Origin of the sequence: Anabaena subtropica FACHB-260 (assembly GCF_014697105.1) — a bacterium.
In the GTDB taxonomy this organism is placed as follows: Bacteria; Cyanobacteriota; Cyanobacteriia; order Cyanobacteriales; family Nostocaceae; genus Trichormus; species Trichormus subtropicus.
The window spans coordinates 1-47,017 of sequence record NZ_JACJRF010000044.1 but is presented as its reverse complement, the minus strand read 5'-3'; the positions used below and the strand labels follow the sequence as shown (position 1 = coordinate 47,017).

Here is a 47,017-nt window from a genome sequence, read left to right as displayed (position 1 = left end):
GTTATGTTCATTGGTTTGAGGAGATAATGTTATGTTGACTATTTTAGGACTTTTGGAGTTAGTCTAACTAAGAATGTAAAGTTTTGTATCAGCTTTCAACATTTCTGCATCAAAATATTTTGACAGTTGCTTCAAATAATCTGCTTTAGCAAGCTGAAATTTTAAATATGTACTCGTATGCTCAAAATAAGCATCGCTAAATTTTTTCAGCCAATTTTCAATACTCTGTTCTGGAAACTTTAGGGTTGGTTTCTCTGATGCAATTTTCTTAAAATAAGCAATTAATAATTCTAAATTGGGAGCAGATTTATCATTAATAGGTTTCAATAATTCTTCTTGTACACCCGTATCTTTGAAAAATTGCTTAAGGGTTTCATTTGTCTGCTTGTCATCACAATGAAAAAATAATTGTTTTTCATAAGGTTGAGTAGCATCCAACTCTTCAGCAGATTTAACTCCCGCTTTCAAGGCTTTTTCTAAATCTGTAGGATTTAATATACTGTTAACTTTAGTAAACATTTGTTTCCCGATTTCTGGGAATACAGCTTTCCCTAGCCCAGTTGCCAAAGTTGCCAATTCTAGACTCATGTTGCCTTTAATACATAATAAGTGTATTTAGACTAACATAGTACTCAAAAATGGTTTTGATACCAATCATCTATCACTACAGAGATTGTTGTTAATAACAAGTGAGTTCGACGGAACCTAACCCAAACCCTACCAGGAAAGGCTGCTCAAAATATACCACTTAGCACAAAAAAATAAGGGTTTTAAGCCTCTCCCCGCGTCGGGGAGAGGTTTGGAGAGGGGTTATTCAAAATCCATCAGGACTTACGCAAGTGTCACAATCGATGGTTGGTGCGTGACGCTATTCTTCTGATTTTTCAAAAGATATTTCTGCACGGACGTTGCTTGATTGCCCAGTAAATTTTTCTGCCATAGCAGGTTGGGCAATTACAGATGTCACACCTATAAACGCTAAACCGAATAAAGTTTGATTAATAAAGGTACGAATAGTTTTCATCAACGGTGTTGTACGTAAAGGACTAGGGAAAATCAATTACAGATTCAGGAATACCCGACTTCATTTATACAACACCATCAAAGTGATCAATATCGAAAAATAGCTGCTATTGGCTCATCATTTGGCATTTTTTCTGGCTCAACAGCGTAAACCGTACCACCATTTAACAGTGTATGAATAGCTGCTAAATCTAAAAGATCCCCATCTTCAGGCTGTTGTTCTGGGTGCAAGTCTACAGCTAGTGTATCTGGGTCAAATGTACTCCAAATTTGCTGCCCTAGTGGGACAATCAAAGAATCAACCCTTTGATAATAAGCGGCGGAAATAATTTCTTTGATATCACTAGAAGTTGTACCAGTTCTTTCCCCTGCTAGTTGTTGATAAAGGTCAATAGCTTTCTGTTCCGGCTGATGAAACAGAGGTTCGACAATTTCCCAAGCTTGGGCGTGTAATTCGTCTGCTTGAAAAAGTTCTGGCCTTTTAGTGATTGCTTGTTCCTGGAGATGAGGGTAAGTATTGGCCTCTCGATAAATGGGATGGAGATATTCAACACCAGCCAAAATTAAAGGTGCTGTTTCATCGTGTAGTTTTTCATGCAGTGCGGCATCAACAGCGTGAAAGTATTGCAGGATAACTTCTTGGGGCTGGTCTTTGTCTGGACTACCCTGACCGTGAAATGCTCCAGGCTGCGATCGCGTAAAAGGATTGGTGTTGCTACCTTTAGATGTAGCAATACGAAATTGCCCTTCTTTGGCGGTTTCGTCGTACATGAGAGCCTCATCAACACTATTCGGCATATTTTCTACTTCCACCTCATGCAATTCAGAGCGTGTTGCCTCAAAAAATTTGATATCCTTTTGGCTGAGAGCAAGAAGGTAAAAATGGCGATCGCTATTGATTAAATGCAGCAATGGCTTGAAATGAAATTGATTGCCAACAACTACCAATTCTTGACACTCTATTGGCAGACGGTAATAACGGAATACCCGTGGCGAAATAAAAATTGCTAATCCATCGTCTTGATTTTCCCAAAATTCAGTCTGATCCAATTCTCTAACCGGTTGCATCAAGTCTTCAATCTCGGTAGAGCTAATTTCCATTGCTTGTAAACGCTCTTCAGCCTCACGGACTAAATTTTTAAAGCGAATAGGGTTTTGGCGAATCTCTGTCCCAGCTTTTTGCATAGGCATATAAAGAGATACAGATGGTGCTAGAGAATTTTCGATTAAAGTTTTTAACTCATCAATAGATAATAGAGTCTTTATGATAAAACTCCTATGCTCGGTATTATCTTTATTTCAAAGCTTTAAATGCGGAAATACATCTTTCTTTTGATAAAAAATTAGCTATCATATACACCATTCTGTAGGCGGAGAAAAAAGAGGTTTTTCTCTGTGGTTCTGTACATCTGTGTTTAAAAAGTATTTTTTATCACAGAGTTACAGATACAAGAAAGAAGGAAATATTCTTCTGTGTACACCTGACATCAAAAATCACACCATCGGAAATCAGAATGGATACTTCCGAGCTACTACAAACAATCACACTCTTAATTGAGCAAGCAGAACAAGGAGAAATAGATCCTTGGGATGTCAAAGTAATTGAGGTGATTGACCGTTATTTAGAACTAATGACACCAAAAACAACAGCTAGAGGCTATGAATCTGACTTGTCCCAATCTGGGCAGGCTTTTTTATCAGCCTCAATGCTAGTGTTATTCAAGGCAAATACCTTGATGCAATTGTCAACAGCAGAAGATTTAGAAGATATCGGGGATGAGCTACTAACAGACAACGAAGATAGCTTATTCCATCAAACTCATCGTTTACCCTTAGAGCGAGTTTTGCGTCGGCGAACTGCTGCAATGCCGCCACCAAAACGCCGCGTGACTTTACAAGAGTTGATCGCACAATTGCAAATCATGGCGAACCAGCTCAAGCTTGTAGAAAAAGTTAACAAACCAGCACGTCTCAAACGTCAACCTACTGTCAAAGCGATGCGAGAGGCGCTAGAGTTAGCGCACCAAGAAAATTTGACGGAAGTCGCCGGTGAATTGGAGCAATTATTGCATTGTTCAGCTCAAGAGTTGCTTTTAGAACAAAATTACTTAAACTTAGAACAACTCGTAGAATTGTGGACTCAAACCAAGAAATCACACGAATTATCAGCCCATGAATCGGAAAATAGTCACCTAGTTGGTGTTTTCTGGGCTTTATTGCTGTTATCGGCACAATCTAAGGTAGAGCTATTTCAAGAGGAGTTTTATCAAGAAGTCAGAATCCGCTTGCTCACAGATCCAGCGAACACCTACCAACCATTAGAACAAACAATAAAATGAACCAACTAAGAGCAGTAATATAGAAGCTTCGGTGAATTTACAGACTGTTGCATCAGTAAACCCAAAAATCCGATTAAATTAAAAAGATAACTGATTGCTAGTCATCAATGAAGGGAAGAGGGGAGCTATTTTCTGTCCCTTATTTGGGACGAAGAGAGACCCATTTTTACAAGTGGACTATTTCAAGTGGAGCATAATCCCCCTTTCCACTACCGCCTATTCCCTGTTCTGGTTGCAATAACCAATAGATTCCTGTTATCCCTGTAGTCAGGGGTTACTTAGAGCAGAAATAAAAAACTGATGATTAAGTATCACACAATGAAAGTAAACTGGCTTGTGGTTGAGGAATAAACTTTATGAAAGCGATGATTCTCGCAGCAGGTAAGGGTACTCGCGTTCGTCCGATTACCTATACGATTCCCAAACCGATGATTCCCATCCTGCAAAAGCCAGTGATGGAATTTCTACTGGAACTTTTACGTCAACATGGTTTCGACCAAATTATGGTCAACGTCAGTCATTTGGCGGAAGAAATTGAAAACTATTTTCGTGACGGTCAACGGTTTGGTGTACAGATTGCCTATTCGTTTGAAGGTAAAATTGATGATGAAGGTAAGCTGGTAGGGGAAGCGATCGGTTCTGCTGGAGGGATGCGACGTATCCAAGATTTTTCGCCTTTTTTTGATGATACCTTTGTGGTGTTGTGTGGCGACGCTTTGATTGACCTAGATTTGACAGCAGCAGTAAAGTGGCATAAATCCAAAGGCTCCATCGCCACTATCATTACAAAAACTGTTCCCCAAGAAGAAGTTTCTAGTTACGGTGTTGTTGTCACCGATGAAAATAGTCGGGTTAAAGCCTTCCAAGAAAAACCATCGGTAGAGGAAGCACTCAGCACCAATATCAACACAGGTATTTACATTTTTGAGCCAGAGGTGTTTAAATACATACCTTCTGGTGTGGAATATGACATCGGTAGCCAGCTATTTCCCAAACTGGTAGAAATTGGTGCGCCCTTCTATGCGATCGCAATGGACTTTGAATGGGTGGATATTGGTAAAGTGCCAGATTACTGGCGGGCGATTCGTGGTGTGTTACAAGGGGAAATCAAGAATGTGCAGATCCCCGGTCATGAGGTCGCCCCTGGCATTTACACTGGTTTAAATGTGGCAGTGAATTGGGACAAAGTAGATATCACCGGCCCAGTTTACATTGGTGGGATGACTCGCATCGAAGACGGAGCCAAAATTGTTGGCCCAGCCATGATTGGCCCCAATTGCTGGATATGTAGTGGCGCGACTGTAGATAACAGCGTCATCTTTGAATGGTCTCGATTAGGGCCAGGAGTCAGGCTACTGGATAAGTTGGTGTTTGGGCGTTACTGCGTCGATAAGACTGGTGCAGCCATTGATGTGCAAGCTGCGGCTTTGGATTGGTTGATTACTGATGCTCGGCAAACACCGCCAGAACATACCCCAGTGGAACGGCAAGCGATCGCCGAATTGTTGGGAACTAATGCTATTTAGTCATTAGTCATGAGTCAGTTGTCAGTTGCAATTTCTACTGACAACTGACAACTAACAACTGACCACTAACTATTTAAGTAAGTGTATCTTGTGAGACTTTGTTCGTAGGTTTGTAGCAAGCGCTGAGATTCGGCTAAGGTAATGCGCTTTTCTTCTAAAGCACGCTCACAACGTTGCCGGATTTTTTCTACCATGTCCTCAGAGTCATATTGGACGTAACTGACCACTTCGCTCATGGTATCCCCTTTAACTACGTGTTCAATTTGGTAGCCTTTGGGGGTTAACTGGATATGAACGGCGTTGGTATCGCCAAATAGGTTGTGCAGGTTCCCCATAATTTCTTGGTAAGCTCCATTGAGGAACATTCCCAGATAATAGGGTTCTCCTGGTTGGAATGGGTGCAGTTCTAGGACAGATTTGACATCACGCAGATCAATAAAGCGATCGATTTTGCCATCGCTATCACAGGTGAGGTCTGCTAAAATTCCTCGCTGGGTTGGTTCTTCATCTAAGCGATGGATGGGCATAATTGGGAATAGTTGATCAATTGCCCAACAATCCGGTGCTGATTGAAACACAGAAAGATTGATGTAATAGATGGAAGCCATGATTTTTTCTAGGTCTTCCAGTTCGTCTGGCACGTAATCATGCTGACGAATGATGTCTAAAATTTTTTGACAACAAGCCCAGTAGAGACGTTCGGCTTTGGCTCGTTCTCTTAGGCGCAAAATCCCCAAGTTGAAGCGGCTAATAGCTTCTTCCTTGAATTGGGTTGCGTCGTGGTAGAACTCTTGATAGTTCTCTTTATTGATGGATTGATAGGTTTCCCAGAGATAATTAATTACCGGGGATTCGCCTTCTTTTGGTGGTTCCGGATTATCGCGGGGGACATCACTAGTACTGAGAACATCAAAAATCAGTACCGATTGATGGGAGGCGATCGCCCTACCACTTTCACTAACTAGTGTTGGTACGGGTATTTGTTTCTCAGCACAAGTATCTTTTAACTCTGCCACGATATCGTTAGCATAGTTCTGCATATTGTAGTTTTTGGAGGCGTAGAAGTTGGTCTGAGAACCGTCGTAATCTACACCCAGTCCGCCGCCAACATCAAGGTACTTCATATTTGCCCCCAAGGTGGCTAACTCTACATAAATGCGGCTGGCTTCTTGGATGGCATCTTTAATGACATTGATGGCAGAAATTTGTGAACCGATATGGAAGTGCATTAATTGCAAAGAATCTAGCAAATCGGCATCACGTAGCTTATCAACAGCTTGGATGATTTCGGGAATCGTCAAGCCAAATTTAGCGCGATCGCCTGTGGATGTACCCCAACGTCCCATTCCTTGGGTACTTAATTTTGCCCGTACACCCAACATGGGTTTGATACCCAATTGCTTACTAGCAGCAATCACCAAATCAACTTCTTCTACCTGTTCTAAGACGATGATTGGGGTTTGTCCTAGTCTTTGGGATAACATGGCTGTTTCCACGTACTCCCGGTCTTTGTAACCGTTGCAAATCAGTAGTGATCCTGGGGTATCCAATAATGCCAAAGCAATCATTAACTCTGGTTTAGAACCGGCTTCTAAACCGAACTGATGCGGCTTGCCAAATCTTACCAAGTCTTCAATCAAATGCCGTTGCTGATTGCATTTGACGGGGAACACGCCACGGTATACACCAGGATAATTGTAGCGAGCGATCGCTTTGGCAAAACAAGCGTTCAAGCGTTCAATCCGGTCTTCTAAAATATCCGAAAAACGAATCAGTAAGGGTAAGCCCAAACTGCGTTGTTTCAAAGCATTGACCAATTCAAACAAATCCAAAGAACCCCCGCGATCGCCTTTGGGAGAAACTGTGACATGACCAGCCGCATTAATTGAAAAATAAGGTTGTCCCCATCCTTCAATCCGGTATAAAGCTTCGCTGTCCTCAATCTTCCAAACGCGAGATACATCGCCTGGGGTATTCTGCGGTAGCAGCTTTTTCTGCTTGTGATTTTTCCCCTCCAACTTGTTACCGTTGGCTGGTACTTTCACCACCTCGTCAGATGTAGCAGTTGACTCAACACCCATTTCTTCCTGACCTCTGTGTTTCACCCACGAATAAACAATTTAACGCATTCGTATAAGAACTGATATGCACTCAGGGATAATTTCTGAGATAAACTCTGATTGGTCAGTAGTCAGTGGTCAGTAGTCGGTTGTTTTTTCCTTTGCAGCTGACAACTCACAAATGACGACGGACAAAATAAAAATTTTATTAAGTTTTGGGAGATAGCTTTGGAACGCACATTCTTAGCAATTAAGCCTGATGGCGTACAGCGTGGATTAGTTGGAGAAATTATCCGTCGCTTTGAAACAAAAGGTTTTACCCTTGTGGGTTTAAAGTTCCTCCAAGTCAGTAAAGAGTTGGCTGAACAACATTATGATGTCCACCGTGAAAGACCATTCTTTCCTAGCTTAGTTGAATTTATCACCTCTGGCCCGGTGGTAGCGATGGTTTGGGAAGGTGATGGTGTGATTGCTTCTGCCAGAAAAATTATTGGTGCAACCAATCCCCTCACAGCAGAACCCGGAACAATTCGCGGTGATTTTGGTATTAACATCGGTCGCAACCTGATTCACGGTTCTGATGCGCCAGAAACTGCCCAAAAAGAAGTCAGTCTGTGGTTTACAGATGCAGAATTAGTCAGTTGGCAACCACATTTAACACCTTGGTTGCACGAGTAGTTTAGGAGAGATGGGGAGGATGAGGGATGATCGAAATCCTTCCCTCACTCCCTGGTCTCATTTCGATACTTCACTTTTTTCTACTTCTACTTAGGGTGATTCTATGAGATTTCTTTTAGAAAATCCCCAGGTGAAAATAACGGCGATCGCCGCAATCATTAACCACTCTGGTGGGACAAAATCATCGTTAACAACTTTTAGCAACAGACGCAAACCCACCAAAGCTACAGTGATATATCCCGCGTCTTCTAGGTTGGCAAATTCATCTAACCAACGGATAAATAATCCTGCCATAAATCGCAAGGTGACAATCCCAATTGTTGTTCCAGTGATGACTAGCCAAGTTTCTTGAGAGACAGCGATCGCTGTTGTCACGCTATCTAAAGAAAAGGCTAAGTCAGTAAATGCAATTACGGGTATCGCTTGCCACAGGTTAGCAAACCGGGGGCCGTGATGATGGTCGTCTGCGGTTTCTTCGGAGGTAAAGTGTTGAAATACCAGCCATAGCAGGTAAGCCGCACCCATGAGTTCAAATTGCCAGAATTTTTGTACCTCAGTGGCAGTCAACAATAAGGTTATTCGCAGCACATAAGCAACGACTAAACCAATATTGAGGGCTTGGCGTTCCAGGTTTTTATCTTCTAGCCCTTGGGCGATAGCAGCCAGGGCGATCGCGTTATCTGCTGATAGTACCGCCTCTAGTAATACTAATATCAGCAGGACTATAGATGCTTCAACGCTGAAATGAAAATGCAGGTAGTCAAAAATTCGGTCTAGCATTCCAGATTTCTCAAGCAGTAAAAATTAGCAAGGATCAGCAATTTCATAGAAAATATGTCGGTACTCTGACAACAAAGTTTATGTTGTAGTTCGCCGAATTATGAGATGAAATCAAAAATAAAGATAAATCTATAGCAGATAATAAAGCCTTGAATGGTGATGTTATTTTAGCATCTCAGTCTATTCTAGTTACTAATTGTGAATGTATAGTAACTATTGCTATCAGGATTAATGCTTAGTATATTTTTATCTTTAACGTAAAAAAAATAACTCAGAAGTAAAACTTAACACAGATGCAAGTAGATACTATTTTCCACAGGTATCCGCCCTTTGGTAGACTTGAAAACTGAAATGGCTAGAAAAAACGACGGAAAGTCAAGCAGTTGAGAGGGCGACTCTGTGGAAAATACACTTGGACTAGAGATTATTGAGGTAGTTGAACAAGCCGCGATCGCGTCCGCAAAGTGGATGGGTAAAGGCGAAAAGAATATTGCTGACCAAGTAGCAGTAGAAGCAATGCGCGAGCGCATGAATAAAATTTATATGCGCGGACGCATTGTCATTGGAGAAGGGGAACGCGACGACGCACCCATGCTGTATATCGGGGAAGAAGTTGGTATCTGTACTCAACCAGATGCAAAAGACTTTTGTAACCCTGATGAATTAGTAGAAATTGATATCGCTGTTGACCCCTGCGAAGGTACAAACCTAGTAGCTTATGGTCAACCCGGTTCAATGGCTGTCTTGGCTATTTCTGAGAAAGGTGGATTATTTGCTGCGCCTGACTTCTACATGAAGAAATTAGCAGCACCACCAGCAGCCAAAGGCAAAGTAGACATCAACAAGTCAGCTACGGAAAATCTCAAGATTCTTTCCGAGTGTCTAGACCGTGCTATTGATGAACTAGTAGTAGTCGTCATGAAGCGCGATCGCCATAACGATTTAATCAAGGAAATCCGCGACGCAGGCGCAAGAGTACAGCTGATTTCTGATGGTGATGTAGGCGCAGCAATATCTTGTGGTTTTGCTGGGACTAACGTCCACGCGCTTATGGGTATTGGGGCTGCACCTGAAGGTGTCATTTCCGCAGCCGCTATGCGTGCTTTGGGTGGACACTTCCAAGGTCAATTGATCTACGATCCAGAAGTAGTGAAAACAGGCTTAATTGGGGAAAGCAAACAAGCAAACCTTGACCGTCTCAGCTCTATGGGTATCAATGACCCTGATAAGGTCTATGATGCTCATGAACTAGCATCTGGTGAAAATGTTCTCTTCGCAGGTTGCGGTATCACCTCTGGTAATCTTATGCAAGGTGTACGCTTCTTCCAGGGCGGTGCCAGAACTCAAAGTTTGGTTATTTCCAGCCAATCACAAACTGCCCGTTTTGTGGATACCATTCACATGGCTGGACAACCCAAGGTTGTGCAACTGCACTAGGAATTAGGGAGTAGGGGAAGCAGGGGGAGCAGGGGAAGCAGGGGAAGTAGGGGGTAAATTTCATTCCCAGTACCCAATCCCCAATCCCCCAGTACCCAATCCCCAATCCCCAATCATAAAATAACCCATTACTAAATTACCGATAAGAAATGAATATTGCAGTGGTGGGGTTAAGCCATAAAACAGCCCCAGTTGAAATTCGGGAAAAGCTGAGTATTCCAGAACCACAGACAGAAAGTGCGATCGCACAACTCACTAGCTATCCCCATATTGATGAAGTCGCAATTCTCAGCACCTGTAACCGTCTAGAAATTTACATAGTTGCTGGTGAAACAGAATACGGTATTCGGGAAGTAACTCAGTTTCTTTCGGAACACAGTAAATTGCCAGTGCATTCCTTGCGTCAGCACTTATTTGTGTTGTTACATGAAGACGCAGTTATGCACGTCATGCGAGTAGCGGCTGGATTAGATAGCCTAGTACTAGGTGAAGGTCAAATTCTGGCTCAGGTAAAAAATACTCACAAACTGGGGCAGCAATATAACGGTATAAAAACAATTTTGAATCGATTATTTAAACAAGCCCTGACAGCAGGTAAGCGAGTCCGCACTGAGACAAGTATTGGTACTGGTGCGGTTTCTATTAGTTCCGCAGCTGTTGAGTTAGCACAGATAAAAGCAGAAAATTTAGCAGCTTGTCGAGTAGCAATTCTCGGTGCTGGTAAAATGTCGCGCCTGTTAGTACAGCACTTAGTTTCTAAAGGTGCTACGCAAATCAGTATTGTCAATCGTTCACGAGAACGCGCCCAAGAATTAGCGCAGCAATTTTCAGAACACCCAATCCGCACTCATTTGCTTCCAGACATGATGAGCGTCGTTGCTGAAAGCCATTTGGTGTTTACAAGCACCTCTGCAACCGAGCCAATACTTGATCGGGCTAAACTAGAAATGGTTTTAGCACCAAATCAACCTCTAATGTTATTTGATATTTCCGTACCGCGTAACGTCCATACAGACGTAAATGAACTGGTAAATGTCCAGGCGTTCAATGTGGATGATTTGAAGGCGGTAGTAGCCCAAAACTACGAAAGTAGAAGAAAGATGGCTCAAGAGGCTGAACGGCTTTTAGAGGAGGAAATCGCAGCTTTTGATATTTGGTGGCGCAGTCTAGAAACTGTTTCTACAATTAGCAGCTTGCGGAGTAAAATTGAAACCATCCGCGAACAAGAATTAGAAAAAGCTTTATCTCGATTGGGTTCAGAATTTGGCGACAAACATCAAGAGGTAATTGAAGCCTTGACAAGGGGTATTGTTAATAAAATTTTACATGACCCGATGGTGCAATTGCGAGCGCAGCAGGATGTTGAAGCGAGAAGGCGCTGTATGCAAACCTTGCAAATGCTGTTCAACCTAGATGTCGGTGAGCAGTTTAGTTAATTAAAAACATAGGGTTCAGGGGAAAGAGTAGATTCTAAATTCTCCCCTCACACCCTTCTAAATCTCCTCTGGATTTATCCCCTTTTCTTGCAGTCGTGTGATTAAATCTTGATATTTTTGGCGTTCTTGCTCAAGTTGTTGCAAGGCTGCTTCTTTTTGCTGACGTTCTTGTAGGCGTAATTGGTCAATTTCAACGGGTGTAAGAAATTTCTGTCCATCAGAACGAGATATCTCTAGAGTTTCGGGAGTCAGTTCAAAGCGTATTCCCAACCGGGGACTTATCCATTCTTGTAATTCGTTAATTTCCTGAAACCAATCTTCTGAACGTATAAACCCTGTTAATTCGTTATCGTCTGGGTCGTAAATATAATATTCTTCAACTCCATAACGTTGATAAAATAGGAGTTTTTTTGCCATTTCTTTGGTTTTGTTACCAGGAGATAGGATTTCAAATACTACTTGTGGAGGGATGTTATCTTCTTCCCACTGCTTGTAAGAACCTCTATCACCCTTTGGCCTACCAAACACTACTAAAGTATCAGGTGCTTGCTTAATATTGGGGTTTCCTGCTACTGGATACCAAAATAAATCTCCAGCTATGAATACGTCTGGATGACCTGCAAATGAAATTTCTAAATTTTCTTTGATAGTTACTATCCAGCGAAATTGCTTGGTATTATCCGCCATCGGCTGTCCGTCACTTTCGGGGTAGATGACCTCAGATGCGGTATTGGGCGTGATTACCATAACGCTACATCTCCACTGTTGGTCTTTCTCATAGTTTAGTTGGTGGAGATGATAGTTTCCTAGATAACAAATGAGCGATCGCCCCAGCTTAAAATAAGATGTAGCGATCGCTCATTTTTCATACCTGAAAATCTACAGATGTCTTGTTCTGGCTCGATAATCTAAGAGCGCACCTTGACTAATCACCGTCCGACCATTGCTTTTATGAGTGGGGATTTGTCCTTTTTGTAGAGCCATATACAGAGAACTTTGATCTATTCCCAAGAATCTAGCAGCTTGGACAAGCGAAGTACCTTGTCTAGGCATACCACAATTCCGTCTTTTCCGGTGTGACATTAATCTCAACATAGCAAAATGTAAAGAACAACTTAAGAAATCTCAACTTTTCGCACAACAAATCGCAAAATTAACATTAATTCAAAAAACACCAAAGCAGAGCTTGTGCTGCATCAGATGAGGACAGCATCAATAATTCGATCTGGCTCTAATTAGATTGAGATCGAATTAAGTATAACAAATTATGAAACAAGAGCAATTTCAGACCCTACTGCAATTTTTCAAAGTGTTAGCTGACGAAAGCCGATTGAAAATTTTAGGGATTTTAGCGAATCAGGAATGCAGCGTCGAAGAATTAGCCGCGCTGATGCAACTTAAAGAACCAACAGTTTCCCATCATCTAGCGAGGCTCAAGGAGCTAAATTTAGTCACAATGCGCCCAGAAGGGAATAGCCGCATATATCAGTTAGATGGTGAAGTGTTACAAAGCATCAGTAAAGAAATTTTGTCTCCAGAAAAGATAGCCTCTTTAATGGAGGATGTAAATACTGAAGCTTGGGAAAGCAAAGTTCTCAAACACTATTTAGAGATTGACTTAAACAGTACCGCAAAAGTCCAACGTCTCAAAGAAATTCCCTCTAGCCGCAAAAAACGCCTAGTCATTCTCAAATGGTTGGTAAGCAAATTTGAATTAGGTATTAACTATTCAGAGCGTGAAGTAAATGATATTCTCAACCACTACCATCCTGATTACGCTACTCTAAGACGGGAATTGATTAGTTACAAGTTAATGCAGCGAGAAAATGGGGTATATTGGCGATTAGCAGAGGCTTAAATCGAAAATTAATAGACAATCAACTAATGCAGCGCTCAACAGGAATTTATTGGCGAACAGGAGAAATATGGGTCAATATAGTTGAGATTGCGATTACTTAATGAAAGCAACCTATCGTATATCCTGTCAAACACATAAAAATAGAGAACAGGGGTATTTTTACTATGGCAAATCCGAGTTGTTCGTTGTGGATTTTTGTGGCGCGGCCGGATACATCTTTCCTTTTACAGACAATTCCTCATTTAGTAAAAGTGCATAACTTTCCTTTCGAGGAGAGAGTTTTAGCCGTTGATACCGCCCCACTAATGGGAGACAAAGTGACTCGTCCTCACATTGGTACAATGCAAGAACTGCGTGAGTGTACACAGAAGTTACTGCAAGCGGGTGTTGTGGATCGTGTCGTCGATATAAATTACGATGCAAATTATCACAAGCAAGTTTATCGAAAACATTTTGGTACACCAATTCGCTTTACACATAACTATAAAGGTTATCCCATTTTAGGTTCTATTTTTAGTATCGAAGAATGTAAAAGCGACTATATGTTGCACTTCGATAGTGATATGTTAATGTTTCAACAACCTAATCATAATTGGATTGAAGAAGCTGTTAAATTAATGGCAGAAAATCCCCAAATGATGTTTGTACGTCCACTTGCAGGCCCGCCTACAAATCAACCAAAATCAGAACCATTTGATATTTTTAAAACCTTTGGTAGCAGAGTTTATTTAATAGATTGCAAACGATTTGATAAATTTTTACCCATACCTGTCCTTTGGCGTTCTTATAATACAAAATGGATGAATAACTTACCTGCTCAATTAAAAACTGTTCTCAGTAATCTTGCAGGTAAAGGTAAGTTAGATTCTTGGGAAATTATGGTAACTCAAAAATTGGAGCAGACCGATTATTTTCGAGCTAACTTAACTAATTCTGCTGCTTGGACACTACATCCTAAAGATAGAAGTCCAGCGTTTATTCAAGCCTTACCCAACATTATTGCCAGAATTGAAGCAGGTGACTTTCCTCCGCAACAAGCTGGGGAGTACGATTTAATTCCTGAGGCTTGGTATTAAAAATAGCTGGGAATGGGGAATGAGTAATGAGTAATGAGTAATGAGTAATGAAAGAGAATTTAATTTGTCCCCAATCACCAATTACTCATTACCAATTACCTATTCATAAATTATTTTCCTAAATAGGCTTCTAATACTTGGGAATTGGTTTGAATTTCGGCTGGAGTTCCATCAGCTAAATTTTGTCCTTCAGCCAATACCCAAACGCGATCGCACAATGACATGATCACATCCATGTTATGTTCAATAATTAGAAAGGTCATGCCTTCTTGACGGTTCCAGGTGAGGATGCGATCGCAAATATCATCGATTAATCTGGGGTTAACTCCGGCTGCTGGTTCATCTAACAAAATCAACTTGGGATTAGTCATCAAAGCCCTCCCCATTTCTAGCAGCTTGCGTTGTCCTCCAGACAAACCACCTGCATATTCGTAAGCTTTCTTCGCCAACCCTACAGATTCCAGCAAAAACATTGCTTGTTCTTGCAATTGCTTTTCTTCCTTTGCGACTACCTGGGGTTGTAGCTGTACCTGCCAAAAATTCTCCCCTGTCTGTTTTTGGGCGGCTAGTAGCATATTTTCTAACACCGATAGCTTAGAAAGAGTCCTAGCTACCTGAAACGTGCGTACTAGTCCCTGTTGGGCAATTTGGTGTGGTTGTAAATTCTGGATAGGTTCGCCATCAAAAATTACACGGCCTTTATCTGGGCGAATAAAGTTTGAGAGCAAATTAAATAAAGTGGTTTTACCAGCACCATTAGGGCCTATCAAGCCAGTGATGCTACCTTGTGCAACTTCAATTCTTGCTTCTTTAACAGCTTGAATACCGCCAAAACTTTTACAAAGTCCGCTAGCTGCTAATAGAGGAAGTGGGGATGACTGGTTATTTACCAAGGGTGAGTTCCTCCTTTTTCCCTAAGATACCTTGAGGCCGCCAAATCATTAGCACCATCAAAATTAAACCAATAACCATGATGCGAAATGCACCTAAACGTGCTTCATCAAGGGGAATAATTCTTGGTAAAACCTCACGAGTAATGGCATCGTAAGCAAAGTAAACTACAGCACCTAAGATTGTGCCGATATTGTTACCAGAACCGCCTAAAATCACCATAATCCAAGAATCAAAAGTTAGCTGTGGCTGGAAATTATCAGGGTAAATAGCACTAATTTGCCAAGCAAAGAAAGCACCTGCAAGACCAGCGATCGCACCTCCCAACATGAGAGACTGGAGCTTATACCAAAAGACATTTTTACCCATTGCCTTAGGTATTTCTTCGTCTTCGCGGATAGCTTTTAGTACACGACCCCAAGGCGATCGCACTAAATATTCCAAGCGCCAAAATACAAACGCTAATACTAACAGCGAGACAAGCATTAAACCCGCTTTCGGGATGTAGTTATAGAGTGTAATTACCCCAGAAATATAAATTGCTGTTGCTAATAATCCTAAAATAATTCCTACACTTAAACGAGAAACCAGCTCTTGCTTACTACTTGTTTTATAAGCCGAATCCGCAATCTGTAACTTTTGAGCATTCCGAATCCAGCGCCACAAAGAAAACACAGTCACAGCAAATAGCAATGTTAAAAGTCCAATCATCAACAAGCGAAAAAACAAATTTGGCTCTGTCGATAAAGGTATAGGATAACTCTGCACACCAAAAGCTCCAGATACCCAGGTATCACCAACAGGTAAATCTTGGTTATTCACCACCAAACGAATCAGTTCTCCCGTCCCAATTGTGACAATAGCTAGATAATCTTCCCGTAGGCGCAAAGTAGCAAAACCAATCACCAGTCCCAACAAAGCAGCAAAAATCGCCCCAATAATCGCTGAGATAAATAAAGGTACGCCCTTGAGACTTAATAGTACGGTGGTATAAGCACCTAAGGTCATAAAAGCGATATGACCAAAATTAATTAGCCCCGTAAAACCCCACTGTAAATTCAGTCCCAAGCTAAACAGGGCAAAAATTGCTGTAGAAATTGCTAAGAAAATTAGATATTCAATCATTAGTTATTAGTCATTAGTCATTGGTCATTAGTCAATAGTCCATAGTCCATAGTCCATAGTCCATAGTCATTCTTCTTTACTTCCCCTGCTTCCCCTGCTCCCCCTGCCTCTTCCCAGTTCCCGACATTCTATCTCGACGCGACCGACTTATTGCCGTTCACCATTGGTAATTTTTGGGAACAATACCTTAGTGCTTTGGGTAATGTAAAGAATGTATGAACTTACTGAGAATTAGAATCCATCACTTAATTGAGCAGTTAAGCGATGAAGAACTGGAAAGCGTTTGGTATGATATCCACGCTTTGCATTGTGACTTTTATATGTTAAAAGCCATACAACAAGTCAAGCGATCGCAGCAACCGTGGGACATCTTAACTCAGGAAGAAGCAATACGGATGTTGATGTTTGTGTAGAGGGAATGAGGAATTAGGTACTGGCATATAAATTCTCCCCCTGCCCCCCTGCCCCCTGCCCCTCTGCCTCCTGCCCCCTCTCAAGGTGACTTCAGTGAGTCTGGAAATGCGCTATGCCAGGTCTTTTTTGGTAGACCTGAAAAGTTTAGAGCCTGCTGCCTATCAGCGAGTTTATGATTTTGTTTTTTTTGAGTTTGCCCAAAAGTGGCCCTTGCATTGTCTTCCAGAATTACGACAACTGGACGATGAAGGTATATTTCATCGCTTTACCATAGATAATTATTTAGTTGGCATAGAAATCAGGGGTGAGATTGTAAAATTTTTACGGGTCATACCCATGCCGGATGTTTGAGGTGAAGAAATTTTCAACACTTAAAACTGTATAAGACTAAGCAGGGATGGCTCTAACCTTACATTACACTTGATTTTGAAGGACACTTTACCAGAGATTTCCCTATGGATGCGAAGGCACTTTGGCAACGATACCAAGAATGGTTATATTTCCACGAGGGATTAGGACTGTATCTAGATGTCAGTCGGATGCGTTTTGATGATGCCTTCGTGAATTCGTTGCTACCGAAATTTGACAAAGCGTTTACGGATATGGCGGAATTAGAGAAGGGTGCGATCGCCAATCCTGACGAGAACCGCATGGTGGGACACTATTGGTTGCGAAACCCTGACTTAGCCCCCACTCCAGAACTTACACAAGAAATTGTTCAAACCCTAGAACAAATCGAAGCCTTTGCGGAAAAAATTCAAACGGGTGCTATTCATCCTCCAAAAGCAAACCGCTTTACAGATATTATTTCCATTGGGATTGGTGGTTCCGCCCTCGGCCCCGAATTTGTGGCTGAAGCTCTCGCCCCTGAATTTCCACCCCTAAAAATTCACTTTATCGATAATACCGATCCCGCCGGTATTGATCGCATTCTTACTCACCTGCGAAATCATCTTGCCAGCACCTTGGTTTTAGTCATCTCCAAATCTGGAGGTACACCAGAACCCCGCAACGGCATGATTGAAGTCAAAAAAGCTTATGCTGGACAAAATTTAAACTTTGCCCAATATGCAGTAGCTATTACTAGTGCTGATAGCAACCTAGACAAAATAGCGAAAGCTGAAGGCTGGCTGGCAACATTTCCCATGTATGACTGGGTGGGTGGACGTACCTCAGAACTTTCCTCTGTAGGGCTAGTTCCAGCCGCATTACAGGGCATTGACATTCGCGCCATGCTAGAAGGTGCAAAAGAAATGGATGACGCTACCCGCGTCCCAGATTTGAAAAAGAACCCTGCTGCTTTACTAGCTTTGTCTTGGTATTACTCTGGTAATGGCAAGGGTGAAAAAGACATGGTTGTTTTACCCTACAAGGACAGTTTGCTTTTATTCAGCCGTTACTTGCAACAGCTAGTAATGGAATCTCTGGGTAAAGAAAAAGACTTAGACGGTAATACTGTTTATCAGGGTATTGCAGTTTATGGTAACAAAGGATCAACAGACCAGCACGCTTACGTCCAGCAGTTACGCGAAGGTGTACCAAATTTCTTTGCTACCCTAATCGAAGTTCTAGAAGACCGCAACGGCCCATCTCCAGAAATAGACCCCGGCGTAACCTCTGGTGATTATCTGTCTGGTTTCCTGCTAGGAACCCGCCAAGCTTTGTATGAAAATCAGCGTGATTCCATTACAGTGACAATTCCCCAAGTTAACGCCCGTACTGTTGGGGCATTAATCGCTTTGTATGAACGTACTGTTGGTTTATATGCTAGCTTGGTCAACATTAACGCCTACCATCAACCAGGTGTAGAAGCTGGTAAAAAAGCTGCGGCTGTCATTCTGGATCTGCAAACAAAAGTAGTAGGATTACTCCAAAAAGAAAAAACAGCCCTGTCTTTAGAGCAAATTGCCGAAAAAATAGGTGCGAACGACCAAGTTGAAGCAATTTACAAGATTTTGCGCCATCTTCAAGCTAATCAACGCGGTGTTGTCTTCCAGGGAAATCTTGGACAACCAAGCAGTTTGAAAGTTTCCCTTGGCTGATAACTCTCAATAAAATGTTCAACCAAAATTTCCTTTCTTTTTAAACAAGCATCCTATTATAGGATGCTTTACTTTTTCAATGTCAGTTCGTAGTCAGGACTTTAGTCCTCCTTCTTCTCAGGCAATACGGTTCAGTTAAGGCTAAAAAATCCCACAAATTATGACAAGTCATAGATCCCCGATTTTTTCAAAAAGTCGGGGATCTGAACACCCGCAACCTGTCAACATAAATTTGGCATAATTTGTTTTTTGGTGTTCCCTAAGCACTAAAAATACTGACTACAAACCCTCAAAACTAACTTGATAATGCTACCCAGGTAATTGCTTTTTCAAAGCCTTTAACCCAGACCATCGATTATCAATTACCTGGTCTGAACTTTCACTACTATCATTAGTGAGAATACCCGGACAATTAATGTCACATAATTGGCGTTGAGGTAATGCTAAACACATTTGTTCATACAACCATTCACTCAGATAAAAATAACCATTAGGTGAAATGGTTTCTACCAAATCTTCTATGGCTACTTCCCTTTCTAGAGGCAAGTCTTGCTCTTGCTCGACAGCCGCATCTAACCAAATAACTTCTTGAGTATCCACCACCAAACGGTCATTGTACTGCTGTAAGCAGCGATTGCAGGTACAAGTAATAATTGCTTCTGCCTGAGCCGACACTTGCAGGTAATTACCGTGATGCTGTACGCGGACGCGACCACGAACTGGTGTCAATGTTTCTAGCCCTGGTAGAAACTCTTTAACTTGAACTTCCTCTGTCCGCTCCGGGGCTTTAGTTAGCTGCGGAATAAAGATTGCGTCCATAGGATCTGTGAAACATCATTACAAAAAATTTATGTAAATCATCAGCAATTCTGCTGATGATCCATTTTTAGTTTAGCTTTTAGAAAGAATAAATATGGGGATTGGGGACTGGAAAAGAGAGATTTTTTAGCGTTGTTTGTAGGCTATTTACCCTTTTTTAGGGCATTCGCAAGAGTTGTACTTGCTGAGTTATGAGTATTAAGTAAAAAATTTACTATCTAGTCTCTAACCTCTAACCTCTAACCTCTAACTTCTAACCCCTATCTCTCATAATTCATCCACAGCCGGACGAACAACTAAATGACGATGGGGTTCTTTGCCACGGCTAAAGGTTTCTAAATCGCCACAATCCTTTAAGAAGGTATGCACTAAACGCCGTTCCGCAGAACTGAGGGATTTAATTTCCACTTCTTGGCCTGTAGAACGCACTTGTTCGGCGGCTGTTTGCGCTATTTCTTGAATTTCTGCTTGTCTTTTGACTCGATAACCATTCAGTTCCACAGTGTAGGAAGCTTGTCCTTCCTGGGGTTGATTGATGTTAAGAGTTGAATTAGCTAAGTACTGAATCGCGTCTAGTACAGAGCCATCAGCACCAATTAACGTTTGAATTTGCCCTGGGGTTAAGTTGGTTTCGTCAATCGTTAACCAGTAACCATCTGTTTCTTGGGAATCTTCGTCGTGAGATTGAGGAGTTTCTAAACTACCATAAATCTCAGCTGATATCCCAGTGAGTTCCAGCAGTGATTGTAACCACTGCTGACCTCGCTGCATGGGATTGTTGCTCATCTATCAACCTGTGGTCTTTTTCTTGGAACTTTTTGGCTCAAAAGGTAGTGTCTTTTGTTCAGCCACCGCTTGTTTTTCCTGAGTTTCTACAATTTTTTGTATTTCTTCTGGCAAAGGTTCGCGGGAGAGAATATAAGTCTGTAAGGTCTGAAAAACGTTACCAATCACCATGTACATGAGTACACCAGCTGGTAGAGGGAAGAACAAAAACATTCCCGAAAAGATGACAGGAGTGATTTTGTTAACTGTATCCTGTTGAGGATTTCCACCACTAGAATTCTGACCAGAAAGTACTTGGCTAACGTAGAGGCTGATACCAAAGAAAACAATCATTGCCACGATATCCCAGTGGACTATGCCATCGGGGTCGATTGCGCCTACTCTGCCTAAGGCATCAATGAACAAAAATCCTTTATCTGCCGCTAATCCGGGGATTGTACCTTGAATGGTGACATCTCCTGGCTGTAAGGCTTCTATATTGCCCTCAGCGTCGATTTTAATTCGGTCTTCACCCTTGGTAATTTTCCATTCAGCAGACAGTTTACTCTCTGGGTGTTCTGCCAGTAAGACTGGGAATGGTTTACCATCAAGGGTCTGATATTGAATCTTAGTTTTTTCCCCTACAGCTAACTTATTCCCACCAGGGAGGATGGCTGTAACTTTGGTATGTTCACCATCTGCAATATAAATATTTTGCGGCGGAGTGGCGAAGGCTTGGGGTTGAATTCGTTCGATTTGTTCGGAAGGGAAGATTTGCAAGTTAACAGAGTAGTTAACCCCAGCAAACGGCGAACCCCGCAAAGTGGCAAACAGTGCCAAAAGGACTGGCATTTGCAGCAGCAATGGCAAACATCCGGCTAAGGGGTTGCCAAACTCCTTTTGGACGTTCATCATTTCTTCTTGCTGCTTCTGCGGATCATCTTTATAGCGCTCTTTAATTTCCGCCATCCGCTTCTGCATTAGAGGTTGCACAATTCGCATTTTCCGCATATTGCGAATTTGACCAGCACTCAGGGGATAGAGCGCGAAGCGGATTATCAATGTTAAGGCAACGATCGCCAATCCATAGCTCGGCACAACGCTATAGAAAAAGTCTATGATCGGCAACATTACGTTGTTCGAGAGAAACCCGATACCAAAATCCATTATTCTGAATTCAACCTGAGGTACTGTAAACTTAACTGAATCTAATTTATCTAAATAGTGATGACTATGCGACTATCCTATGCTACGGATAGCCACACAGGATGATAAATGGGGAGCAATCAATTCAAAATTCGTCTTGAAAAGTTGAGCCACTGCGTTAGACTGGTTTACCGACTTGTAGCAAGTGGCGTTCCTACGGCGAGAAACCCACCTACAAAACTTTTGTCTACGCAAAATCCAAAATTAAGAATTTTTTAAAGTTGGACGTTAGGCATGGAGCATGGCAGTAAAAAGATAAAGTTATTTCCCATCTCTCTACTTCCTACTTAACGGTATATTCAGGATTTCTAGCAGCAACTTTTTCGTTAATGTAGTCATAGACTTGGCGGAAATTGGGAACAGCCCGCATTTCCAAACGACTACCGTTTCTTAAAGTAACTACCATATCGCCCCAAATACCAAGACCACGGGGAACTTTGACGACCTTGGTAATTTCTGAATAAATCACGTCTGAGCGATCGCGTCCCATCCAACCACCCGTTACAGATATTCTGCGATCGGTGATCCGGTAGCGTAACCACAATGCTCTAACAATTGCCCCAACTGCTAAGGGAATGCCTACAACAGTTAGTCCAACTAGTATATTCAAAATCAGATCCCCAATGTGGGGCCCGCCTTCATAATAAACTTCTTCACGAATGCCCATTTAATACCTCAGTTTCTGCCAACAACTGCTTTAATTCTTGCAGAAATTGTTGGCTTACGCACTCAGATTCTGCGGCTGTTGGCTTCACAATTACCACTATTTTCCATCCTGGTGCTAATTGCGGCAATAATTGCTGCATTACTGCCGTAATTTGCCGTTTAAGTCGGTTACGCACCACTGCTTTTTTGCTGACTTTAGTACTAATCGAAACACCAATAAGCGTGCTAGGAATTGATTGTACGTCGTTTGCTGGTTGTGTTTTGGTGGCAGTATCCAAAGAAGAACTTTTGGCAAATGACGGCTTTAAGGCTCGCAATGTAAAATTAGAGCTATGTCGTCTCAGCCCTTCTCGGAAAACTGCCTGAAAATCTCGGCGGGATTTTAATCGATTTGCTTTGGGCAATGCCACAGCTATTCTTTGCGCCTAAAATACCCTACACACTCAAGCGATAGCGTCCTCTCTTTCTCCTGGCTTTGATGACGTTTCTGCCATCTGGAGTCCGCATTCTGGCACGAAACCCAGAAGTCCTTTTTCTCTTACGGTTGGTCCCTCCAAGGGTTCTCTGCATACTCTTGTCCTCTTAGACGATTTTTTATAAAAAGTCACAATCTATTATCGTATCACTAAATAATAGCATTGGAAAATGCGCCCTATGACTTATAGCCTATGGGATATTGGCAAACACACCTGATGAAGTTAACTTTATGTCAAAATCAAGCTACCAATTTTTTGATTAAGCTATCTTGCTGTATTACATAAATGACTTTTATAAATAAATTCAAACAAATTTTTCACGCTGCTCTTACTGGTGCTACAACTGTGGTCTTGGTTGCTAGCGGAGCAAATACTGCTCAGGCTGCTATTTTTACATATGATTATATTGGTGTTGTTACAGAACTGTACGGAGGAGGTTGGCTATTACCACCTGGATCTAACCTCAGAGGCGTTGAAGTCGGTGATACAGTTAGTGGTAGCTACAGCTATGATGATCAGTTGTTAGTGCCAAATCAGCGCAACTCTGCTGTTTTGATTGACTTTACATACAGGTTACAAGCCAGTGATGGCAACACTTACGTTGAAACCTTAAATAATTTTCTTGGAGTTCCAGTTAATGGGATTGTTGATTTAAATACTGGAAATATTACAGTTGGTGTTAATAGCTCTGTACCTCTTTTTGGAGGAATTTCGTCTAATCAAGGTAATTTGTTTTACGGTGTACGAAATACTGCTATTGTTTCTACTTTTCAGTCGGTTATCGTTTCGACTACCCAGTCTGTACCAGAGTATTGTCCAACATGGGCATTACTGGCTATGGCTTTAGCTCCAATATTTTTGCAGTATCGCCGCCCTACTTAAATTTTGTTATTAGTTGCAACACGGAAAAGCAGTAGTCAATAGTCAATAGTCGCAAGTTAAAGATGAAGATTTGAACTATGGACTATTGACTATTAACTAATTAATGCTCACAATCCAGGTTCCCAAGTAACGTAGTAAAGGGACATCTCCAGGTGAAAGAATTTGGCAGTTGAAATAGAAAGTTCCACCAAATGAAGGATTGCGTACATTAGAAAGAACTAACTCTACCCTGCTACCTGCTGGTACTGGTTCTTCAGGGAAGATTTCCAGTAGACGAGATTCTTTGTCCCACTTCACTTCAGAAACAGGAATTTTTTTACCTCTAACTTCTATTTCAATATCTTTGGTATCAAAAGTTCCTTTATAGTAATCCGGATAGGTAATAGCAAATTGAGCCGCAGCCAATTTCATTTTATCGGCGGGAATTCTTAATCTGTATCTATCCCAGCCATTGGACTGTCCACCAAAGTCTAAGCGAAATGGCAGTTGATTTTCACTTTTGACACCACTAAACAAAGTCAATCCGGGTAGACTCTGTGCTGAGGTAATGGTTGGTAAGGCAGCTATTACACAACCAGTAACGGCTAAAGCTGAAAGTAAACGTCTCATAGTTGGGTTCCTCCACCAAATTAGGGTTCTGTTATACATATCACAAGACTTATGAACACAAGGGAACAGTTGAGTTTTTAAGTAAGGATGCAGTTAGTTTTGGTTTGTGTGATACCATCTAGACGTTCAGTGGAGGCAAAAAGTGCCATTTTTTTGGGAATTATATCTGTTAGTAAAAACACTAGTACTGCAAGTAAATAGAAATACGGTTGCTAGATGATTTTGTTGCTAAATATGTACAAGTGTATCTTAATTGAGGCTGTTTGTTATAAAAATTGAGCTATCTAATTAGCGATCGCCTGTTAAGTTGAGATAGATTGGTAAAAATATGTGGGAATTACATCAATAATCATTACAAAGAATAACTAAAAATTTGTTAGGAAATGATTTATTGGAAAAATTGATAAATTTGCTGAATATTGCAGTGTGTAAGAGAAAATAAACATCAAGATTTTGCAATTCCGAAAATAAGCTAAAGACATAGATAAAAATTGGGGTATCAAAATAGAATTTGCAATATGTAAGCAATTGGCAACTATCAGTAAGTGGGAAATTTGCCAGATGCTAAGTAAGGCTTTGTCTGTTGCATTGCCAGATTCCAGGGGAACTCTCAAGTTTCAAACAACAAGGAAAATAAATTTTTCATGGTTCACACCAGGAACTATGAGTTAATGACATTCCTAATGAAAAAAGTGGCAGATTTGGCAGAAATTAGGTATTTATCTTCAGGAGATTTCATGAGAATAGCAGTTGCTAAAGAAATAGAAGTTTGTGAACGGCGTGTAGCCTTAAATCCTGACACTGTTGCCCGATTAGTAAAGCAAGGTTTGGAGGTTTGGGTAGCAACAGGTGCGGGAGAGCGTTCATTTTTTGATGATGCTGCTTATGAAGCCGCAGGAGCCACGGTTATTAGTGATTCCGGTAAATTATGGGGAGAAACTGATGTTTTGTTAAAAGTCAGCCCACCGCAAGAACGAGAAGATGGACGCTCAGAAATTGATTTATTGCGGGAAGGGGCTGTATTAATTAGCTTCCTCAATCCCTTAGGAAATCCTGTAGTCGCGCAGCAATTGGCGAACCGTAAAGTCACAGCCTTGAGTATGGAACTGATCCCCAGAACTACCAGGGCGCAATCTATGGATGCGTTATCTTCACAAGCATCACTGGCGGGTTATAAAGCAGTTTTAATTGCGGCAGCGACGTTACCAAAATATTTCCCCATGTTGACAACCGCCGCAGGGACAATTGCCCCAGCTAAAGTATTTATTATGGGTGCTGGTGTAGCAGGATTGCAAGCGATCGCCACGGCTAGACGATTGGGTGCAGTTGTAGAAGCCTTTGATATTCGTCCGGCTGTCAAAGAAGAGGTGCAAAGTTTAGGGGCAAAATTCGTCGAAGTCAAACTCGAAGAAGAAACAACCGCCGCCGGTGGTTATGCCAAAGAAATTTCTGAAGCTAGTAAACAACGAACTCAGGAAGTCGTAGCAGAACACGTCAAAAATTCGGATATAGTCATCACAACTGCCCAAGTCCCAGGTAGAAAAGCACCGGTGCTAGTCACAGCAGAAATGGTTGCACAAATGAAACCAGGTTCAGTAATTGTCGATTTAGCGGCTGAACAAGGTGGTAACTGCGCCTGTACTGATCCCGGTAAAGATATTGTCTGGAATGGTGTGACAATTATCGGCCCCATCAATCTCCCTTCATCAATGCCAGTCCACGCCAGCCAATTGTATTCCAAGAACTTGACATCTTTGCTGCAATTGCTAATTAAAGACAAAGCTTTACAAGTAGATTTTACTGATGACATTATCGATGCGGCTTGCATTACCCACGCCGGGGAAATTCGCAATCAACGCGTCAAGGATGCGTTACAAGCTTCGGCTACTCAACTAGTTAGGGACTAGAGACTAGTCTCTAGCCTCTCAATAATTAAGGAGTTTTAAATGACAGAGGCATTACTTGCAGCTTTGTTTGTGTTTGTGTTGGCATCATTTATTGGCTTTGAAGTCATCAATAAAATACCGCCTACTCTGCATACACCACTAATGTCAGGCTCAAATGCCATTTCTGGTATTGCTGTGATTGGCGCGATATTAGCAGCTGGTGAAAGAAACACCAATTTATCTGTAATTCTGGGTTTGATTGCCGTGACTCTAGCCACAGTCAACGTAGTTGCTGGGTTTCTTGTTACCGATAGAATGTTGCAAATGTTCAAGAAAAAGGAAGTTAAAGCGTGAGCGACTTTTTACCAACTGGAATACAGCTGACGTACTTAGTCGCTGCATCCTTATTTATTTTGGGCTTAAAGAAATTAGGTTCTCCGGCTTCGGCGCGTAACGGTAATGTCATTGCGGCTGTAGGGATGTTGCTGGCAATTGTTGCCACAATGCTAGATCAGCACGTCCTCAATTATGAAATGATTTTGTTAGGTTTAGCGATTGGTTCAGCTATTGGTGCGATCGCTGCCTACAAAGTCCAGATGACAGAAATGCCCCAAATGGTGGGTTTACTCAACGGTTTGGGTGGTGCGGCTTCGGCGTTAGTTGCTGTAGCTGAGTTCTGGCGGTTATTGGATGCTGGCGCACCTGTACCTTTAGATGTCAACATCTCCATGTTATTGGATGTGTTGATTGGTGGTGTCACCTTCACAGGTAGTTTTCTAGCATTTGCCAAATTGCAAGGATTAATTAGCGGTTCCCCAATAACATTTCCGTTACAACAACCATTTAACCTCTTGCTTCTGGGTGGTTATCTAGCGGGGAGTGCTTATTTAATTATCACGCCAGATAGCTTACCTGTATTCTTGGCAGTCGTTGCCGTTTCCCTAGTTTTGGGTGTGATGTTTGTCATCCCCATCGGTGGGGGAGATATGCCGGTAGTAATTTCCCTGTTGAACTCCTTGTCAGGGATAGCGGCGGCTGCGGCTGGTTTCGTGGTGATGAACAATATGTTAATCATCGCCGGCGCATTGGTGGGGGCTTCCGGTTTAATTTTGACGGAAATCATGTGTAAAGCCATGAACCGTTCCCTGTTCAGTGTCCTATTCAGCGCCTTTGGTTCTGTGAGTGCAGGTGGCGCTGGTGCGGCTACTGGTACAACAGATCAAACCGTCCACAGCATCGATCCCGAAGAAGGCGCGATGATGTTGGGTTATGCTCGTTCTGTGGTGATTGTCCCTGGTTATGGGATGGCGGTAGCTCAAGCACAGCATAGTGTGAGAGAATTGGCAGACCAATTAGAACGGATGGGTGTTGATGTTAAGTATGCCATTCACCCCGTTGCTGGGAGAATGCCCGGACACATGAATGTGTTGTTAGCCGAGGCGAATGTGCCATACACCCAGTTGTATGATATGGAAGATATTAACCCCCAATTTGAGCAAGCAGATGTGGCTTTAGTAATTGGGGCTAATGATGTAGTCAATCCGGCGGCGCGGAGTGATACCGCTAGCCCAATTTATGGGATGCCAATTTTGGAAGTAGATAGGGCGAAGCACACTATTGTTATTAAGCGTGGGATGAGTGCAGGTTTTGCCGGTGTAGATAATGAGTTATTCTACAAAGATAAAACCACGATGCTTTTTGGTAGTGCAAAAGATATGGTAGCGAAGTTAGTTTCAGAAGTGAAGCAACTTTAGGGAATTAATAATAATTTGGATGATTTACTTGCCTTGGGGGTGTGATGCTTCTGAGGCAAGTTTTTTCAGAGACTATTTCGAGCCTATAAATTATTTGTACTAATTATAGTTGTGTCTGTTAAACCTATTTGTTTGCGGAATTCAGTGTCGTAGTGGGCTTTCCTCCAATTAATTGCTTTGACAATTTGATTTGGATCAAGGTTTTTTGCTTTGTATAAGTGAGCCTCCAAAAGGTTTGTTGCTACTAAGTCAGTATCATGGAAATCAACTTCATTGACAAAGAAGTATTTACCGATGTTACTGCTGGCGAAAAATATGAAACTGATTTAATCGTAAAAGCCAGATTTAGAGAGAAAGAATCGTTTTTCCTAGTACATCTAGAACATCAAGCTTATTATCAAGAAGCTTTTGATTTGCGGATGTATCGTTACTTTGCCAGATTGTATGAAAAATACGCCTTGCCAGTTTATCCTATTGCTCTATTTTCTTACGATCGCCCCAAAAAAGCCGAACCAAATTTTCATCAGGTAGCATTTCCCAATAAGCTGGTCTTGCAATTCAACTATGATGTTATTCAGTTAAATCGCCTGAATTGGCGAGAATACCTACAACAGCAAAATCCCGTAGCTAGTGCGCTGATGGCTAAAATGAACATAGCACCACAAGACCGCCCCAGAGTAAAATCTGAGTGTCTACGTCTTTTAGCTACATTGCAGTTAGATCCAGCACGGATGCAGTTAATTTCTGGGTTTATTGACACCTACCTACGCCTAAATACCCAAGAAACAGAAATTTTCCAGTCTGAAATTGCTCAATTTGAACCAACTCAACAAGAGGTAGTTATGCAGATCGTCACTAGTTGGATGGAGGAAGGGATACAACAAGGGCTGCAACAAGGAGAATTGAAAATAATTCAACGTCTATTGACAAGACGAATTGGTGATATTACCCCTGAATTACAAGAGCGAGTGCGGGGATTATCTTCAACTCAGTTAGAGGATTTAGCTGAAGCATTACTAGATTTTTCTACTGAAGCTGATTTAGTAACTTGGTTGCAACAGCAGCAGTAAGATTGTATTTCACCATGCGATCGCTCTCTTTATTCATTTGCGTCTTTTACAGTTCGTTAAAAAAGCGATCGCACTCAAGCTTCTTTTGATGCTGGGAGTGTTTTTAAAGTTTGGTTGATTCCTTTGACTAATCTTTCCATCCCTTCTTTAACAGTATCTTTTTGCAATGCACCATAAGCAACGCGCAAATAACAACCTTGTTCCATACCAAAAGTTGTCCCTGGAATCACAGCTACTTTATATTCTTGAATCAGCAGTTTGACTAGTTCAAAAGCATTCATTTGGGTATACACTTTCAGAAAGAAATAAAAAGCGCCATCGGCGGGTGTAATAGTACATAACCCTTGTAATTGATTGAGGTAGTCGAGGACTATTTGTCTTACTTGAGCGATCGCTCCAATATTTGCTCGTAAATACTCTGGTTTGGCTTGTAACGCTCCTAACGCTGCATACTGAGAAACTACAGGTGGACAAATCAAAATCGTATCTTGGACTTTTCTAATGGAGACAAGCAGATGTTTGGGAATCACCATATAGCCGATTCGCCAACTGGCGAACCCGTAAGCTTTAGAAAGGCTAAATAGAGAAATAGTATATTCACTATTGCCTGGAAATGATGCAGGAGAAACGTGTTTCACTCCGTCATAAGTAAAATATTCATAAGCTTCATCGCTGATGTGATAAATACCGCGATCGCCACAAATTTGATTTACTTTATTTAACAAATCTTGGGGATAGACAACACCAGTGGGATTATTTGGTGAAATTGTAACTACTGCTCGTGTTTTTGGGGTAATAGCTTGAGCGATCGCCTCTGGACGCAGTTGGTAATTTTCATCGGTTTCTACCAATACTGCACGACAACCAGCCATAGCGATCGCCATTTCGTGATTGAAGTAGTAAGGCGTATTTAAAATAATTTCATCGCCAGGAGAAGTAATTGCCAAAATAGCGTTCATAAACGCCATATTGCTTCCCGCAGTTACCACAATGCAATTATCTGCTGTAATCTCAATTTTGTTGAAAGTTGACAATTTTTCTGTCAAAGTATTTAACAATGGTGGAATACCTTCAACAGCTTTATATAAATTATTCGCAGGATCAGCCAAAAATTTTGGCAACATCTCAATAGCTTCTGGTGGGGGACTGTAGGAAACCACACCTTGTCCTAGAGAAATAGTTCCTGGTGAATTGTGAATTAATTCCCCAACTACAGGAATAATTGGGGATTGTACCGAAATCATACGATTAGTCATTTGTCAATAATTAATAATCATTAGTTTTGCTGACTATGGATACAAAAAACTTAGCTGGATGGAAAAGATTTCACCCAGCCGAGTTGGATAGCCATATCAACAGCGATCGCCGCTACCACAAACCACAAGATACTTTCACTAGCCAGCACAACAAAGGGTAAAACTGTACTGCTGCTATTCCACCCCATTTCTATCTGAGTTAACCCCCGCACCAAACCAAAAGCCATAACCGCACCAGTTTTCAATTGAGGATTTTCATCTGTGCGGATGATATAGCGGTAAGTAACACCAAAGAGTAAACCAGAGAAACCAGCGATCGCTCCACTCAACAACCAAGGCCAATTAACACCGATTTGCAGACTTCTGAGTATAGGAAAATACTTTGCCAGTACTAGAGTATTGATCTCACTGGTAATTAAAAAAGCAAACCCCAGAGCGAATCCCCCAACAATTCCAGCCTTGAGAGATTCCAGACGTTCAGCCATTAATTGGGGATTGGAAATTCTATTCATAGGAAATTTGACATTCACAACCACTAGAAACAAGTAGAAAAGCAAGAGAGTCACTAAAAAATATAGAATTATTTCTCCCTCATCCCCCTAATCTCCTCCACTTCTCTCATCTCTAAATACCTAGTCCCCAGTATGATAAATATTAGAGACGTTTTGTAAATAATTTCCAAAGAGAGACTATGGCGATTTTGACACTGGGTTGGGTATCACTATTAGTTGTGTTTACTTGGTCGATTGCGATGGTAGTTTGGGGACGTAACGGACTGTAGAGGAACCGTGGAAAATCCATTCCTAAGTATTTTGGCTTTACTTGCCTTAGTGCTGTTAGTAGCTGTTACAGGTGGCGTTGGTTATTTAACGTTAGCAGACTGGCGCGATCGCCGTCTTCGAGAAAGCGAAAAGCGCGAACTCCGACGCAGCAATCCCAAACGGCGATAATTCTCAAGCGACAAATTGAACGCAGTTTTCCGACATCTTTTTCCAGGGACATGATTTTATCGTGTCCCTAAATTTTTATCAAGAAAGGTGGAGGATGTATCCATTCAAAAACAATGGCTCCCATTTCCTACTTGTTACATTTTTTCTTATTTAGGGAACCCTAAGATAGAAGACTTTGTGATATTTTGAGTCCCACGGGGAATGGAAAACTCTTCTACGATACAACCCATACAACTAACTTTCGAGCAAGAATCTCAACCAGACATGAAAACCGCTCTGTCTAGGGTAATTAGTCGGATTCGTCAGTCTTTGGACATAGAAACGATATTCCAAATTACTGTGACGGAAGTACGCCAATTATTAAATACTGATCGGGTGGGAGTGTTTCGTTTCTACCCTGAGTTGGGATGGGAAGGGGAATTTATTTATGAAGATGTTGGTTCTGAATGGATTTCAGTACTAAAAACCAAGCTATGCGATGAGCTACCCCCCGTCGTAGGTGATTTCTGCTTTGCTGATGAGTTTGTCAACCTCTATCAACAAGGAAGAATTAAAGCAATGGCTGATACCTATGAAGGTGGAATCAGTGATTGTCACGTTCAGATGCTAGAGAAATTCCAAGTACGTGCTAGCATAACTGCTCCCTTGATGAAAGGACAAGATTTATGGGGATTACTATGTATTCATCAATGTAGTAGCCCTCGACAATGGGAAGCGCCAGAAATTGAGTTTGTACAACTAATCGCTGAACATTTGGGAGTAGCTTTACAACAAGCAGATTATCTAGAGCAGGTAAAAGCCCAATCAGCGCAACTAGCCCAAGCAAAAGCCAGAGAAAAAGCCGCAGAATGGCAAAAAAGTATGGCGATCGCTATTGAAAAAATTCGCCAATCTCTTGATTTAGAAAGCATTTTCCGCACCAGTACCCTAGAAATTAGAAAGCTACTGAATGCTGATCGCGTAGCGATTTACCGCTTCAATCCAGATTGGAGTGGTGAATTTGTCTTTGAATCTGTGGCTGATGCTTGGATTTCTCTGATGGATGAACAAGAAAAGCAACCAGAATTAAAAAAAAATGTCAGTGAATGTAGCGCCAAAGATTTAGCAGCTACCCCAATAGTAGACACTTACTTACAAGAAACAAGAGGCGGACGTTTCACCAAATGTGAAGTTTATCGTGTCTGTAATGATATTTATGATGCAGGTTTTAGCGATTGCTACATCAAGGTATTAGAAACTTATCAAGCTAGAGCTTATGTAATTATTGCTATTTACCACGGTCAACAACTGTGGGGTTTGTTAGCAATCTATCAAAATACGGGAACCCGTGATTGGCAAGATGATGAAGTATACTTGCTCACCCAGATTAGCGCCCAACTGGGTGTAGCATTGCAGCAAGCCGAACATATACAACAAATGCAAATTCAAGCAGCCGAACTTACCAAAGCTGCGGAAAGACAAAGGGCGCTGGCTAATACTGTAGAAAAGATTCGCCACTCTCTTGATATTGATACTATCCTTAGAACTACGACTCAAGAAGTACTAGGTTTACTAGAAGTAGAACGAGTAGCAATTTATCGATTTTACCCTGATTGGAGTGGTGAATTTGTCGCTGATTCCATTGTTGATGGTTGGACACCAATAGTTAAGCCCCAGCCTGTCACAGAACGCTTACTGCTGCAAGAAAAACAAGTAGGTAAATATGCACGTAATGAAGTTTTTGTTCCCATTTCCCAAGGGAACAAGTTATGGGGTTTACTGGTAGCTTATCAAAATTCCCAACCCCGTTACTGGCAAGATGAAGAAATTAACTTATTAGCTCAAGTTGGTGTACAGCTAGGAGTAGCCTTACAACAAGCAGAAACCTTGCAACAGTTACAGCTACAAACCACACAATTAGCTAAAGCCGCTACACGAGAACGCAAAGCCGCAGAGAGAGAAAAAGCATTAGCCGCCACAGTCGAAAAAATTCGCCGTTCCCTTGATTTAAATACTATCTTTGCTACCAGTACTCAAGAAATTCGGCGATTATTGGAAGTTGATCGCGTCATTATTTACCGTTTCCAGCCTGATTGGACTGGGGAATTTGTGGCTGAATCTTTGAGTAATGGCTGGACACCAGTCAAAAAACTTCTGTCTGTGATTACAGATAATTACTTGCAAAAAACCCAAGGGGGATATTTTGTCAACGGCAAAGTTTTAGTTGTTAAAGATATTTACAACAGCGATTATTCTCGCTATCATGTTGCTCTCATTGAAGCAATGGAAGCTAGAGCATATATAATCGCACCTATTTTTCAAAATGAAAAACTCTGGGGATTATTGGGTGCTTATCAAAATACCAACCCTCGTGATTGGCAAGAGGATGAAGTCGATTTGCTGGTGCAGATTGGTACTCAATTGGAAGTAGGAGTCCAGCAAGCAGAATTACTCGAACAAACGCAGCGACAAAAAGAAGAAATTACTCAAACGCTGAAGGAATTACAGGCAACCCAAAGCCAGTTAATCCAAAGTGAAAAAATGGCTGGATTGGGGCAATTGGTAGCTGGTGTAGCACACGAAATTAACAACCCAATTAGTTTTATTTACGGTAACGTCACCTACGTTACGGAACACACAGAAAATTTATTTAAATTGCTGCATCTCTATCAAAAAAACTATCCTCGACCAAAAGCAGAAGTACAAGAACAGATCAGAGCGTCAGATTTAGATTATATTACTGATGATTTGCCGAAAATTCTCGGTTCCATGAAAGTTGGTGCAGAACGCATCTCTCAATTAGTCTTGTCATTACGGACTTTTGCGCGACTCGATGAAGCAGAAATGAAACCTGTTAATCTGCATGAAGGTATAGATAGTACTCTGCTGATATTACAACATCGGCTACAAGGAAATATACATTCTCCGGATATTGAAATAATCAAAGAATATGGTGATTTACCTCCGGTTGTTTGCTATGCAGCCCAGATGAATCAGGTATTTATGAATATTCTCAATAATGCCATTGATGCGGTAGAAAATTCAATATGTGTTAGGGAAAGAGTAGAAAAACCACAAATTAAAATTAGTACAAAACTTATAGAAAAAAATACAATTTTGATTAGCATTGCTGATAATGGTTGTGGTATCCCAGAGGAAATGCGATCGCGCATTTTTGAACCATTCTTCACTACCAAACAACCAGGAAAAGGTACTGGTTTAGGTTTATCTATTAGCTATCAAATTGTTGTGGAAAAACATGGTGGACAAATTAAGTGTATTTCGCAATCAGGTAAAGGCTGTGAATTTTGGATAGAAATACCGTTTCAGCAATCCGTAAGTTAGAGATATCAAGCGATCACCTACGCTGATCGCTGATTATCTATAATTTCCCATCTTCCAATTTCTAATACACTCAAGAAAAACTCTGGAAAGATGTCTGAATTTTTTGTAGTTTCATAGGAACAAAAATGAATTTTCCACAGATCACGACATCAGAGATATCTGAACTATGGTCGAGATTAGTGTAAAATCATGCAATAAACCCTATTATCCATACGTAAAATTCAGGTTATTCTCAATGCTGATTGGTAACGCCAGGTTGCATAGCCGAAAATTAATTTGTTGCTTAGGTATTTTAGGTGCGTCTTTGGGTGTGATGGTTCCTACGGCTGTTTATTCCCAGACTCCTACTACTCAAAGTGTACCTGTTATCCGAATTTTAAGAGTCACAGTGACTGGGGGTACAACTTTCAAGTTACAAGAAAATTGGTTTCGCCAATCAACGGAAATTACAGACAATAACAAAAAATGTGGAGTGAGGACAGGCGAAAAGTTTTTTGTCGCTAGTATTAGTGATAATAGGAATAATAATGCCGAGTACCGTGAGGGGAATCGGGTTGAAAGAGTCAGGGACTACTATACAGTGACTTTTGATAGACCACTACCTTGTAATCGCACCAATCAAACATGGTACATATATAAACCTCATGTACAACAGTTACAAGCTGTACCTATTCCCTAGTATTTAGTTTTTTACAAAACTGCTGATAATTTTTGTATCAGACTATTAGCTAAATCAAAAATAGCAATATCAGATGTTTTATCATCGGCTAATAGATGTTTGACAGCAGTTAACCTTTCATCTGCTGAGTAAATTTGCCAGCATTCCTCTAGGTTGACTGCTATCTCAAACAGTGAGCGATCGCCTAAATGTCTTCGTAACCTCAAGGCTACAATATCATCGCTGACTAAAAATTCTTTGATTTTATCTAGTAGCGAACTAGTAAATATTTCTTCATCTCCCCATGTTTCTAGCCAATCTCCATCAGCATCATCTACATAAATATGTATGAAATTTATCCCGTAATTTAGCCAGTCTTCCTGCATTTTTCTGGCTGTTGCTAATGCTTCTGTCAATTCGTCCACCTGATTTTTGTAGCTATTGGTTTCTCTTTGATTAGCCATATCAAGCCGTAATGGGCAAATAAATTAGATAGTTGATAGCAGAAATCTTAAGTGTCGGACTTTTAACGAAAATTAAGAGAAATTTAAATACTTACCGCCAGCAAGATAATCACTGTTATAAAGTGCTATGTTCACCAACTGGTTAACAAAATTAGAGTCTTGAGGGTTGTAACTTAAAAATAACCCTCTTTTTATTTCCCACGATCGCAATGTGTTTTCCCAAGCTTGGTATTTTTGTTGATGCAATTCTTTACTGACGCTGGTAACTTGAATACACAATGGCTGTTGGTGATGATTACTGACAATTAAATCTGTTGCCATAGAAAGGTCTGCAATGTAGCGCTGCCAAAAACTCCCGTCCCTATCGGCAATATCTTGCGCTATAGCTCTAATGATATCATCATCGACTTGATTAAACTCTCCCGCCATCAATTTTTGTTTCCAAATGTAGAATTTGGAATCACTAGCATTAATCCACTTAGGGAAAAGATAACCATACCAATATCTCTCATTAGCTGTCATTTGCTCGAATTTGGCTTGTTGTTCTGCTTCTGAAGGTAATGATTTAACTATCAGCCAAATGGTAGAGTCAGTAATAACTTCTAAAAGAAATGCTAGGACATAGGGTTTAGCCGTTAGAGAACCTGGCTTGATATTTTTTACCCAACGATTAATTTCATCTAATCTTTTGGCTAAATTGGGGTCTATAGATGATGCCTGATCGATGAGGGAATGGAGTTTGTCCTTAATCTCTTTTGCTTGCAAACGATGGCTTACTTTCAAGAACTTACGCTTTTTTCAATTTATACCTGATTTAACTGACTACTAACTTTTTTAACAAAAATATCAAATGTATCGTTACATAACATATCAACTTAACTAGATTAATTTGTTTAAGCAGTAGTAGAATTTACCCTTTAGTGGATGAGGCTTAACAATCCCCAATTATACATCTAACTTTTCTTTGTTGTCTTCCCATGTAGAAAATTTAAGGAGAGACAACATAAATCCCACAAAAATGGCGATCGCCTCCCGTCGGAGACCATCGCTTCCTCTCTAGGCTAGAGATTGTATAAATACAAACTTTGATTGTTTAGATGAGATAGCTCAAGCTAACCTGATCAGGCCATATCTGACTGAGCGTCATTTGCTTAAACGTCGAGGTAATATGAAAATCTAAAGATTATTTGACACAACTCCGATAAAAATAGTTTTCAGTAACAATACTACTCATCCTTATAACTATGTCTCAGCCAACTATAGAGTCAATCCTGCAAGAGAAACGTCTATTTCATCCCAGTTCTGAGTTTTCTCAAAATGCCCAGATCAAAAGCCTAGAAGATTACCAACGTCTCTACGACAAAGCCAAAGCAGATCCGCAAAAATTTTGGGCAGAATTAGCCGAAACAGAGTTGCACTGGTTCCAAAAATGGGACACCGTGCTAGATTGGCAACCACCTTTTGCTAAGTGGTTCGTCGGTGGGAAGATGAACATTTCCTACAACTGTTTAGATAGGCATCTCACGACTTGGCGTAAAAATAAAGCCGCACTGATTTGGGAAGGAGAACCAGGAGATTCCCGTACCCTAACTTACGCCCAACTACATCGAGAAGTTTGTCAATTTGCCAACGTCTTGAAACAACTGGGAGTGCAGAAAGGCGATCGCGTCGGTATTTATATGCCGATGATCCCAGAAGCCGCGATCGCCATGTTGGCTTGTGCGAGAATTGGCGCAGCTCATAGTGTAGTATTTGGTGGTTTTAGTGCGGAAGCATTGCGCGATCGCTTAATTGATGCCCAAGCTAAGGTAGTGGTGACGGCTGATGGTGGTTGGCGTAAAGATGCGATCGTTCCTCTCAAGGAACAGGTAGATAAAGCCTTGGCTGATGGTGCTGTCCCATCTTTGGAAAACGTTCTAGTTGTCAAGCGTACCGGACAAGACACATATATGCAGTTGGGAGGGCGGGATCATTGGTGGCATGATTTACAAAAAGGTGTATCCGCCGACTGTCCCGCCGAACCGATGGACAGCGAAGATTTGCTATTTGTCCTCTACACTTCCGGTAGCACAGGCAAACCCAAAGGCGTTGTCCATACCACTGGTGGTTACAACTTATATACTCATATAACCACCAAATGGATTTTCGACCTACAAGACACAGATGTATATTGGTGTACCGCAGACGTAGGTTGGATTACTGGACACAGTTACATAGTCTACGGCCCCCTCTCCAACGGTGCAACCACACTGATGTATGAAGGTGCGCCCCGCGCTTCCAATCCGGGGTGTTTCTGGGATGTGATTGAAAAATATGGCGTGAACATTTTTTACACCGCACCTACAGCAATTCGCGCCTTTATTAAAATGGGCGAACATCACCCCAAAGCCCGTAACCTGACTTCTTTGCGATTATTAGGAACCGTCGGGGAACCCATCAACCCAGAAGCTTGGATGTGGTATCACAAAGTGATTGGTGGCGATCGCTGTCCCATAGTTGATACTTGGTGGCAAACTGAAACAGGCGGTATTATGATTACACCCTTGCCTGGCGCAATTCCCACCAAACCCGGTTCTGCCACCCGTCCCTTCCCCGGCATCCTTGCTGATGTGGTGGATTTAGAAGGTAATTCTGTCCCCGAAAATGAAGGTGGTTACTTAGCAGTGCGCTATCCTTGGCCAGGGATGATGCGGACTGTCTACGGCGATCCTGAACGCTTCCGTCGCACCTATTGGGAACACATTCCCCCCAAAGATGGCAACTATACTTACTTTGCTGGCGATGGCGCGAGAAAAGATGAAGATGGCTATTTCTGGGTAATGGGGCGTGTAGATGATGTATTGAATGTGTCAGGTCATCGCCTCGGCACAATGGAAGTAGAATCAGCCTTAGTTTCTCACCCAGCAGTTGCCGAAGCGGCGGTAGTTGGTAAGCCGGATGACCTCAAAGGCGAAGAAGTAGTAGCCTTTGTCACTTTAGAAGGTACTTATCAAGCTAGTGAAAATTTGAGTAAAGAACTCAAACAACACGTAGTTACAGAAATTGGTGCGATCGCTCGTCCTGGAGAAATCCGCTTTACCGACGCATTACCAAAGACGCGATCGGGTAAGATTATGCGGCGCTTACTGCGAAATCTCGCCGCCGGACAAGAAGTCTCTGGTGATACTTCCACTCTAGAAGATAGAAGTGTCTTAGATAAATTAAGAGAAGGTGCGTAGTTAAAATACCAAGGTGCGTTATGGAAATTAGTCATAACGCACCGAAAATCTAGGAGAGTACTGAGTACAATTTTGAATTACCTATGGATAAAGACCCCTATCACTCCAAGCCTGAGCAACTCTACCAACTCCCAAGGTATAAGCCGCTAAACGCAAAGGAACTTGCCGCAACTGCGATTGTTTAATCACTTGATGATAAGCTTGCACCATCAAGTGTTCCATTTCGCGGTTGACACGCTCCTCATCCCAAAATAGGTAAGAAAGACCTTGCACCCACTCTAAATAACTCACCACCACACCCCCAGCATTCGCCAAAATGTCTGGTAATACAGTTACACCCCGCGCCTCTAGAACTCGGTTAGCTTCTAAAGTCACAGGGCCGTTAGCAGCTTCTGCTACGATTTGCGCCTGTATCTGGTCTACATTTTCCTCGGTAATTTGATTTTCCAAAGCGGCGGGAATCAAAACATCGCAAGGTAAAGTTAGCAAGTCTGCATTACTAATTGATACAGCTTGGGGAAAACCAACTATTCTTCTGTGATTTTCCGCAGCGTAAGCTTTCAACGCCGGAATATCCAGACCATCAGGAGCAAATACACCCCCTGCACCTGTAGAAACAGCAAGAATTTTCGCTCCAGCTTGGTACAGCAATTCAGCCGCAGCGCCACCTACATTGCCAAAACCCTGAATAACTACTCGCACTCCCTCCAGGGTTCTGCCCATATCTGCCAGTGCTTCACGCACAATAATCATCACACCACGTCCAGTTGCCATTTCCCGTCCCCGTGAACCACCAATGGAAATTGGCTTACCTGTGACAACTCCTGGTACAGAATGACCAACATTCATGGAGTAAGTATCCATCATCCAAGCCATTTCACGGGCAGAAGTACCCACATCTGGCGCGGGGATGTCTACTGAGGGACCGATATCTTTAATCAATTCACTGGTGTAACGGCGGGTGATTCGTTCTAATTCACCTACACTGTAGTTTTCGGGATCTATAGCAATACCTCCCTTCGCACCACCATAAGGAATACCCAACAGCGCACATTTCCAAGTCATCAGCATTGCTAAGGCTGATACTTCCCGCAGTGTTACGGCTGGATGGTAACGCGTTCCACCTTTGTAGGGGCCTAAGATATCAGAATGCTGTACCCTATGTCCTGCTAACACCCGAATGTCACCATTATCTAGTTTCACAGGAATAGAAACGGTGACAACTTTGCGCGGATGACTAAGAATTTCCAGTGTCCCTTGATCTAACCTTAATTCTTTAGCGGCTGCTTCTAAGTAGCTACAAGCTTGATCAAAGGGACAAATATGTGCTGGACTAGCGCCTTCCAAAGGTAGCGTCGGCATGGAAACCATAAAATTTTCTCCTATTCGCAGTATCTTTGCGAACTAGATATATATATGCTAGCTTATCTCGCGTTTTTAATAAAAATAGGAATTTTGTAGTTTTTGTTACAATTTTATTTTTTGTTTAGAAAACCACAGACCTGAGCAGAAAACAACTAGATGCTTTGATCTGTGGTTATTAAATATTTAGGGATCAATTTGCTGCACAACTTGAGAAGTAAAGTTGCCATGTAAACCATAAGGGACATGATGCTTGAGATGTAGCCGAGCGATCGCCCCTTTAGCAAAATCACTGGCATCCAAAATTACCACATCTGAACGGTGATGAGCCGCATCATAAACTAAAGCCAGTACCCAACCATCGTCTTCTTTTTGTGAACCTGGACGGGGAACGAAAATCGGTTCACCCATAAAACCACGAGGTGCAGCACTCCAAAGCTGTTTTTCGCCAGACTCTAAATCTATTTTCAGTAATGCTTGCAATGGTGCATTACCACTTTCTGCATGAGCTGCACCAATGTATAAATATCGATAAGAACGTCCTACATGAGCAGGATGGATAGCAGGAAACTCACAACAACGAGATTCAATTAGCTTGCGTTGTACTGTCCCATCCTTGAGGTTAAGGTAAAAGCGCCACATTTGACCAGGTGCGATCGCCTCAAAATTCACTTGGCGAAAATCGCTTGCAGGTTCTACTTCTGGTAAGGTGTCGTAGCATATAGAATCTACAAAAATTTCCTCTCCTACAGCAAAAGCATTAATGTGATGGAAAATGAAACCTGATCGCACTTCTAAAATTTTCACATCTCCTTGCTCTGACTGGGGAAAGCGAGGAATGACAATAATTCGAGTCAGCTGATTTGGTTGTACTTGAATACATTCCCCAGCGCCACGTAATCCTAAAGCGAAAGGTATGGGGTTAAAGGTGACAGGGTTTTGAAAGAAGATGCAGTGATGAGGCGTAATTACAAAATCGTGAATAAAACAAAACCCAGGTACATTATGAGCTTTTTTTCTCACAACTTCACCTGCTATATTTAGCTCAAAAATTGTGATTTTCGTAGATAATCCGGGCTTAATCGCAAAGTTGACTAGACAAGGTGCGCCATTATCTTGCTCACAACTAGGGTCTAGACGAGGGTGAGCGCTAAAAGCTTCACCTTCTGACAAAACACCATTAAAATATTCTTTGCCTAAGGTCTCCAAAGTATTAGGGTCGAGTCGATGGGGTTCCGCCGCCTCCCACAATGCTAAAAGTTTATTCCCCCAATAAATAACATTAGTGTTAGCAATATTTTTGAGTTTGAAGTCAAAAATATTCGCTAACCAACCTCCAGGCTTTTGAGTACCAAAAACTCCGCGATGAAGGAGTTTGCCAGCTTTTTTTTCTGATAAATACCCTTCTGTTTCGACAAAACGATTGCGGTAATGAGCGCGACCATTTACAAAACTAATGCGGCTAATCATGCCATCACCATCAAAGGGGTGATGAATACTTTGTCCGTTTATATCGAGTAATCCCGGCCCATTTCTAAACAATGTTCCTTGCAGTTCTAGGGGAATTTCTCCTTCTACATCATCAATCCAATAATCAAACTCTTGGGTTAAGGATTTATATCCCCCCTGCCAGTCTTCACGAGTATATGATTTTCCTGAAATTTCTTTTTCTTCAATTTTGGGAGTTTGCATATTTAAAAAGTAAAATTAGGAAATGAGAAACTTTCCTTATCTGTGTCTCTGTGGTGAAAAAATGACTAAACACAGAGGCACAGAAACAGGCTTTTAAAAATCCATGAAAAATTTAATTGTCTTGCTCAATCAATTACTTTTGATTCTGCTTCCCGCAAGATTAATTCTGGCACTTGATTATTAGCTGAAGCTGGCGCTAAAACCGAAGTTTCAGGTTCTGAATCATCAGATGGCAACCAGTTGAGAAAGGGCAATGGTAATAGTGTGCTGAAGTTAGTAATTAATACCAAAACCCAAAGTGAATCAAAGTTAGTTTCAGTAATTCCTAGCCAGTGCATGATGATGGCTCCCACTTCGTAAGAAACCATTCCAGCTAAATTAAACACTGACATCAACAAAGCAAACAATGTAGCTTCTACACCAGGAGGACAGAGTCTGGCGGATAGTACCAACACTGGCATATAGGCGATTTGTCCCATGACGGTGAGAATGAGGCTATCACCCAAACTAAACCAACGGTCATCTATACCCAAAGCCCTGTTTGTGTGTGTCACCAGTAATAACATGGTCATTCCCAAAACTGCGGAAATGACTGTACTCCAACCAAAAATCAAGCGGAAGGAAACGCTTTTTAAGAAACGTTGAAAAATCCAAACACCAATCAGAGAAGCAAGACTGGTGACTAAACGCACTCGCCCTAAAAATTCTGGTTCAAAGTGGAGTTCGTTGGTACTGAAGAAGAAAAATGCTGAGTCTGCGGTTGGGGTGGCTTGCCAAATGAATACGAATGCAGTGGGTAGCCAAATGCTTTTTTGGGTGAATGCTTGGCGTAGTTGCTTTAGTTGATGCTTGACGCTGAGGAGGTTATTATTATCACTCCCATCTTTACTAACGGGAGATTCAGCAATCAACCAAGCCACTCCTGAGACTATTAAAGGGAATGAAGCGGTAATCAAAAATACTGTGCGGGTGGTGAAATGCTCCAGTAGCAACCCGCTAAAGTATGCTGTAATCAAACCACCAAAGGCAGCTGCACCCCAGCATAATGATTGTAGTGAACCAACATGAGCCACCGATTCTGCTCTGGCGCGTTCCACAACTAGGGAGTCAACTATCACATCACTCACAGCGACAGATAGCGAACCAAGCGCGATCGCCACAGTAGCTGCCCAGCTAGTATGAACTATTGTGGCCAAACTCACCCAAGAAATAGCTCCCAGTATTCCTGATAGTACTAGGTATGGCCGGCGACGGTAGCCGAAGATGGGTAAGCCATCTGAGATGAAGCCAAACAAGGGCTTGACCATCCAAGGTAAGGCCACAATTCCCATTAATGCCGATACCTGAACAGGACTTAGCAACAATTCATCCTTCAGAAAAAAGCTGACGGCTAACCGCGCCAACCCTAAAATTCCTTGGACGAAGTAGACGCTAAGGATGGCAATTAATTCGGTACTAGGTTCATTACCGAAGAAAATTTGTTTTCTTACTGAGTCTTTGACCTTGGACAAGCCAGAGGAGTCAATCAGCATTTGATGAATATTCTTTAAGTTTTATCGACTTTTCTATCATATCGATTTCTTCGGATCTCGGTCTTAGCGAGGAATCCCTAAAGCTATCACGGCATTTTGCCCACCAAAACCAAAACTTAAACACAAAGCCTGTTGGATTTGGCTGTGATGTGCTGTAGTTACTATATTCAAGTCAAATTCTGGTTGCTGTAATCCCACGCAGGGAGGTAATATTTTTTGCTCTAAAGTTAGAAGTGAAAAAGCTATTCCTAAGGCGCCAGATGCCCCTAAAGTATGACCTGTACTGCCTTTAGTAGAGCTAATTGCTACTTTTGAGGGAAATAATTGTTTTATGACTTGGCTTTCGATGCGATCGTTTAGCTGGGTGGCTGTACCATGAGCATGAATGTAATCAATCTCAGCCGATGTGAGCTGACTACGTTCTAAACATTGCTTAATAGCGGCGATCGCACCCTTCCCCTCTGGGTCTGATTTGTTACTATGATAACCATCATTTGTCAAGCCAAAACCCAAGATTTGACCATAAATTTTTGCTTGGCGCTGCTTCGCTAAGTGTTTCGATTCCAAAACAAAGACAGCCGCCCCTTCACCTAAAACCAAACCCTCACGATTTACATCAAAGGGGTAGGCTCCGGTTGTAGCTAAAGCCCCCATTTGTTGAAATCCTGACAAAGTTAAGGGTGTAATTGCTGCTTCTGTGGCTCCAGCGATCGCCCGTTGATATTGCCCTGTTTGGATGAGCATAGCTGCTTGAGCGATCGCCCAAATCCCTGTAGCACAAGCCGCCATCGGTGCTACAACTGCCCCTGTTGCCCCAATTTGTCGCGCTGTAGCGATCGCGTTCATGTGGGGTAAGATATCTAACCAACCTTCTAATCTTTCTTCGTTATTAGATGAATCTTGACCAGAATAAATTTGCCGCGCTAGCCTTTCCCAGGATGCTTGATAACCGCGACTTGAACCAATAACCACCGCACAATCAGTTAAAGGTGGTAATAAACTAGCATCTTTAATTGCCGCATCTACAACCACCTGCGTCAAGCTTGGCAAATTAGCTGGCTTGTTACCAATCAAGCCTAGAGGTAGGGGTGCTAACTCTGGAAATGGTTGATGCCATTTAATTCCCGATTTACCCGCAATTAAACTTTGCCAACTCTCCTCTAGACTTGTACCCAAGGCTGAAACTAGCCCAATACCAGTGATGACAACGTCAATCATGTGAGAGTAAGAAAAGGGCTATCGGCTCGGAAAAGTAGAGTCCATATCGTTTGTAATCATCGTCTTCATCCCCTATTCCTGCTTTGAATAAGCTCTTGCTCGTTAAAATTAGTCTGACATAGAAACTTAATAATCAAGTCAGCATCGCCTGTTGTAACAATAGTTTTGTCTAGGCAGGGAAATGGAAATCGGGTGATAAAGAATCTATAAGGTAGAAACAAGGGCAATTTTAGATTTTAGATGGAAATTCAATTCAAATCGCCAATCTAAAATCCAAAATTGAATTGCCCCATGTCTAATGACTACTGTGCTACTTTCAAATTCTCAGCACCTTGAGTGACTTTAGCCGAGTCGATGCGATCGCCTTGCTCAATTTTGTTCACTATGTCAAAGCCTTGAGTAACTTGACCAAATACAGCATAGTTACCGTCGAGGAAACCCAAATCGGCTAGAGCAAAGTAAAACTGAGAAGATGCCGAGTCTGGTTGTTGCGAACGCGCCATTGCTACTGCTCCTTGTTTGTGCTGTAACTCTGGTACTGTTGTCAAACGAGCAGACTCGAATGTTTTACTGTAAAGTGGTTCTGCCTCTCCTTTGGGTTTAATTTCCAAAGGTATACGGCGTTCACTGCCGATTTTTGGGTCAATGTAACCACCAGTTCCCCAACTTTGTGGAGAACTTTTTGGGTCTTTACTTTGAGGGTCGCCTCCTTGAACTACAAAAGGTTGAGGCTGACGAACAACTCGATGGAAAACTGTGTTGTCGTAAACACCTTTTTGTACTAAATCAACGAAATTGCCGGCTGTGATTGGGGCATTCGTGCCGTCTACCTCGACAGTAATAGGCGACCCTTTAACTGTAATCACCACAGTAGCCTTGCCTTCGAGGCGTGGTAAAGAATTTGTCATTCCTGAATTGCTCTCACTAGTGGTTTCAGAGACAGATGTTGCTTCAGTATTCGTTGTGGTGGTTGTCTCGACTCCTGTAGATGCTGGAGAAGAATTCGAGCCAACCTGCTGTGTAGAACAGCCTCCCAAAATCAGGGAACCGATGACCAAAAATGTAACCAAAAATTGTGAAAATTTTAACCGCATTGTCAGTTACTGACTCAACCAGTGTATATTAGCCTCTTTTGATATCTGGGGATGGGGAATTAGGCAGAGAGTAGGTTGCAAGGGGAAAAGGGGAAATATTTCTCTACGTTTCTCCTCCTTACTCCCTGCTCCCTTACTTCATCTCCCCCATCTCTTTTAAAGCCCTTCCAAGGGTACTCCTAAAAAACGGGCTAACTGTGCGCCTTGGGTTTCTAATTCTGCCAAAGATAAAGGTTGACCGACTCTAGTTAGAGGTATATCCCGGCGACCTTTCACGCGTAAATAGATGGCTCGGCGAGGATTCAAACCTTCCTTGATGTCTATACGTACAGACTGGATATCTTGTGTACGACTTTCAATTTCAATCTGACGATTTTTACCAGGAAATCCCCAGCGAAAAATTTTGATGTTACCAGTTTCACGATTGAAATCGTTATAGCCGCCTCCCACATCCCATAGGATAACTAGCCATAGATACAAGGCTAAAAGCACGCCAGCTGCCCCATATAACCCCATCACTAACCCTTGGGGTACAAAGATGAGTTGAGTTGGGTCAGTAACTATGAGTAAATTAACTTTTAAGTAACTGGATATGCCCGCCAACAAAAAGCCCGATGCTCCCAACGTAACAATACCTGCCCACCAGTAGTTACTAAACCGACGAGAACCGAGAACTTTTTGATGTAGGACGCTGGAAGCGGAACTGTCACCGTTAGGTGAATCGCCTTTGTTAATTGTTGATGATGCCGTCATGGAAATATCTTGTCCCGTGAGTTCTTCCCTCTATAGAGTCTGCCACTTGAACATGATGTCTTGCAAGCTCAAGGTTAGTCATTAGTCACTCCACTCCCTACTCCCTATTCCTAAAGATTTCTGAGAAAAGTTGTGTCAAATTGTAAAATTTCTGATATTCATAGTATTTAATAGGTTCGTGTTTAATCATCTATTTACTTGGGTGGATTAAGCAAAAACCCGAACTAATATGGTAAGTTAAGAAGCATTAAGTTACCACAAGCTAGGTTACTAGCTGACGGTGCGTGTAACGGCATAAGCCTGAGAAACTCCGATTTAAGTAATCTATAGGCTCTCAGGAACTCAGGAGTTGTAAGACCACTGAGAATGTCAAAAAAACGTTATTTCCTCGCGGTAGTGGCCAAAAAGCGGGAAAACCCTTTGGGTAATGTTCCCCTGGGGTGTTCTGTTAACGAGAACCCCTTTGAGAAAAGGCAGTCCACCTGGCGGCAGAGCCGCACTCGTGGCTGTATCCACCGCCCAAGGCACTGCTTAGAAACGTTGCAATTTTAGTAAAAGAGGATTTTAGTTAAATGACCATCGCAGTAGGACGCGCCCCCAGTAGAGGGTGGTTTGACGTACTAGACGACTGGTTAAAGCGCGATCGCTTCGTGTTCGTAGGTTGGTCAGGAGTATTAT

General features: G+C 41.9%; 46 protein-coding genes. 20 read left to right on the top strand and 26 right to left on the bottom strand.

Annotated features, from left to right (window positions below; all coding sequences use genetic code 11):
- Window positions 1–63: 63 nt before the first annotated feature.
- From H6G18_RS20065 to H6G18_RS20055, 3 genes are all read right to left on the bottom strand, one after another.
- A complete protein-coding gene (locus H6G18_RS20065) occupies window positions 64–576 on the bottom strand; it encodes a hypothetical protein (RefSeq protein WP_206757217.1) in 513 nt (170 codons plus the stop codon).
- Window positions 577–868: 292 nt separating this feature from the next.
- Complete coding sequence (locus H6G18_RS20060; RefSeq protein WP_190408861.1) at window positions 869–1,024, bottom strand: hypothetical protein; 156 nt, start codon at window positions 1,022–1,024, stop codon at window positions 869–871.
- Window positions 1,025–1,110: 86 nt separating this feature from the next.
- A complete protein-coding gene (locus H6G18_RS20055) occupies window positions 1,111–2,214 on the bottom strand; it encodes a baeRF7 domain-containing protein (RefSeq protein WP_242040415.1) in 1,104 nt (367 codons plus the stop codon).
- Window positions 2,215–2,537: 323 nt separating this feature from the next.
- Between H6G18_RS20055 and H6G18_RS20050 the strand changes: the two genes are divergently transcribed.
- Window positions 2,538–3,362 carry a segregation/condensation protein A gene (locus H6G18_RS20050; protein WP_190408860.1) on the top strand — a complete coding sequence of 275 codons (825 nt, stop codon included), beginning with the start codon at window positions 2,538–2,540 and terminating at the stop codon, window positions 3,360–3,362.
- A 356-nt stretch (window positions 3,363–3,718) separates the two neighbouring features.
- Window positions 3,719–4,888: a sugar phosphate nucleotidyltransferase gene (locus H6G18_RS20045; RefSeq protein ID WP_190408859.1), complete on the top strand. Its 1,170-nt coding sequence runs from the start codon at window positions 3,719–3,721 to the stop codon at window positions 4,886–4,888.
- 65 nt (window positions 4,889–4,953) lie between these two features.
- Here H6G18_RS20045 and speA read toward each other — a convergent pair whose 3' ends face one another.
- Window positions 4,954–6,969 carry a biosynthetic arginine decarboxylase gene (gene speA, locus H6G18_RS20040; protein ID WP_190408858.1) on the bottom strand — a complete coding sequence of 672 codons (2,016 nt, stop codon included), beginning with the start codon at window positions 6,967–6,969 and terminating at the stop codon, window positions 4,954–4,956.
- A gap of 207 nt (window positions 6,970–7,176) precedes the next feature.
- Here speA and ndk point away from each other — a divergent pair, with 207 nt between their 5' ends.
- Window positions 7,177–7,626: a nucleoside-diphosphate kinase gene (gene ndk, locus H6G18_RS20035; protein ID WP_190408857.1), complete on the top strand. Its 450-nt coding sequence runs from the start codon at window positions 7,177–7,179 to the stop codon at window positions 7,624–7,626.
- Between the two features lie 90 nt (window positions 7,627–7,716).
- Here the strand turns inward: ndk and H6G18_RS20030 are convergent, their stop codons facing one another.
- The gene (locus H6G18_RS20030) at window positions 7,717–8,406 is read right to left on the bottom strand and encodes a TerC family protein (RefSeq protein WP_190408856.1); all 690 of its coding nucleotides are present in this window, start codon (window positions 8,404–8,406) and stop codon (window positions 7,717–7,719) included.
- Window positions 8,407–8,805: 399 nt separating this feature from the next.
- Between H6G18_RS20030 and glpX the strand changes: the two genes are divergently transcribed.
- Together glpX and H6G18_RS20020 are read left to right on the top strand one after the other, a co-directional pair.
- On the top strand, window positions 8,806–9,843 hold the full coding sequence (gene glpX / locus H6G18_RS20025; RefSeq protein WP_190408855.1) for a class II fructose-bisphosphatase: 1,038 nt from the start codon (window positions 8,806–8,808) through the stop codon (window positions 9,841–9,843).
- Between the two features lie 149 nt (window positions 9,844–9,992).
- Window positions 9,993–11,279: a glutamyl-tRNA reductase gene (locus tag H6G18_RS20020; RefSeq protein ID WP_190408854.1), complete on the top strand. Its 1,287-nt coding sequence runs from the start codon at window positions 9,993–9,995 to the stop codon at window positions 11,277–11,279.
- A 57-nt stretch (window positions 11,280–11,336) separates the two neighbouring features.
- Here H6G18_RS20020 and H6G18_RS20015 read toward each other — a convergent pair whose 3' ends face one another.
- Together H6G18_RS20015 and H6G18_RS20010 are read right to left on the bottom strand one after the other, a co-directional pair.
- The gene (locus tag H6G18_RS20015; protein WP_190408853.1) at window positions 11,337–12,026 is read right to left on the bottom strand and encodes a Uma2 family endonuclease; all 690 of its coding nucleotides are present in this window, start codon (window positions 12,024–12,026) and stop codon (window positions 11,337–11,339) included.
- 132 nt (window positions 12,027–12,158) lie between these two features.
- The gene (locus H6G18_RS20010) at window positions 12,159–12,362 is read right to left on the bottom strand and encodes a helix-turn-helix domain-containing protein (RefSeq protein WP_390825482.1); all 204 of its coding nucleotides are present in this window, start codon (window positions 12,360–12,362) and stop codon (window positions 12,159–12,161) included.
- A 184-nt stretch (window positions 12,363–12,546) separates the two neighbouring features.
- Here H6G18_RS20010 and H6G18_RS20005 point away from each other — a divergent pair, with 184 nt between their 5' ends.
- Entirely contained in the window at window positions 12,547–13,137 is a 591-nt protein-coding gene (locus H6G18_RS20005; RefSeq protein ID WP_190408851.1) for a DUF2087 domain-containing protein, read from the top strand.
- A gap of 164 nt (window positions 13,138–13,301) precedes the next feature.
- On the top strand, window positions 13,302–14,213 hold the full coding sequence (locus H6G18_RS20000) for a hypothetical protein (RefSeq protein ID WP_190408850.1): 912 nt from the start codon (window positions 13,302–13,304) through the stop codon (window positions 14,211–14,213).
- Between the two features lie 110 nt (window positions 14,214–14,323).
- Here the strand turns inward: H6G18_RS20000 and H6G18_RS19995 are convergent, their stop codons facing one another.
- Together H6G18_RS19995 and H6G18_RS19990 are read right to left on the bottom strand one after the other, a co-directional pair.
- Complete coding sequence (locus H6G18_RS19995; RefSeq protein WP_190408849.1) at window positions 14,324–15,106, bottom strand: ABC transporter ATP-binding protein; 783 nt, start codon at window positions 15,104–15,106, stop codon at window positions 14,324–14,326.
- Window positions 15,096–16,229: a branched-chain amino acid ABC transporter permease gene (locus H6G18_RS19990; protein ID WP_190408848.1), complete on the bottom strand. Its 1,134-nt coding sequence runs from the start codon at window positions 16,227–16,229 to the stop codon at window positions 15,096–15,098. Before H6G18_RS19990 ends, H6G18_RS19995 begins: the two co-directional genes overlap by 11 nt.
- Window positions 16,230–16,444: 215 nt before the next feature.
- Here H6G18_RS19990 and H6G18_RS19985 point away from each other — a divergent pair, with 215 nt between their 5' ends.
- The 3 genes from H6G18_RS19985 to H6G18_RS19975 all read left to right on the top strand — a co-directional run bounded on the left by H6G18_RS19985 (window position 16,445) and on the right by H6G18_RS19975 (window position 18,685).
- A complete protein-coding gene (locus H6G18_RS19985; protein ID WP_190408847.1) occupies window positions 16,445–16,642 on the top strand; it encodes a hypothetical protein in 198 nt (65 codons plus the stop codon).
- A gap of 94 nt (window positions 16,643–16,736) precedes the next feature.
- A complete protein-coding gene (locus tag H6G18_RS19980; protein WP_190408846.1) occupies window positions 16,737–16,994 on the top strand; it encodes a cytotoxic translational repressor of toxin-antitoxin stability system in 258 nt (85 codons plus the stop codon).
- Between the two features lie 104 nt (window positions 16,995–17,098).
- Window positions 17,099–18,685 (top strand): glucose-6-phosphate isomerase, encoded by a 1,587-nt coding sequence (locus tag H6G18_RS19975; protein WP_190408845.1) that lies wholly within the window; start codon window positions 17,099–17,101, stop codon window positions 18,683–18,685.
- A 309-nt stretch (window positions 18,686–18,994) separates the two neighbouring features.
- Here the strand turns inward: H6G18_RS19975 and H6G18_RS19970 are convergent, their stop codons facing one another.
- The 6 genes from H6G18_RS19970 to rpmH form a co-directional block, all read right to left on the bottom strand.
- Entirely contained in the window at window positions 18,995–19,504 is a 510-nt protein-coding gene (locus H6G18_RS19970; protein ID WP_190408844.1) for a YceD family protein, read from the bottom strand.
- A 267-nt stretch (window positions 19,505–19,771) separates the two neighbouring features.
- Entirely contained in the window at window positions 19,772–20,290 is a 519-nt protein-coding gene (locus tag H6G18_RS19965; protein WP_190408843.1) for a Jag family protein, read from the bottom strand.
- A 3-nt stretch (window positions 20,291–20,293) separates the two neighbouring features.
- A complete protein-coding gene (gene yidC / locus H6G18_RS19960) occupies window positions 20,294–21,436 on the bottom strand; it encodes a membrane protein insertase YidC (protein ID WP_190408842.1) in 1,143 nt (380 codons plus the stop codon).
- A 322-nt stretch (window positions 21,437–21,758) separates the two neighbouring features.
- Entirely contained in the window at window positions 21,759–22,142 is a 384-nt protein-coding gene (locus H6G18_RS19955) for a PH domain-containing protein (RefSeq protein WP_190408841.1), read from the bottom strand.
- A complete protein-coding gene (gene rnpA, locus H6G18_RS19950) occupies window positions 22,129–22,551 on the bottom strand; it encodes a ribonuclease P protein component (protein ID WP_190408840.1) in 423 nt (140 codons plus the stop codon). The genes H6G18_RS19955 and rnpA overlap by 14 nt, the downstream gene beginning before the upstream one ends.
- 25 nt (window positions 22,552–22,576) lie before the next feature.
- Window positions 22,577–22,711 carry a 50S ribosomal protein L34 gene (rpmH, locus tag H6G18_RS19945; RefSeq protein ID WP_190408839.1) on the bottom strand — a complete coding sequence of 45 codons (135 nt, stop codon included), beginning with the start codon at window positions 22,709–22,711 and terminating at the stop codon, window positions 22,577–22,579.
- Window positions 22,712–22,902: 191 nt separating this feature from the next.
- Between rpmH and H6G18_RS19940 the strand changes: the two genes are divergently transcribed.
- Window positions 22,903–23,499, top strand: a complete 597-nt coding sequence (locus H6G18_RS19940; RefSeq protein ID WP_190408838.1) for a hypothetical protein — start codon at window positions 22,903–22,905, stop codon at window positions 23,497–23,499.
- Window positions 23,500–23,595: 96 nt separating this feature from the next.
- Here H6G18_RS19940 and H6G18_RS19935 read toward each other — a convergent pair whose 3' ends face one another.
- Entirely contained in the window at window positions 23,596–24,108 is a 513-nt protein-coding gene (locus H6G18_RS19935) for a DUF2808 domain-containing protein (RefSeq protein WP_190408837.1), read from the bottom strand.
- A 737-nt stretch (window positions 24,109–24,845) separates the two neighbouring features.
- Here H6G18_RS19935 and H6G18_RS19930 point away from each other — a divergent pair.
- From H6G18_RS19930 to H6G18_RS19915, 4 genes are all read left to right on the top strand, one after another.
- The gene (locus H6G18_RS19930; RefSeq protein WP_190408865.1) at window positions 24,846–26,015 is read left to right on the top strand and encodes a Re/Si-specific NAD(P)(+) transhydrogenase subunit alpha; all 1,170 of its coding nucleotides are present in this window, start codon (window positions 24,846–24,848) and stop codon (window positions 26,013–26,015) included.
- A 39-nt stretch (window positions 26,016–26,054) separates the two neighbouring features.
- Window positions 26,055–26,348 carry an NAD(P) transhydrogenase subunit alpha gene (locus tag H6G18_RS19925; RefSeq protein ID WP_190408836.1) on the top strand — a complete coding sequence of 98 codons (294 nt, stop codon included), beginning with the start codon at window positions 26,055–26,057 and terminating at the stop codon, window positions 26,346–26,348.
- On the top strand, window positions 26,345–27,748 hold the full coding sequence (locus tag H6G18_RS19920) for an NAD(P)(+) transhydrogenase (Re/Si-specific) subunit beta (RefSeq protein WP_190408835.1): 1,404 nt from the start codon (window positions 26,345–26,347) through the stop codon (window positions 27,746–27,748). Before H6G18_RS19925 ends, H6G18_RS19920 begins: the two co-directional genes overlap by 4 nt.
- A gap of 257 nt (window positions 27,749–28,005) precedes the next feature.
- A complete protein-coding gene (locus H6G18_RS19915; RefSeq protein WP_199311773.1) occupies window positions 28,006–28,818 on the top strand; it encodes a DUF4351 domain-containing protein in 813 nt (270 codons plus the stop codon).
- A gap of 74 nt (window positions 28,819–28,892) precedes the next feature.
- Here the strand turns inward: H6G18_RS19915 and H6G18_RS19910 are convergent, their stop codons facing one another.
- Window positions 28,893–30,074 carry a pyridoxal phosphate-dependent aminotransferase gene (locus tag H6G18_RS19910; RefSeq protein WP_190408834.1) on the bottom strand — a complete coding sequence of 394 codons (1,182 nt, stop codon included), beginning with the start codon at window positions 30,072–30,074 and terminating at the stop codon, window positions 28,893–28,895.
- A 50-nt stretch (window positions 30,075–30,124) separates the two neighbouring features.
- A complete protein-coding gene (locus tag H6G18_RS19905; protein ID WP_190408833.1) occupies window positions 30,125–30,586 on the bottom strand; it encodes a hypothetical protein in 462 nt (153 codons plus the stop codon).
- Between the two features lie 179 nt (window positions 30,587–30,765).
- Between H6G18_RS19905 and petN the strand changes: the two genes are divergently transcribed.
- The 4 genes from petN (at window position 30,766) to H6G18_RS19885 (ending at window position 35,027) form a co-directional block, all read left to right on the top strand.
- Entirely contained in the window at window positions 30,766–30,855 is a 90-nt protein-coding gene (gene petN / locus H6G18_RS19900; protein ID WP_010998401.1) for a cytochrome b6-f complex subunit PetN, read from the top strand.
- Window positions 30,856–30,862: 7 nt separating this feature from the next.
- A complete protein-coding gene (locus H6G18_RS19895; protein ID WP_190408832.1) occupies window positions 30,863–31,024 on the top strand; it encodes a hypothetical protein in 162 nt (53 codons plus the stop codon).
- A gap of 201 nt (window positions 31,025–31,225) precedes the next feature.
- Complete coding sequence (locus H6G18_RS19890) at window positions 31,226–34,348, top strand: GAF domain-containing sensor histidine kinase (protein ID WP_190408831.1); 3,123 nt, start codon at window positions 31,226–31,228, stop codon at window positions 34,346–34,348.
- Window positions 34,349–34,583: 235 nt separating this feature from the next.
- Window positions 34,584–35,027: a hypothetical protein gene (locus H6G18_RS19885; RefSeq protein ID WP_190408830.1), complete on the top strand. Its 444-nt coding sequence runs from the start codon at window positions 34,584–34,586 to the stop codon at window positions 35,025–35,027.
- A gap of 11 nt (window positions 35,028–35,038) precedes the next feature.
- Here H6G18_RS19885 and H6G18_RS19880 read toward each other — a convergent pair whose 3' ends face one another.
- Together H6G18_RS19880 and H6G18_RS19875 are read right to left on the bottom strand one after the other, a co-directional pair.
- Window positions 35,039–35,470: a hypothetical protein gene (locus tag H6G18_RS19880; protein ID WP_190408829.1), complete on the bottom strand. Its 432-nt coding sequence runs from the start codon at window positions 35,468–35,470 to the stop codon at window positions 35,039–35,041.
- Window positions 35,471–35,542: 72 nt separating this feature from the next.
- Entirely contained in the window at window positions 35,543–36,235 is a 693-nt protein-coding gene (locus H6G18_RS19875) for a hypothetical protein (protein WP_190408863.1), read from the bottom strand.
- Window positions 36,236–36,714: 479 nt separating this feature from the next.
- Here H6G18_RS19875 and acs point away from each other — a divergent pair, with 479 nt between their 5' ends.
- Complete coding sequence (gene acs, locus H6G18_RS19870; RefSeq protein ID WP_190408828.1) at window positions 36,715–38,688, top strand: acetate--CoA ligase; 1,974 nt, start codon at window positions 36,715–36,717, stop codon at window positions 38,686–38,688.
- Window positions 38,689–38,769: 81 nt separating this feature from the next.
- Here the strand turns inward: acs and H6G18_RS19865 are convergent, their stop codons facing one another.
- From H6G18_RS19865 to H6G18_RS19840, 6 genes are all read right to left on the bottom strand, one after another.
- A complete protein-coding gene (locus H6G18_RS19865) occupies window positions 38,770–40,059 on the bottom strand; it encodes a Glu/Leu/Phe/Val family dehydrogenase (protein ID WP_190408827.1) in 1,290 nt (429 codons plus the stop codon).
- 177 nt (window positions 40,060–40,236) lie between these two features.
- Window positions 40,237–41,742 (bottom strand): carotenoid oxygenase family protein, encoded by a 1,506-nt coding sequence (locus tag H6G18_RS19860; RefSeq protein ID WP_190408826.1) that lies wholly within the window; start codon window positions 41,740–41,742, stop codon window positions 40,237–40,239.
- 125 nt (window positions 41,743–41,867) lie between these two features.
- Window positions 41,868–43,274, bottom strand: coding sequence for a folate/biopterin family MFS transporter (locus H6G18_RS19855; protein ID WP_190408825.1), 1,407 nt, complete (start codon window positions 43,272–43,274; stop codon window positions 41,868–41,870).
- Window positions 43,275–43,337: 63 nt separating this feature from the next.
- Window positions 43,338–44,492, bottom strand: a complete 1,155-nt coding sequence (locus H6G18_RS19850; protein ID WP_190408824.1) for a beta-ketoacyl-ACP synthase — start codon at window positions 44,490–44,492, stop codon at window positions 43,338–43,340.
- 302 nt (window positions 44,493–44,794) lie between these two features.
- Window positions 44,795–45,586 (bottom strand): peptidylprolyl isomerase, encoded by a 792-nt coding sequence (locus tag H6G18_RS19845; RefSeq protein ID WP_190408823.1) that lies wholly within the window; start codon window positions 45,584–45,586, stop codon window positions 44,795–44,797.
- 156 nt (window positions 45,587–45,742) lie between these two features.
- Entirely contained in the window at window positions 45,743–46,339 is a 597-nt protein-coding gene (locus H6G18_RS19840) for a photosystem I assembly protein Ycf4 (protein WP_190408822.1), read from the bottom strand.
- Between the last annotated feature and the right edge of the window lie 678 nt (window positions 46,340–47,017).

Excerpts from the sequence above, each read along its gene's own strand:
- H6G18_RS20060 (WP_190408861.1), bottom strand. The coding sequence starts at position 1,024 with ATGAAAACTATTCGTACCTTTATTAATCAAACTTTATTCGGTTTAGCG.
- H6G18_RS20055 (WP_242040415.1), bottom strand. The coding sequence starts at position 2,214 with ATGCCTATGCAAAAAGCTGGGACAGAGATTCGCCAAAACCCTATTCGC.
- H6G18_RS20050 (WP_190408860.1), top strand. The coding sequence starts at position 2,538 with ATGGATACTTCCGAGCTACTACAAACAATCACACTCTTAATTGAGCAA.
- H6G18_RS20045 (WP_190408859.1), top strand. The coding sequence starts at position 3,719 with ATGAAAGCGATGATTCTCGCAGCAGGTAAGGGTACTCGCGTTCGTCCG.
- speA (WP_190408858.1), bottom strand. The coding sequence starts at position 6,969 with ATGGGTGTTGAGTCAACTGCTACATCTGACGAGGTGGTGAAAGTACCA.
- H6G18_RS20030 (WP_190408856.1), bottom strand. The coding sequence starts at position 8,406 with ATGCTAGACCGAATTTTTGACTACCTGCATTTTCATTTCAGCGTTGAA.
- H6G18_RS20020 (WP_190408854.1), top strand. The coding sequence starts at position 9,993 with ATGAATATTGCAGTGGTGGGGTTAAGCCATAAAACAGCCCCAGTTGAA.
- H6G18_RS20015 (WP_190408853.1), bottom strand. The coding sequence starts at position 12,026 with ATGGTAATCACGCCCAATACCGCATCTGAGGTCATCTACCCCGAAAGT.
- H6G18_RS20010 (WP_390825482.1), bottom strand. The coding sequence starts at position 12,362 with ATGTCACACCGGAAAAGACGGAATTGTGGTATGCCTAGACAAGGTACT.
- H6G18_RS20005 (WP_190408851.1), top strand. The coding sequence starts at position 12,547 with ATGAAACAAGAGCAATTTCAGACCCTACTGCAATTTTTCAAAGTGTTA.
- H6G18_RS20000 (WP_190408850.1), top strand. The coding sequence starts at position 13,302 with ATGGCAAATCCGAGTTGTTCGTTGTGGATTTTTGTGGCGCGGCCGGAT.
- H6G18_RS19990 (WP_190408848.1), bottom strand. The coding sequence starts at position 16,229 with ATGATTGAATATCTAATTTTCTTAGCAATTTCTACAGCAATTTTTGCC.
- H6G18_RS19985 (WP_190408847.1), top strand. The coding sequence starts at position 16,445 with ATGAACTTACTGAGAATTAGAATCCATCACTTAATTGAGCAGTTAAGC.
- H6G18_RS19975 (WP_190408845.1), top strand. The coding sequence starts at position 17,099 with ATGGATGCGAAGGCACTTTGGCAACGATACCAAGAATGGTTATATTTC.
- H6G18_RS19970 (WP_190408844.1), bottom strand. The coding sequence starts at position 19,504 with ATGGACGCAATCTTTATTCCGCAGCTAACTAAAGCCCCGGAGCGGACA.
- H6G18_RS19965 (WP_190408843.1), bottom strand. The coding sequence starts at position 20,290 with ATGAGCAACAATCCCATGCAGCGAGGTCAGCAGTGGTTACAATCACTG.
- yidC (WP_190408842.1), bottom strand. The coding sequence starts at position 21,436 with ATGGATTTTGGTATCGGGTTTCTCTCGAACAACGTAATGTTGCCGATC.
- H6G18_RS19955 (WP_190408841.1), bottom strand. The coding sequence starts at position 22,142 with ATGGGCATTCGTGAAGAAGTTTATTATGAAGGCGGGCCCCACATTGGG.
- rpmH (WP_190408839.1), bottom strand. The coding sequence starts at position 22,711 with ATGCAGAGAACCCTTGGAGGGACCAACCGTAAGAGAAAAAGGACTTCT.
- H6G18_RS19940 (WP_190408838.1), top strand. The coding sequence starts at position 22,903 with ATGACTTTTATAAATAAATTCAAACAAATTTTTCACGCTGCTCTTACT.
- H6G18_RS19935 (WP_190408837.1), bottom strand. The coding sequence starts at position 24,108 with ATGAGACGTTTACTTTCAGCTTTAGCCGTTACTGGTTGTGTAATAGCT.
- H6G18_RS19930 (WP_190408865.1), top strand. The coding sequence starts at position 24,846 with ATGAGAATAGCAGTTGCTAAAGAAATAGAAGTTTGTGAACGGCGTGTA.
- H6G18_RS19925 (WP_190408836.1), top strand. The coding sequence starts at position 26,055 with ATGACAGAGGCATTACTTGCAGCTTTGTTTGTGTTTGTGTTGGCATCA.
- H6G18_RS19915 (WP_199311773.1), top strand. The coding sequence starts at position 28,006 with ATGGAAATCAACTTCATTGACAAAGAAGTATTTACCGATGTTACTGCT.
- H6G18_RS19910 (WP_190408834.1), bottom strand. The coding sequence starts at position 30,074 with ATGACTAATCGTATGATTTCGGTACAATCCCCAATTATTCCTGTAGTT.
- H6G18_RS19905 (WP_190408833.1), bottom strand. The coding sequence starts at position 30,586 with ATGAATAGAATTTCCAATCCCCAATTAATGGCTGAACGTCTGGAATCT.
- petN (WP_010998401.1), top strand. The coding sequence starts at position 30,766 with ATGGCGATTTTGACACTGGGTTGGGTATCACTATTAGTTGTGTTTACT.
- H6G18_RS19890 (WP_190408831.1), top strand. The coding sequence starts at position 31,226 with ATGGAAAACTCTTCTACGATACAACCCATACAACTAACTTTCGAGCAA.
- H6G18_RS19885 (WP_190408830.1), top strand. The coding sequence starts at position 34,584 with ATGCTGATTGGTAACGCCAGGTTGCATAGCCGAAAATTAATTTGTTGC.
- H6G18_RS19880 (WP_190408829.1), bottom strand. The coding sequence starts at position 35,470 with ATGGCTAATCAAAGAGAAACCAATAGCTACAAAAATCAGGTGGACGAA.
- acs (WP_190408828.1), top strand. The coding sequence starts at position 36,715 with ATGTCTCAGCCAACTATAGAGTCAATCCTGCAAGAGAAACGTCTATTT.
- H6G18_RS19865 (WP_190408827.1), bottom strand. The coding sequence starts at position 40,059 with ATGGTTTCCATGCCGACGCTACCTTTGGAAGGCGCTAGTCCAGCACAT.
- H6G18_RS19860 (WP_190408826.1), bottom strand. The coding sequence starts at position 41,742 with ATGCAAACTCCCAAAATTGAAGAAAAAGAAATTTCAGGAAAATCATAT.
- H6G18_RS19855 (WP_190408825.1), bottom strand. The coding sequence starts at position 43,274 with ATGCTGATTGACTCCTCTGGCTTGTCCAAGGTCAAAGACTCAGTAAGA.
- H6G18_RS19850 (WP_190408824.1), bottom strand. The coding sequence starts at position 44,492 with ATGATTGACGTTGTCATCACTGGTATTGGGCTAGTTTCAGCCTTGGGT.
- H6G18_RS19845 (WP_190408823.1), bottom strand. The coding sequence starts at position 45,586 with ATGCGGTTAAAATTTTCACAATTTTTGGTTACATTTTTGGTCATCGGT.
- H6G18_RS19840 (WP_190408822.1), bottom strand. The coding sequence starts at position 46,339 with ATGACGGCATCATCAACAATTAACAAAGGCGATTCACCTAACGGTGAC.